The 57,671-nt window shown below is 71.5% G+C and carries 47 protein-coding genes and 3 pseudogenes (1 of these 50 running past the window's edge); 18 read left to right on the forward strand and 32 right to left on the reverse strand.

The features are described 5' to 3' along the window. The first annotated feature begins 321 nt into the window (after positions 1–321). From acs to ACFOW4_RS24035, 6 genes are all read left to right on the forward strand, one after another. Entirely contained in the window at positions 322–2,286 is a 1,965-nt protein-coding gene (acs, locus tag ACFOW4_RS24010) for an acetate--CoA ligase (protein WP_377531444.1), read from the forward strand. 266 nt (positions 2,287–2,552) lie between these two features. Continuing rightward, complete coding sequence (locus tag ACFOW4_RS24015) at positions 2,553–5,366, forward strand: immune inhibitor A domain-containing protein (protein WP_377531446.1); 2,814 nt, start codon at positions 2,553–2,555, stop codon at positions 5,364–5,366. Positions 5,367–5,742: 376 nt separating this feature from the next. Further along, a complete protein-coding gene (locus tag ACFOW4_RS24020; protein ID WP_377531448.1) occupies positions 5,743–8,049 on the forward strand; it encodes an immune inhibitor A domain-containing protein in 2,307 nt (768 codons plus the stop codon). A 321-nt stretch (positions 8,050–8,370) separates the two neighbouring features. After that, positions 8,371–10,815 carry an immune inhibitor A domain-containing protein gene (locus ACFOW4_RS24025; RefSeq protein ID WP_377531737.1) on the forward strand — a complete coding sequence of 815 codons (2,445 nt, stop codon included), beginning with the start codon at positions 8,371–8,373 and terminating at the stop codon, positions 10,813–10,815. A 106-nt stretch (positions 10,816–10,921) separates the two neighbouring features. Beyond that, the gene (locus ACFOW4_RS24030; protein ID WP_377531450.1) at positions 10,922–11,419 is read left to right on the forward strand and encodes a hypothetical protein; all 498 of its coding nucleotides are present in this window, start codon (positions 10,922–10,924) and stop codon (positions 11,417–11,419) included. Between the two features lie 168 nt (positions 11,420–11,587). Then, the gene (locus ACFOW4_RS24035) at positions 11,588–12,520 is read left to right on the forward strand and encodes an alpha/beta fold hydrolase (RefSeq protein WP_377531453.1); all 933 of its coding nucleotides are present in this window, start codon (positions 11,588–11,590) and stop codon (positions 12,518–12,520) included. Between the two features lie 15 nt (positions 12,521–12,535). Here the strand turns inward: ACFOW4_RS24035 and ACFOW4_RS24040 are convergent, their stop codons facing one another. Together ACFOW4_RS24040 and ACFOW4_RS24045 are read right to left on the reverse strand one after the other, a co-directional pair. Further along, positions 12,536–12,901 carry a hypothetical protein gene (locus ACFOW4_RS24040; protein ID WP_377531455.1) on the reverse strand — a complete coding sequence of 122 codons (366 nt, stop codon included), beginning with the start codon at positions 12,899–12,901 and terminating at the stop codon, positions 12,536–12,538. Continuing rightward, entirely contained in the window at positions 12,898–15,663 is a 2,766-nt protein-coding gene (locus tag ACFOW4_RS24045; protein WP_377531457.1) for an SseB family protein, read from the reverse strand. Before ACFOW4_RS24045 ends, ACFOW4_RS24040 begins: the two co-directional genes overlap by 4 nt. A gap of 152 nt (positions 15,664–15,815) precedes the next feature. On the opposite strand from ACFOW4_RS24045, the gene mycP reads away from it, so the two are divergent. After that, complete coding sequence (mycP, locus tag ACFOW4_RS24050) at positions 15,816–17,039, forward strand: type VII secretion-associated serine protease mycosin (protein ID WP_377531460.1); 1,224 nt, start codon at positions 15,816–15,818, stop codon at positions 17,037–17,039. A 115-nt stretch (positions 17,040–17,154) separates the two neighbouring features. Here mycP and ACFOW4_RS24055 read toward each other — a convergent pair. Next, a pseudogene (locus ACFOW4_RS24055) lies at positions 17,155–17,253 on the reverse strand (WXG100 family type VII secretion target); the annotation flags it as partial. Between ACFOW4_RS24055 and ACFOW4_RS24060 the strand changes: the two are divergent. The 4 genes and pseudogenes from ACFOW4_RS24060 to rarD form a co-directional block, all read left to right on the forward strand. Further along, positions 17,250–17,519: pseudogene (locus tag ACFOW4_RS24060) on the forward strand (type VII secretion protein EccE); the annotation flags it as partial. The pseudogenes ACFOW4_RS24055 and ACFOW4_RS24060 sit on opposite strands and share 4 nt — an antisense overlap. Before the next feature lie 64 nt (positions 17,520–17,583). Continuing rightward, positions 17,584–17,970: a phage holin family protein gene (locus ACFOW4_RS24065; protein WP_377531462.1), complete on the forward strand. Its 387-nt coding sequence runs from the start codon at positions 17,584–17,586 to the stop codon at positions 17,968–17,970. Between the two features lie 88 nt (positions 17,971–18,058). Next, positions 18,059–18,556 carry a GNAT family N-acetyltransferase gene (locus ACFOW4_RS24070; protein ID WP_377531464.1) on the forward strand — a complete coding sequence of 166 codons (498 nt, stop codon included), beginning with the start codon at positions 18,059–18,061 and terminating at the stop codon, positions 18,554–18,556. Next, a complete protein-coding gene (rarD, locus tag ACFOW4_RS24075) occupies positions 18,553–19,479 on the forward strand; it encodes an EamA family transporter RarD (protein WP_377531466.1) in 927 nt (308 codons plus the stop codon). Before ACFOW4_RS24070 ends, rarD begins: the two co-directional genes overlap by 4 nt. A gap of 22 nt (positions 19,480–19,501) precedes the next feature. On the opposite strand, the gene ACFOW4_RS24080 is transcribed toward rarD, so the two are convergent. The 3 genes from ACFOW4_RS24080 to ACFOW4_RS24090 all read right to left on the reverse strand — a co-directional run bounded on the left by ACFOW4_RS24080 (position 19,502) and on the right by ACFOW4_RS24090 (position 21,735). Then, positions 19,502–20,221, reverse strand: a complete 720-nt coding sequence (locus ACFOW4_RS24080; RefSeq protein WP_377531468.1) for an anti-sigma factor family protein — start codon at positions 20,219–20,221, stop codon at positions 19,502–19,504. Then, positions 20,218–20,733, reverse strand: a complete 516-nt coding sequence (locus ACFOW4_RS24085; protein ID WP_377531738.1) for a sigma-70 family RNA polymerase sigma factor — start codon at positions 20,731–20,733, stop codon at positions 20,218–20,220. Before ACFOW4_RS24085 ends, ACFOW4_RS24080 begins: the two co-directional genes overlap by 4 nt. A gap of 219 nt (positions 20,734–20,952) precedes the next feature. Continuing rightward, a complete protein-coding gene (locus ACFOW4_RS24090; RefSeq protein WP_377531471.1) occupies positions 20,953–21,735 on the reverse strand; it encodes an IclR family transcriptional regulator in 783 nt (260 codons plus the stop codon). 152 nt (positions 21,736–21,887) lie between these two features. Between ACFOW4_RS24090 and ACFOW4_RS24095 the strand changes: the two genes are divergently transcribed. Then, positions 21,888–23,087, forward strand: a complete 1,200-nt coding sequence (locus tag ACFOW4_RS24095; protein WP_377531473.1) for an MFS transporter — start codon at positions 21,888–21,890, stop codon at positions 23,085–23,087. Between the two features lie 129 nt (positions 23,088–23,216). Here ACFOW4_RS24095 and ACFOW4_RS24100 read toward each other — a convergent pair whose 3' ends face one another. The 25 genes and pseudogenes from ACFOW4_RS24100 to paaA all read right to left on the reverse strand — a co-directional run bounded on the left by ACFOW4_RS24100 (position 23,217) and on the right by paaA (position 50,076). After that, positions 23,217–24,302 (reverse strand): polyprenyl synthetase family protein, encoded by a 1,086-nt coding sequence (locus ACFOW4_RS24100; RefSeq protein WP_377531475.1) that lies wholly within the window; start codon positions 24,300–24,302, stop codon positions 23,217–23,219. Positions 24,303–24,392: 90 nt separating this feature from the next. Beyond that, entirely contained in the window at positions 24,393–25,946 is a 1,554-nt protein-coding gene (gene nuoN / locus ACFOW4_RS24105; protein ID WP_377531478.1) for an NADH-quinone oxidoreductase subunit NuoN, read from the reverse strand. After that, positions 25,943–27,475, reverse strand: a complete 1,533-nt coding sequence (locus tag ACFOW4_RS24110; RefSeq protein ID WP_377531480.1) for an NADH-quinone oxidoreductase subunit M — start codon at positions 27,473–27,475, stop codon at positions 25,943–25,945. The genes nuoN and ACFOW4_RS24110 overlap by 4 nt, the downstream gene beginning before the upstream one ends. A 64-nt stretch (positions 27,476–27,539) precedes the next feature. Next, positions 27,540–29,465: an NADH-quinone oxidoreductase subunit L gene (nuoL, locus tag ACFOW4_RS24115; protein ID WP_377531483.1), complete on the reverse strand. Its 1,926-nt coding sequence runs from the start codon at positions 29,463–29,465 to the stop codon at positions 27,540–27,542. 11 nt (positions 29,466–29,476) lie between these two features. Then, the gene (nuoK, locus tag ACFOW4_RS24120; protein ID WP_030486270.1) at positions 29,477–29,776 is read right to left on the reverse strand and encodes an NADH-quinone oxidoreductase subunit NuoK; all 300 of its coding nucleotides are present in this window, start codon (positions 29,774–29,776) and stop codon (positions 29,477–29,479) included. Beyond that, positions 29,773–30,543, reverse strand: a complete 771-nt coding sequence (locus ACFOW4_RS24125) for an NADH-quinone oxidoreductase subunit J (protein WP_377531485.1) — start codon at positions 30,541–30,543, stop codon at positions 29,773–29,775. The genes nuoK and ACFOW4_RS24125 overlap by 4 nt, the downstream gene beginning before the upstream one ends. After that, positions 30,540–31,181: an NADH-quinone oxidoreductase subunit NuoI gene (gene nuoI / locus ACFOW4_RS24130; RefSeq protein ID WP_377531487.1), complete on the reverse strand. Its 642-nt coding sequence runs from the start codon at positions 31,179–31,181 to the stop codon at positions 30,540–30,542. The genes ACFOW4_RS24125 and nuoI overlap by 4 nt, the downstream gene beginning before the upstream one ends. 1 nt (position 31,182) lies before the next feature. Beyond that, a complete protein-coding gene (gene nuoH / locus ACFOW4_RS24135; protein WP_377531490.1) occupies positions 31,183–32,529 on the reverse strand; it encodes an NADH-quinone oxidoreductase subunit NuoH in 1,347 nt (448 codons plus the stop codon). Further along, on the reverse strand, positions 32,526–35,030 hold the full coding sequence (locus tag ACFOW4_RS24140) for an NADH-quinone oxidoreductase subunit G (RefSeq protein WP_377531492.1): 2,505 nt from the start codon (positions 35,028–35,030) through the stop codon (positions 32,526–32,528). The genes nuoH and ACFOW4_RS24140 overlap by 4 nt, the downstream gene beginning before the upstream one ends. After that, complete coding sequence (gene nuoF / locus ACFOW4_RS24145; protein ID WP_377531494.1) at positions 35,030–36,346, reverse strand: NADH-quinone oxidoreductase subunit NuoF; 1,317 nt, start codon at positions 36,344–36,346, stop codon at positions 35,030–35,032. The genes ACFOW4_RS24140 and nuoF overlap by 1 nt, the downstream gene beginning before the upstream one ends. 332 nt (positions 36,347–36,678) lie before the next feature. Beyond that, positions 36,679–37,548: pseudogene (gene nuoE / locus ACFOW4_RS24150) on the reverse strand (NADH-quinone oxidoreductase subunit NuoE); the annotation flags it as partial. Next, positions 37,545–38,870 carry an NADH-quinone oxidoreductase subunit D gene (locus tag ACFOW4_RS24155; protein ID WP_377531497.1) on the reverse strand — a complete coding sequence of 442 codons (1,326 nt, stop codon included), beginning with the start codon at positions 38,868–38,870 and terminating at the stop codon, positions 37,545–37,547. The gene ACFOW4_RS24155 and the pseudogene nuoE, both read right to left, overlap by 4 nt. 52 nt (positions 38,871–38,922) lie before the next feature. After that, on the reverse strand, positions 38,923–39,660 hold the full coding sequence (locus ACFOW4_RS24160; RefSeq protein ID WP_377531500.1) for an NADH-quinone oxidoreductase subunit C: 738 nt from the start codon (positions 39,658–39,660) through the stop codon (positions 38,923–38,925). Continuing rightward, a complete protein-coding gene (locus ACFOW4_RS24165; protein ID WP_377531501.1) occupies positions 39,657–40,334 on the reverse strand; it encodes a NuoB/complex I 20 kDa subunit family protein in 678 nt (225 codons plus the stop codon). The genes ACFOW4_RS24160 and ACFOW4_RS24165 overlap by 4 nt, the downstream gene beginning before the upstream one ends. A 14-nt stretch (positions 40,335–40,348) precedes the next feature. Next, positions 40,349–40,714, reverse strand: coding sequence for an NADH-quinone oxidoreductase subunit A (locus ACFOW4_RS24170; RefSeq protein ID WP_007454588.1), 366 nt, complete (start codon positions 40,712–40,714; stop codon positions 40,349–40,351). Positions 40,715–40,848: 134 nt separating this feature from the next. Next, positions 40,849–42,126 carry a geranylgeranyl reductase family protein gene (locus ACFOW4_RS24175; RefSeq protein WP_377531503.1) on the reverse strand — a complete coding sequence of 426 codons (1,278 nt, stop codon included), beginning with the start codon at positions 42,124–42,126 and terminating at the stop codon, positions 40,849–40,851. A 141-nt stretch (positions 42,127–42,267) separates the two neighbouring features. Continuing rightward, a complete protein-coding gene (locus ACFOW4_RS24180; protein WP_377531505.1) occupies positions 42,268–42,492 on the reverse strand; it encodes a hypothetical protein in 225 nt (74 codons plus the stop codon). A 105-nt stretch (positions 42,493–42,597) separates the two neighbouring features. Further along, positions 42,598–43,308, reverse strand: coding sequence for a demethylmenaquinone methyltransferase (locus ACFOW4_RS24185; protein WP_377531508.1), 711 nt, complete (start codon positions 43,306–43,308; stop codon positions 42,598–42,600). A 151-nt stretch (positions 43,309–43,459) separates the two neighbouring features. Beyond that, positions 43,460–44,716 (reverse strand): LPXTG cell wall anchor domain-containing protein, encoded by a 1,257-nt coding sequence (locus ACFOW4_RS24190; protein ID WP_377531510.1) that lies wholly within the window; start codon positions 44,714–44,716, stop codon positions 43,460–43,462. Between the two features lie 385 nt (positions 44,717–45,101). Continuing rightward, a complete protein-coding gene (gene mqnC / locus ACFOW4_RS24195; RefSeq protein WP_377531512.1) occupies positions 45,102–46,292 on the reverse strand; it encodes a cyclic dehypoxanthinyl futalosine synthase in 1,191 nt (396 codons plus the stop codon). A gap of 71 nt (positions 46,293–46,363) precedes the next feature. Beyond that, a complete protein-coding gene (gene paaE, locus ACFOW4_RS24200; protein ID WP_377531514.1) occupies positions 46,364–47,482 on the reverse strand; it encodes a 1,2-phenylacetyl-CoA epoxidase subunit PaaE in 1,119 nt (372 codons plus the stop codon). Beyond that, positions 47,479–48,006, reverse strand: coding sequence for a 1,2-phenylacetyl-CoA epoxidase subunit PaaD (paaD, locus tag ACFOW4_RS24205; protein WP_377531516.1), 528 nt, complete (start codon positions 48,004–48,006; stop codon positions 47,479–47,481). Before paaD ends, paaE begins: the two co-directional genes overlap by 4 nt. After that, on the reverse strand, positions 48,003–48,728 hold the full coding sequence (gene paaC / locus ACFOW4_RS24210) for a 1,2-phenylacetyl-CoA epoxidase subunit PaaC (RefSeq protein ID WP_377531519.1): 726 nt from the start codon (positions 48,726–48,728) through the stop codon (positions 48,003–48,005). The genes paaD and paaC overlap by 4 nt, the downstream gene beginning before the upstream one ends. Further along, a complete protein-coding gene (gene paaB, locus ACFOW4_RS24215) occupies positions 48,725–49,012 on the reverse strand; it encodes a 1,2-phenylacetyl-CoA epoxidase subunit PaaB (RefSeq protein WP_377531521.1) in 288 nt (95 codons plus the stop codon). Before paaB ends, paaC begins: the two co-directional genes overlap by 4 nt. Then, positions 49,009–50,076 (reverse strand): 1,2-phenylacetyl-CoA epoxidase subunit PaaA, encoded by a 1,068-nt coding sequence (gene paaA, locus ACFOW4_RS24220; protein WP_377531523.1) that lies wholly within the window; start codon positions 50,074–50,076, stop codon positions 49,009–49,011. The genes paaB and paaA overlap by 4 nt, the downstream gene beginning before the upstream one ends. 370 nt (positions 50,077–50,446) lie before the next feature. Here paaA and ACFOW4_RS24225 point away from each other — a divergent pair, with 370 nt between their 5' ends. Together ACFOW4_RS24225 and ACFOW4_RS24230 are read left to right on the forward strand one after the other, a co-directional pair. Next, a complete protein-coding gene (locus ACFOW4_RS24225) occupies positions 50,447–51,406 on the forward strand; it encodes a hypothetical protein (protein ID WP_377531525.1) in 960 nt (319 codons plus the stop codon). Next, the gene (locus tag ACFOW4_RS24230) at positions 51,406–52,362 is read left to right on the forward strand and encodes a hypothetical protein (protein WP_377531526.1); all 957 of its coding nucleotides are present in this window, start codon (positions 51,406–51,408) and stop codon (positions 52,360–52,362) included. Before ACFOW4_RS24225 ends, ACFOW4_RS24230 begins: the two co-directional genes overlap by 1 nt. A gap of 90 nt (positions 52,363–52,452) precedes the next feature. Here the strand turns inward: ACFOW4_RS24230 and ACFOW4_RS24235 are convergent, their stop codons facing one another. Beyond that, positions 52,453–53,304, reverse strand: coding sequence for a menaquinone biosynthetic enzyme MqnA/MqnD family protein (locus ACFOW4_RS24235; protein ID WP_377531529.1), 852 nt, complete (start codon positions 53,302–53,304; stop codon positions 52,453–52,455). 914 nt (positions 53,305–54,218) lie between these two features. Between ACFOW4_RS24235 and ACFOW4_RS24240 the strand changes: the two genes are divergently transcribed. The 4 genes from ACFOW4_RS24240 to ACFOW4_RS24255 all read left to right on the forward strand — a co-directional run. Next, positions 54,219–56,363: a HelD family protein gene (locus ACFOW4_RS24240; RefSeq protein WP_377531530.1), complete on the forward strand. Its 2,145-nt coding sequence runs from the start codon at positions 54,219–54,221 to the stop codon at positions 56,361–56,363. A 159-nt stretch (positions 56,364–56,522) separates the two neighbouring features. Further along, entirely contained in the window at positions 56,523–57,161 is a 639-nt protein-coding gene (locus ACFOW4_RS24245; protein WP_377531532.1) for a transporter, read from the forward strand. Further along, on the forward strand, positions 57,158–57,469 hold the full coding sequence (locus ACFOW4_RS24250) for a transcriptional regulator (RefSeq protein ID WP_377531533.1): 312 nt from the start codon (positions 57,158–57,160) through the stop codon (positions 57,467–57,469). The genes ACFOW4_RS24245 and ACFOW4_RS24250 overlap by 4 nt, the downstream gene beginning before the upstream one ends. Beyond that, positions 57,466–57,671, forward strand: partial view of an ABC transporter ATP-binding protein gene (locus tag ACFOW4_RS24255; RefSeq protein WP_377531535.1) — the start only. It continues 721 nt past the right edge of the window; the window shows 206 of its 927 coding nt (coding positions 1–206); its start codon is at positions 57,466–57,468; the stop codon falls past the right edge of the window. The genes ACFOW4_RS24250 and ACFOW4_RS24255 overlap by 4 nt, the downstream gene beginning before the upstream one ends.

A 57,671-nucleotide genomic window follows, 5' to 3' on the forward strand; every position in this document is an offset into this window, starting at 1 on the left:
GGACCTACCGGGCCGCACCCGCCCGCAAGGCGACCGGGGCCACCCGGCCCCGAGCGCGCCCGGGCCGATCAGAGCAACGTCGACACGAGATCGCCGATGTTGCGGTGTCCCACCGGCCCGGATACCCCGATGTCCCCGACCTCGTATCGATCACGGGCGTTGAGCGACAGCGGGACGGCGTGGGCCGCGACAGGGGGCCGTCGGGCGCGCGGCGGGCGCCGCTCGGCGCGACGGGCCGGGCAGCGGTCGCCGTGCGGGAAGGCCCCGACTACCCTCGTGCGCAGCGAGACCCAGGTCACCCGAGCGACGAGGAGTTGCGGCATGAGCGAGGCATTGGCCAATCTGCTGAACGAGACGCGCCAGTTCCCTCCGCCGGCCGAACTCGCCGCGCACGCCAACGTGACCGTCGACGCGTACGCGGAGGCCGAGGCCGACCGGCTGGCCTTCTGGGCCAGGCAGGCCGGGCGGCTGGCCTGGTCGAAGCAGTGGGACCAGGTGTTGGACTGGTCGAACCCGCCGTTCGCGAAGTGGTTCGTGGGCGGGCAGCTCAACGTGGCGTACAACTGTCTGGACCGGCACGTCGAGGCCGGCCGTGGTGACAAGGTGGCCATCCACTGGGAGGGCGAGCCGGGTGACACCCGCACGCTGACCTACGCGGACCTGCACGAGCTGACCTGCCGGGCGGCGAACGCGCTGACCGACCTCGGGGTGACCGCCGGTGACCGGGTGGCGATCTACCTGCCGATGATCCCGGAGGCGGCGGTCGCGATGCTGGCCTGCGCCCGCATCGGCGCGACGCACAGCGTGGTCTTCGGTGGTTTCTCCGCCGACGCGTTGACGAACCGGATCCAGGACGCTAGCGCCAAGGTGGTGATCACCGCGGACGGTGGCTACCGGCGGGGCAAGCCGTCGGCGTTGAAGCCGACCGTGGACGAGGCGGTGGCGAACTGCCCGTCGATCGAGCACGTGCTGGTGGTCCGCCGCACCGGCGAGGAGGTCGCCTGGTCGGAGAAGGACCACTGGTGGCACGAGATGGTGGAGACGGCGTCGGCGGAGCACGCCGCGCAGCCGTTCGACGCCGAGCACCCGCTGTTCATCCTCTACACCAGCGGCACCACGGCCCGGCCGAAGGGCATCCTGCACACCACCGGCGGGTACCTGACCCAGACGGCCTACACGACGCACGCGGTCTTCGACCTCAAGCCGGAGACCGACGTCTACTGGTGCACCGCCGACATCGGCTGGGTGACCGGCCACTCGTACATCGTCTACGGGCCGCTGGCCAACGGCGCGACCCAGGTGATGTACGAGGGCACCCCGGACACCCCGCACCGGGGCCGGTTCTGGGACATCGTCGAGAAGTACAAGGTCACCATCCTCTACACCGCGCCGACGCTGATCCGCACCATGATGAAGTGGGGCGAGGACATCCCGGCCGGCCACGACCTGTCGTCGCTGCGGCTGCTGGGCAGCGTGGGCGAGCCGATCAACCCCGAGGCGTGGATGTGGTACCGGCAGCACGTCGGTGGCGGTGAGCTGCCCATCGTGGACACCTGGTGGCAGACCGAGACCGGCGCGATGATGATCTCTCCACTGCCGGGGGTGACGGCGGCCAAGCCGGGCAGCGCGATGACCCCGCTGCCGGGCATCGTCGCCGACGTGGTCGACGACCAGGGTCAGTCGGTGCCCAACGGCGGCGGTGGTTACCTGGTGCTGCGCGAGCCGTGGCCGTCGATGCTGCGCACCATCTGGGGCGACGACAACCGGTTCATCGAGACCTACTGGTCGCGGTTCGAGGGGATGTACTTCGCCGGGGACGGAGCGAAGAAGGACGACGACGGGCACATCTGGCTGCTCGGCCGGGTCGACGACGTGATGCTGGTGTCCGGGCACAACATCTCCACCACCGAGGTGGAGTCGGCGCTGGTCTCCCACCCGTCGGTCGCCGAGGCAGCGGTGGTCGGCGCCACCGACCCGACCACCGGGCAGGCCATCGTCGCGTTCGCCATTCCGCGCGGCACGACGGACACGGCGGGCGAGGCCGGCGAGAAGCTGATCACCGAGTTGCGCAACCACGTGGCGAAGACGCTCGGCCCGATCGCCAAGCCCCGACAGATCATGCTGGTGCCGGAGCTCCCGAAGACCCGCTCCGGCAAGATCATGCGGCGGTTGCTGCGCGACGTCGCCGAGCACCGGTCGCTGGGCGACGTGACCACGTTGCAGGACTCGTCGGTGATGGAGCTGATCTCCTCGGGGATGGGCGGCGGAAAGTCGGACGAGGACTGACGGCAGGCGTACAACCGGAGGGTGGCGGTCCGCGCGGACCGCCACCCTCCGTCGTTTCTTACGGGCAGGCAGCGAGTCGGGGGCCCGGTGTCACATCGGTCGGTCGGGGGAGCCGAGAGAAGCTGAACGGTCACAGGCGGGCATCACCACTGTCGTTCATCACCTTTCTCATTTAGGTTCACGCTGGTCGGGACGGTTCGATGGACATCACATCGATGATGGGCCCGGCGATTCCCTCCTCCCCCATGCCCGAGAAATGGAGCGGCATGAACAGAAATCCGCAACCAGGGTCGCGCCGACGCCTACTCGTCGCGCTGCCCGCCCTCGCCCTCGCTGCCGCGTCACTGACCGTGACGAGCAGCGCGGCGGCGGAAGAGTCCGGCCCCGCCCGAGCAACGGTCGGTGCCGACGACTTCTACATCAACTATGCCGAGCCCGAAGTGCAGCCGGACACCGCCGGCAAGGAGGTCAAGGGCAAGGACGGGGTCTACACCAGCCCGGTCGACGCGGCGCGGGCCTACGACCGCAAGTTCGCCGGCGGCAACCCGAAGGCGGCGCGCGAACTGGCCAAGCTGGAGGCCACGGCGATCAAGACGGGGAAGAGCCCGCGCGAGATCAAGCAGGCCAAGGGCACCCAGACCGCCAAGCTGCTCACCCTGCTGGTGGAGTTCAACGACAAGGCGAACGACGACTTCAGCAACGTGTACGTGCCGAAGACGGTCTTCGAGGACCGGAGCTGTGTCCTCGGCACCGTGCAGAACGGCCCGAAGCACAACACGATCGCCAACCCCGCCACCCTGCCGCACGAGGACAACAACTCGATGTGGGTGCCGGACTTCTCGCCCGAGCACTACGACAAGATGCTCTACACCAAGGAGGGCATCACCGAGCGGGTCCGCAAGGACCTGACCGGGCCGGACGGCAAGCCGGGGATCGACATCGCCGGGCGCACGATGCACAACATGTACCTGGAGATGTCCAAGGGCGCGTACACGGTCGACGGGCAGGCCAGCCCGTGGATCACCGTGCCGCACTCGGAGGGCTGGTACGCGGCCTCCCGCTGCTTCAAGGACGAGAACAACAACTGGGTCGCCGGCCGCGAGCAGTCGATGAACGGCCACCCGGACAACCCGCAGGGCGCTGGCCGGCTCGCCACCGACGCCATCGACGCGCTGGCCAAGATGGACCCGAACTTCCCGTGGGCCGACTACGACATCGAGGACCAGAACGACGCCGACGGCGACGGCAACGTCAACGAGCCGGACGGCGTGATCGACCACCTGGTGCTGGTGCACGCCAACCAGGGCAAGTCCCGGGGCGGCGGCGACGTGGGCGTCTACTCGGTCTGGGCGCACTCCTCGACGGTCACCAACGACGACTACCGGATCCCCGGCACGAACCTCAAGGTGGCGAACTACATCGTCCAGCCGGAGGACGCCGGCGTCGGTGTCTTCGCCCACGAGTTCGGCCACGACCTCGGCCTGCCGGACCTCTACGACACCTCCGGCAACGCCGACTCGGACGTGGACTTCTGGGACCTCATGGCCTCCGGCTCGCACTCCGGCGAGATCTTCCAGGCGCTCCCCACCCACATGGGCATCTGGGACAAGTGGGTACTCGGCTGGGCTGACCCGCTGCAGGTCAACCCGGGTGAGGACCCGCGGTCGGTGCAGCTGGGCCAGACCTCCAACACCCCGGTCGGCACCAAGGACGGCATCAAGATCAACCTTCCGAACAAGGTGATCACCCTGGCGGAGCCGCACAGCGGCGCCAACATGTGGTACTCCGGCGCCGACCAGGACTGGGCGGACGCCAAGCTGAGCCGCACGGTGACTGTCCCGAACGCCGCGGACGCGAAGTTCTGGATGTGGAACAACTACGTCATCGAGGCGGACTGGGACTACGGCTTCCTCGAGGTCTCCACCAACGGCGGCACCACCTGGTCGGAGCAGAAGGTCTACGACGCCACCGGCAAGCTCGTCACCACCAATGACGGGTACGCCGACCCGAACGGCCGGATGGTCGACTTCGGCGAACTGAGCGGCACCGCCACCAAGAAGTACGGCCTGACCGGCAGCACCAACGGCTGGCGGCACGACTACGTCGACCTGTCGGCGTACGCCGGGCAGACCGTCCAGGTCCGGCTGCGGTACGCCACGGACGAGGCGTTCGTGGAGCGCGGTTGGTTCGCCGACGACTTCTCGGTCACCGGCGGTGGGGCCACCACCTGGAGCGACGACGTCGAGGGCGACGCGAACGGCTGGACGCAGGCCCCGGGCACCTTCACCGACACCACCGGCGCGGGCTGGCACGTCGACTCGGGCACCCAGGTCAAGGCGCACTACTACCTGGCCGAGTGGCGCAACTTCGACGGCTTCGACAAGGGCCTGAAGTACGCGTACGACACGGTCTACTCGCACGAGGCGTGGAAGGTCGACAAGCTCTCCTACAACGCCCCGGGCATGCTGGTCTGGTACCGGGACACCGAGCTCGGCGACGTCAACCACGTCACCGCGCAGATGACCGCGCTGCCCAGCTACGGGGCCAAGGGCGGGCTGCTGATCGTCGACTCGCACAACGATCCGCTGCGCCGCCAGGGCGAGGCGGCCGCCAAGGACCCGTCGGTGCTGGACAACCTGCCCAGCCGCCCGCAGTCGTCCAACGCGGCCTTCTCGCTGAACTCCACGTTCCCGTTCAGGGAGTGCCTGGAGGCGGCCAACGAGCCGTACAGCGAGTACTGCACCAACTTCGCGGCCCAGGCTCCGGTGCCGGCGTTCACGGACGCCAAGGGCTGGTACCCGGGCATCGAGATCCGCAACGGCTCGGCGTTCACCCGGGACAACGACGCCTCCGTCGTCATCCCGTCGCGGGGCAACGCGAAATACACCACCCGCGTGACCAACCCCGACGGCACGCCGGCCCCGGCGTTCTACGGGGCCACCCTGGGCGGCGGGGCGATCGTGCTGGGCACCGGCAACCCCGGTGACCAGGGCGTCGCCTACGGCGTCTCCGTCACGATCAAGAAGACCGCGAAGGACAACTCGTACGCCACGGTCTACGTGACCCCGGCGACGAACTGACCCGAGCGGGTTTCGCCCGTACACGGTTCGACCGGCGGCCCGTCCGGAGCTTCCCGCTCCGGGCGGGCCGTTCCGCGTCCGGGGCAAACCGGCTCGCCGCGTGACACTTCCGCCGGCCCGGACGCTCACGTTTCGGGGACCTCATAATCCCGGTTCCAGCAGATGATCGTGGCTGAAACGTGATGTAAATAGTAGCCTGAGGCTACGAATACTTAGTCCCGATTTGCCGGGGCAAAAACGCTCGAATCCCCCCTGCCCCCGGCCTGATTGCCCCGTGACAACCGGCCCGACCCCTGTCAGGGTGAGTGACGCATCTCATGACAGTCACGGCTTCGATGCCGCCTGTCATGTAACAGGTCCACAAAGGAGGAGACCTTTGAGGAGACGAGTCACAGCCGGTCTGGCCACCGCCACGGCCGCGCTGCTGGCGGCGGGAGTCGTGGCGACGCCGGCCTCCGGCGCCCCAGCGGCAGGCCCGACCCCCGGTTCCGACAAGGCGAAGCAGGGCAGGGACAACCTCCCCGATCCGAAGGCGGATCAGCAGCGGGAGGTCCGGAAGCAGGCCATCGCCGACCTGCTCGCCGGCAAGGCCAAGCTCCAGACGCGCAACGGCTCGAAGGTCATCCAGGTCAAGGACGACCTGTTCGTCGAGTACCAGCAGCCGGCGAAGACCGACCCCATCTTCACGATGCTGGTCAACTTCGGCACGCAGACCGACCCCCGCACCGGCGGCGCGGCCGGCCCGGTGGTCAACCAGATCGCGCAGCCGGACCGCAACTGGGACGGCAGCGCCGGCGACGACAACAGCACCCTGTGGCGCCCCGACTTCCACCGGGAGCACTACCAGGAGATGTTCTACGGCGCCGGCGAGTCGATGCGGGACTTCTACCTGAAGCAGTCCGGCGGCCGCTACACCGTCGGCGGCGACGTCACCGACTGGGTGACCGTGCCGTTCAACGAGGCCCGGTACGGCAGCAACGAGATCCCGGAGAGCGACGGCTCCTGGAACTTCGTCAAGGACAGCGCCAAGTCCTGGTACGACTCCCAGATCGCCGCGGGCAAGACCCCGGAGCAGATCAAGCAGTACCTGAGCCAGTTCGACGTCTGGGACCGTTACGACTTCGACGGCGACGGCGACTTCAACGAGCCCGACGGGTACATCGACCACTTCCAGGCGGTGCACGCGGGCGAGGGCGAGGAGGCCGGCGGCGGCGCCGAGGGCGCGGACGCCATCTGGTCGCACCGCTGGGCGGCGTTCCCCAACCTGGCCGGCAGCGCCGGCCCGGCGGCGAACAAGGCCGGTGGCGTGCAGATCGGTGACACCGGCATGTGGATCCGCGACTACACCACGGAGCCGGAGAACGGTGGTCTGGGCGTGTTCGCCCACGAGTACGGCCACGACCTCGGCCTGCCGGACCTGTACGACACGGTCGGCGGCGACAACGGCGTGGGCTTCTGGAGCCTGATGTCCTCCGGATCGTGGCTGAGCCACGGCACCGACGACATCGGCTCGGCCCCGGGCTACATGGACCCGTGGTCGAAGCTGTTCCTCGGCTGGCTGAACCACTCGACCGTCGAGTACGGCAAGGGCACCACCGACGTGCACCTCGGCCCGGCGGGCGACAGCGACGGGCCCAAGGCCCAGGCGGTGGTCGTCAACCTGCCGTCGCAGAACCAGACCACCAGCTACAACACGCCGTACGGCGGCTCCAACGAGTGGTGGGGCGGCAGCGCCGACGACCTGAACACCACGCTGACGCGTCAGCTGGACCTCACCGGGACGACGTCCGCGTCGATCACCGCAAAGGCCTGGTACGACATCGAAGAGGACTACGACTACCTCTACGCCGAGGTGTCCACCAACGGCGGTGCCAGCTGGGCCCCGCTGACCAACTCGCTGGTCGACGCCGGTGAGACCGGGGTGGACGGCTCCAGCAGCGGCACCTGGGTGGACCTGACCTACGACCTGTCCGCGTACGCCGGGCAGACCGTGCAGTTCCGGTACCGCTACCAGAGCGACGGCGGCGTACACCTCGCCGGCGCGTTCCTGGACAACGTCTCGCTGGTCAAGGGCGGCACCACCGCCTGGACCGACGACGCGGAGACCCTCGCCGCGGAGTGGACCGCCAAGGGCTTCACCCGGATGGGCGGCTCGGTGACCGACTCGTACCCCCGCTTCTACATCGCGGAGAACCGCAGCTACGTCGGCTACGACGACACCCTGCGGACCGGCGGGTACAACTACGGCTTCACCAACATCCGGCCGAACTGGGTGGAGCGGTACTCGAACCAGCCCGGCATGCTGGTCTGGTACGTGAACTACGCCTACGGCGACAACAACACCTCGGAGCACCCGGGGTACGGTCTGAACCTGCCGGTCGACGTCCGGCCGGGTCAGATCAAGGTCGACGGCCAGGGCACCCTCACCAACCGGCGTAACGGCTACGACGCCACGTTCAGCCGGTACGCGAAGCCGGCCCAGACCTTCCACCTGAATGGTGTGCCGGTCACGGTCCCGTCGCTCGCTCCGAACCCGCTCTTCACCGACAGCGGGACCAACAAGTACTGGAACAACAGCAACCCGTGGAACTCGGTGAAGGTGGCCGGTACCGGCACCAAGATTGAGATCCTCAAGCAGGGCACCGCTCCGACCGACGAGATGGTCGTGCGGATCAGCAACTGACAACAGAGTTATCGGTGGGGCCGGAGGCGGTAAAGCCTCCGGCCCCATCGTCGTATGCTGATCAAACTGATCGAGAACCGTCACTGGCAAAGCTCGCCATACGGTCCATCGTGGTCAGGATCGCTGCTGAAGCGGCGGTATGTGACGGTGAAAAGCATCCCCAACAAAATCTTGCAACAAATCGACGCGCGCGTCTTCCCACCCGTCCCGCCAGTGTCTATGTTCACCATTGGTCCCACTAGTGGGATCGATGTATCACCGGCCCGTACCCCCGTTGGGCCGGTTCCCTCACACCGGAGGTACCACGTGCGCAAAGTCGCAGTGGGTCTGCTCGGGCTTTCGCTGACGGCGACGGGGCTGGCGTTCGGACCGTCCGCCAGCGCCGCGCCGCAGCCGAAGTTGCCGACGGCCGCCCCGTCGGTCGCCGAGCCCGCCCAAGCCGACCACGACCTGCCGAACCCGCTCGAGGACAAGCGGCGCGCTCTGCGCCAGGAGGGCCTCAGCGAGGTCCTCTCCGGCAAGTCCAAGGCACAGAAGATCAACGGCAGCACGGTCGTCAAGGTGGGCAAGACCCAGGCCGACGGGGCCACCGCCCGCACCACCGGGGTGGGCGCGGCCCAGACGGAGGACCAGTACGTCGAGCTCTCCCGCGAGCGGACCGACAAGATCTTCGTGATTCTCGCCGAGTTCGGTAACGAGCGGCACCCGGATTTCCCGGACAAGGACACCGACCCCAACACCGCGGGGCCGACCCGGTTCGACGGGCCGCTGCACAACGAGATCCCGGCCCCCAACCGGGCGGTGGACAACTCCACCGTCTGGCAGCCGGACTTCAACGCCGACCACTACCGGCAGCTCTACTTCGGCACCAACCCCGGTGACGAGTCGCTGAAGCAGTACTACGAGGCCCAGTCCTCGGGTCGCTACAGCGTCGAGGGTGAGGTCACCGACTGGGTCAAGGTCAAGTACAACGAGGCCCGCTACGGCCGGTCGGACGACCCGGTGCCGGACCCGAACCCGAACGACCCGCCGAACCCGAATGACGACCCGGCGGTCTGCGACAGCAACGTCTGCAGCAACACCTGGGATCTGGTCCGCGACGCCGCCAACCAGTGGGTCGAGGACCAGAAGGCCGCCGGCCGCACCGAGGCGCAGATCGCCGCCGACGTCAAGTCGATGGACGAGTACGACCGGTACGACTTCGACGGCGACGGCGACTTCAACGAGTCGGACGGCTACATCGACCACTTCCAGATCGTCCACTCCGGCGGTGACCAGGCCGACGGTGACCCGTACCAGGGTGAGGACGCCATCTGGAGCCACCGCTGGTACGCCTACGCGTCCGACCAGGGCAACACCGGCCCGGCGAACTTCCCGGCCGGCGGCACCCAGATCGGCACCACCGGCGTGTGGATCGGTGACTACACCATCCAGCCGGAGAACGGCGGCCGCAGCGTCTTCTACCACGAGTACGGCCACGACCTCGGTCTGCCGGACGACTACAACGTCATCAGTGGTGGCGACAACAACAACGAGCACTGGACCCTGATGGCCCAGAGCCGGCTCGGTGCCAAGAACGACGGTGGCATCGGTGAGCGCGGTGGCGACCTCGGCGCGTGGAACAAGCTCCAGCTCGGCTGGCTCGACTACGAGGTGGTCGCTGCGGGGCAGCAGCGCACGCTGAAGCTCGGCCCGCAGGAGTACAACTCGCCGGAGGCCCAGGGCGCGGTCGTCGTGCTCCCCGAACGTGAGTACTCCTTCTCCAACGGCGCGCCGTTCGAGGGCACCAAGCAGTTCTTCTCCGGCAACCAGGACGACCTGAACAGCACGATGACCCGGACGCTGGACCTGACCGGGAAGTCGTCGGCCGCCCTGACCATGAAGGGCCGCTACAACATCGAGACCGGGTTCGACTACCTGTTCTTCGAGGCGTCGCTGGACGGCGGCAAGACCTGGGTGACCCTGCCCGGTACCGTCAACGGCCAGCCGCTGAAGGAGATCTCCCCCGGGCGCTTCGCCCTGGACGGCTCCAGCAACAACAAGTGGGTCGACATCAACATCCCGATGAACGTGGCGGCGGGCAAGGTCGTGCAGTTCCGGCTGCGCTACCAGACCGACGGCGGCCTGTCCCGGGGCGGCTTCTACGGTGACGCGCTCACCGTGACCGCCGACGGTCAGGTCGTGTTCTCCGACGGTGCCGAGGCCGGCGCCAACGGCTGGACCCTCGCGGGTGGCTTCGAGATCGCCGCGGAGACCTACAAGCGCAAGTTCCGCAACTACTACATCGCCGGCACCCGGCAGTACATCTCGTACGACAAGTATCTGAAGACCGGCCCGTACTTCTTCGGCTACGCGAACACCCGCCCGGACTACGTGGACCACTACGCGTACCAGGAGGGTCTGCTGATCTCCTACTGGAACCTGCGGTGGACGGACAACGACACGTTCGCGCACCCGGGTGAGGGTCGGAACATGATCATCGATGCGCACCCGCGGCCGATCTACAACCTGACCGGTGCCCCCTGGCGGGCCCGCGTCCAGGTCTACGACGCGCCGTTCAGCCTCAAGAAGGCCGACTCGTTCACGCTGCACCTCAACAGCGAGCCGCAGTACATCCGCGGCCAGGCTGCGCAGCCGCTGTTCGACGATACCCAGCAGTACTGGTTCCCGGAGCTGCCGAACCACGGCGTCAAGCTCCCCGCCACCGGCACCAAGATCCGGGTCGTGAAGAAGGACGGCATCTTCACCACCGTCCGCTTCAACTGATCCTCGGATCGCGCCACACCGCACCACGGCGATGCCCGGGCAGGTCACCTGCCCGGGCATCGCCCGTTGTGGGAACTCGGACGCCGCCGCGCGCGTCCGATCACCCGTGCACCCGCGAACCCGCACCACCCTGACCGGCGCCGGCCTGGCCGCCCTGCTGGCGCTCGCCGGCTGCGCCGGAGCCCGCGACGGAGGAGACGCCGTGTCCGCCGAGCCCACCCCGTCCGGTACCCCGTCCGACCCGGCACCCTCTGCCGCGGTCGCACCGACCGGGCCGACCGACCCGACGCCGTCGTCCCCCGCCGGCCGTCCGGCGCGCTCCCGGACTCCGCTGCCCACGCTGGGCCCGCCGACCGGACCGCCCCGCAACCCGACCGACGCGCGCAAGGCCAACGTGCTGGCCGGCCGGATCACCCGGGGCGGAGACGGCCCCTGCTACGGCCTGGTCACCGACGACGGCCGCCAGTACGCGCTGCACGGGCCCGGCAAGGGCGCCTTCGCCGACGGCACGACCGTCCGGGTGACCATCGGGCCGGCGGACCCGAAGGTCGACTGCGGCGCGGGCACCCCGGCCACCATCGTCACCATCGACGCCGTCCGCTGACCCGCCACCCCGCGCTCCCGGCCCAGTCGTCGCCCGCTGTGCGGCCGACACCGTCGGGCCCTGGCCGGACCGGTCGTCGGCCGCCGTCCGGCCCGGTCGTCGGCCCGCGCGGGCACCCACCGGGTCGGCGATACGGCCGGTTCCAGACGGGGTCCTAGGCTGTCAGCCATGACCGACCAGCGCGGCGGGGCCGTCGACGAGTCCTGCGTCCTCACCGAGGGGCCGTGGACGCACCGCTTCGTCGGCGCCAACGGCAGCCGGTTCCACGTGGTCGAGGCCGGCACCGGCCCGATGGTGCTCTTCCTGCACGGCTTCCCCGAGCACTGGTGGGCGTGGCACGAGATGCTGCCGGCCGTGGCCGACGCCGGGTTCCGGGCGGTCGCGGTCGACCTGCGCGGCTACGGCGCGAGCGACAAACCACCCCGGGGGTACGACGGCTACACCCTCGCCGCCGACATGGCCGGCCTGATCCGCGCGCTCGGGGAACGGTCGGCGACGATTGTCGGGGCCGGAGCAGGTGGCCTGATCGGCTGGACGGTGGCGTCCTTCCACCCGTCCCTGGTGCGCCGGCTGGTGGTGCTCGGGGCGCCGCACCCGCTGCGGTTGCGCGCCGCGCTCTTCGCCGACCCACGCGGGCAGTTCGCCGCCTCCACGCCCGCGCTGAAGTTCCAGCTCCCCCGGTACGAGCACGTGCTGACCCGGGACGGTGCCGCCGCGGTGGAGCAGATGCTGCGCCGCTGGGGCGGGCCACGCTGGGTGAACGGGCCGACCTTCGCGGCGTACGCCGAGCGGTGCCGGGAGGCGATGCGCATCCCGCAGGCCGCCTTCTGTGCGCTGGAGGGCTACCGGTGGGCGTTCCGCTCGGTGCTGCGGCTGCACGGCTACCGGTTCGTCCGGCTGATGCAGAAGCCGCTGGTCACCCCGACCCTGCAGTTGCACGGCGCGCTGGACGTCGCCTCCCTGCCGCGTACCGCCCAGGGCTCGGGCCGGTACGTCGTGGCCCCGTACGAGTGGCGGCTGCTCGACGAGGTGGGGCACTTCCCGCACGTGGAGGCACCGGAGCTGGTGCTCGGAGAGATCCTGCGCTGGGCGAAGTCCTGATCTCGCCCGCCCCGGTCAGACGCGCTGCTCGCGCAGGTCGCTGACCTCGGCGGCGGGCGCCCAGCCCTGGTAGACGCCGAATTCGAAGACCTCCAGCCGCATCGCCTGGGCGACGGGCCACCGCCCCCCGGTGTACTCCACCCGCAGCCAGCCGTCGTGCTCGCCGAGCACGATGAACGGCTGCCCCTTCCAGGTGCAGGTGGTCCGCACGTACGCCAGGTCCTCCACCTCGCTGGCCGGCACCACCCGCACGTACCGGCCGGTGCGCACCTCCTCGAAGCCCTCGCCGGGCTCCGGCTGGTAGAGCCGCACGTCGTCGCCGTCGGGGCTGGCCTGGTACTCCCGGCCCCGCCAGCGGGCCACGTAGCCGTCGCGCATCACGCCTCACCCGTCCGTCGCCAGACCAGCGCGTCCGTGTCGAGCACGGCGACCACCCGCTCGGAGCCGTCCCCACCGATCCGCCAGAGCTGCGCGCCGTGCGGCAGCCGGGCGCTGTCCACCTTGAACTCGGCCACCACGTCGCTGCTCTCCCCCGGGGCGAACCCGTTGCCCCGGAACGGTGGACGCTCGATCACCCAGCCCTCCATGGCCCGCATCGCGGCCTCGTTCTGACCGCCGTAGGGGATGCGGTAGAGGCTCGGCCGGTGCGCGGGCCAGCGCAGCACGTAGATCTCCTCGGCGTCACGGGAGAACGGCGAGTCCGGGTAGCTGAGGCCCAGCGCCTCGTGCAGTTGGGCCGGGGTGGTCAGGTGGGCCAACTCGCCGGCCCGGTGCACGAAGCCGGAGACCCGGTCGTAACCCCGGTCCAGGTAGTAGGCGAGCTGGCTGGGCGCGACGGCCTTCTGCATCACGGTCGGGCGGGCCGGATCGACCGCCGCCGGAGCGTACCGGGGGCGGGCGGTCGGCTCCGCCGCGGCCGGCGGCTCCTCCGGCTCGGTCTCCAGGTCGTCGCCGAGCCCCACCTCGGCCGCCCAGTTGGCGAGCGCGACGATCTGCTCACCGGGCAGCTTGGCGCCCACCGGAGTGCCCGGATTGACGGCGAACGACCAGTCCTCGTCCGGCCAGCGCCGGATCAGCTGGGCGAACTTCACCCGGACCGTGTCCACCTCGGAGTCGACGTGGTCGGCCAGGCGTTCCGGCGAGGTGTAGACCACCACGTACGTCTCGCCGTCCAACTGCGCGGTACGCCAGACGAAGCCCGGCTCACCGGGTCGGCTGCCGCGTACGGACTCCGGCGCGGCCGGCAGCAGCACCCGGGCCAGCAGCAGGGTGGACAGGAAGGTATCGGTGCTGCCGCTGCCGGCCGCGCCGAGCAGGTCCTCCTCGACGGTGTTGGCCGGCTGGAAGTCCGTCGGCGCCGGCCCGGCGGCGGGCACGTCGGCCTCGGCCGGTCGCCCGCCCTCGTCGGTCCCGTTGCGGCCCGCCTCGCCGGTACCGGCCCCGCTCGGCCCGGCCTCCCGCTGGCCGGCCCCGCTCGGGCCCGCATCGGTCGGAATGGCATCGTTGGCGTCGATGTCGTCCCCGGCGGGCACCCTCGGTCCGGGGCCGCCGGGCGGCACACCGTTCGTGGGCGACGACGCCGGACGGTCCCGGTCGGCCGGACCGGCCGAGCGGCGGCCCGGGTCCTCTCCGAAGCCCGAGCCGGACGGCGCCGGACCGCTCGGACGGTCGGTGTCGACGGTCGGGCTGGAGGCGGCGGTCGCCGCGGTCGACCAGGGAGCCGGGCCGGGGCTGGGGTGCGGGTCGACGAGGTCACGTGACTCGACGATCGTGCCCTCGATGACGATGGGGGTGAAACCGCGCCGCGGTGCCGGCGGCCCGGAGACCGGCTCCGCGATGGAGGCCGGCAGGTCATCGACGGGTTCCGGCTCGTACCGACCGCTCGTGGCCGGACGATCGCGGAGGATCGGCTGCGTCCGCTCCTCGTCCGCGTCGGACCGGCCGGCCCGGGCCGGCCCGGCGGCAGCGGGACCGGGCACCCGGAAGGCCCGGGTGGGCTCCTCGGCCAGCGGATCTGGTCGGCGGGGCGGAAGGGGTTGGGTGGTCTCGGTGCCCGGCGCCGGCGCCCGTACCGCGCCGGACGGACTTGGCGGGACGGTCGACGGCCGCAGCGGACGGGTGGCGTCCGGGTCACCGGTCTGCGTCGGAAAGGGTCGGGGCGGTGTCCCACCGGCCGGCGCGTCGGCCGGACGGCGGCGGGGGAAGGGCTGACTGCCCAGGCCGAACCGGGACGGCGGAGCCGCCCGCTCGCCGAACCGGGACGGGCTGGGACCGGACGCCGGCTCGAAGAAGGACCGCCGGCCGCCCACGTCGCCGCCGTTGCCGGCGGACGGGTTCGCGGAACCGTCCGCGGGCCGGTTCCCGCTCGCGGGGGCGAAGCCGGCGCCGGAGCGGTCGACCGGGGTGGCGGCACCGAAGCGGGACGGTGCGACGGGTGCCGTGTTCTGGACCGATGGGGCCGCTTCGGTCGACTGCCGCCGGCCCGCCGCGGGCATGTCGTCTCCGCCGGGCCGGCGGGGTGGCTCACTGCGGGCGCTCGTGGAAGGCGACGTGGCCTCGGGCCCCGGCACGGTGCCACCGTCCAGGGCGCTGGGCACCGCACCGCGCAGCGACCGTCGCCCGGGCAGGGTCGCCGCCGGATCGGACGGCACCGGCGTCGACGGGGTGCCGGAGTCGCGACCGGTCCCGCCGGCGCGCGACCGGGCCAGGGTCTCCGCCCGCTCCAGCCGGGCGCGGGCGCCCATGGTGCGACCGGGCAACCGGACATCGCCCCGGGACAGCTGGGAGACGAACCAGGCCGGCAGGTATCCCTCGACGGACAGCCCGGGGTTCACCGCGAGCCACCACTCGTGGTTGGGCCAACCGGCAGCGAGGTCGGTGAACGGGACGCGCCGGTTGGTCCCGGCGTGGTCGCCGAGGCAGGCCCGCAGCGCGGCGGCGGAGGTGAACGCCAGCACATGGGTACGGCCGCCGGTGGTCCAGGTGCCCCAGCCCGGTGCGGGCTGGCCGGCCACCGCCGGCGTGGACACCGGCAGCAGCAGGTCGGTGCGGGCCAGGACGCGGAAGTACAGCTCCTGGTCGTTGGCGTGCAGGGCGTCCCGCATCGCCACCTCGGCCTCCGTGGCCGGCTCCCATTCGGTCACGGCCACCTCTCCTCCCGAGAACAGGCCACAGGTATCGCGTACAACCTACAAGGTGGTAACAAGATCACAATGGCTGGCCGGCGGCGGTGCGCCGGATCGTCGCCCAGGCGATAACATCCCGTTCCGGAGTCGACACGATACGGAGGCGGTCGATGTCTCGGTCGGTGACGGGCCCGGTCGTCGCAGGTCTGGCGGCCACCCTGTTGACAACCGCTCCGACACCGGCCGTCGCCGCCGCCGGCGGGCTGCGGGCGGCACCGGCCTGTGCCACGCCGCTCGCCCCGGCCCGGCCCGTGGCGGCCGTCCCGTGGCCGCAGCAGCGGTACGACCCCGCCCGGTTGGCCCCACTGGCCACCGGCAGCGGCGTGACGGTGGCCGTGGTCGACTCCGGGGTGGACCGGACGCACCCGCAACTGGCCGGTCGGGTGCTGGCCGGCACCGACCTGCTCGACCCGGGCGGAGACGGTAGCCGGGACTGCGCCGGGCATGGCACCGGCGTGGCGAGCATCATCGCGGCGGCGCCCCGACCCGGCATCGCCTTCGCCGGGATCGCCCCGGGAGCCCGGATCCTGCCGGTACGGGTGAGCGAGCAGCAGGTGGTGCAGGGGCGGGAGTCGGGGCGTACGGTCAGCGCCGGCGAGTTCGCCCGGGCCATCCGCTGGGCCGTGGACCACGACTCCGACGTGCTCAATCTCTCCGTCGTGCTGTACGCCGACGCCCCGGCTGTCCGCTCTGCCGTGCGGTACGCCGTCGACCGGGACGTGGTGCTGGTGGCCGCCGCCGGCAACCTGCACGAGAGCGGCGACCCGCGACCGTTCCCCGCCGCCTACGACGGGGTGCTCGGGGTGGGGGCGATCGGGGCGGACGGCACCCGCGCGGCCTTCTCGCAGACCGGCCCGTACGTCGACCTGGTCGCCCCGGGCAGCGAGGTGCTGACCGCCGCGCCCGGTCAGGGCCACCACCGGGTCGAGGGGACCAGTTACGCCGCGCCGTTCGTGGCGGCCACCGCGGCGCTGCTGCGGCAGTACCGCCCCGATCTGAGCGCCGCTCAGGTGGCGGAGCGGATCATCGCGACCGCCGACCCGGCGCCGGGCGCGGGCCGTGGCGGCGGGTGCGGCGCCGGAGTGCTGAACCCGTATCGGGCGGTCACCGAGACCGGCGGCGGCCGGCCGGCCGGAACACGAACGGCCGCCGCGCTCGCCGACGAGGGTGTCGACCCGGCGACGGTCGCCCGGCAGGCCCGCCGGGTGGTGGCCCGGGACCGGGCCCTGCTGGTCACCGCCGTAGCGGGTGGGGCGACGGGTGTCGTGGCGCTGCTCGCCGTGGTGCTGCCCCGGGGCGCCCGCCGGCGCTGGCGCCCGGCCGATCCGGTCTGATCCGACGGGCGGAGGACCTGCCCGACCGCGGCACGGTCCGCGCTGCCCCGACGCGCGGAAACGGCGCGGCCGGGGCGCCGACCCGCACATGGTCAGCGCTCCCGGCCGGCCCGGATCACTGAAACAGCCCGGCGTTCTTCTTCTCGGTGTCGAGATAGTCGGCGGCCGAGTCGTCGACCGCCAACCTGATGTCGCGCAGCATCGCCTGCACCGTGGCGGGCCACCCTGGTGGTCCGTGACGAGCTGACCCCGGCGGACGTGGACGCGCTGAGCAGGGCCGACCTGGCGGTGCTGCAGCCGTTGGACACCACCGAGGCCGCGCTGGCGGGTACCGCCCTGGGGTTGGGCGGCTCGGCCGAGTGGCTGACCCGGATCCGGGACGACATGGTCGCGGTGGTCAACCGGCGGGCGCTGCGCTGGGCGCTGCTCTCCCCCACCCCGATCGAGTCGCAGTTGATCGGCCGGCCGGCGCGCGGCTGACCCGGGCGCATCCGGGGATCTTGGCGGGTTCCGCCGGCGGTCCGTCCGTGGCACGATCCCCGCCATGGGTTTTCTGAAGGGGCTGCTGATCCGGCTGGCCACCACCGCGCTGGCCTTCTGGTTGGCCACACTGCTCATTCCGGGTATCACTCTGGACTCGGACTCCGCCACCGAGACGGTCACCACGCTGATCCTGGTGGCGGTCATCTTCGGCGTGGTCAACGCGGTCCTCCAGCCGATCATCAAGACCGTCGGCTGCGGCTTCTACCTGCTGACCCTCGGTCTCATCGCGCTGGTGGTGAACGGGCTGCTCTTCCTGCTCACCAGCTGGATCGCCGACCAGGCCGGGTTGCCGTTCCACGTGGACGGCTTCTGGCCGGCCGCCGTGCTGGGCGCTCTCTTCGTCGGCATCGTGACCTGGATCCTCGGCGCCGTCCTCGACCGGGACTGACCAGCGGCCGGGGGCCCGGGTCGCCGGGTAACCAGAGTCCGGGAATTGGCCGGGGCGGGGTGCGGTGACGGCGGCTAGCGTCGCGGGGGTGTTCTCGTTCACCCGCCCCGACGGCTACCTGCTCAGCACCGATCCCGCCCGGCTGGACCTGGCCCGGGTGCACCACTGGCTCAGCACCGACGCCTACTGGGCGCTCGGCCGGGACCGGGAAACGGTGGTCCGGGCGTTCGCCGGTTCGCTCCCGTTCGGGGTCTACCGGCCCGGCGACGGCCGGCAGGTCGCGGTGGCCCGGGTGGTCACCGACCGCGCCACCTTCGCCTGGCTCTGCGACGTGTACGTGGACCGCGCCGAACGGGGTCGCGGACTCGGCACCTGGCTGGCCGGCGCGGTCCGTGACCACCTGGCCGAGCTCGGCGTACGCCGGATCCTGCTGGCCACCCTCGACGCGCACGGGCTGTACGCGACGGTGGGCTTCACTCCGCTCGACGATCCGTCGCGGTGGATGCAGCTCGACCGGCGGATGCCGGTGACCCCGGTCACCGGAAAGGAATCGACCGGCGTTCCACCCCTTACGGTGGAGGCGTGACGCCACTCCGCCTGGGATACCTCTACGGCTTCGGCGCGTACCTGCTCTGGGGGTTCTTCCCGCTCTACCTCAAGCTGCTGCGGCCCGCCGGCCCGCTGGAGATCCTGTCCCACCGGATCGTCTGGTCGGTGGTGTTCGTCGCGCTGCTGCTGGCCGCGCTGCGCAACGTCGGCTTCCTGCGGGCGCTGCTGCGCCGGCCCCGCGCGCTGGCCGGCATCGGCGTAGCCGCCGCGCTGATCGCGGTCAACTGGGGCACCTACATCTACGGCGTGAACTCCGACCGGGTGGTGGAGACCGCGCTCGGCTACTTCATCAACCCGCTGGTGGTGGTGCTGCTCGGCGTGACGGTGCTGCGCGAGCGGCTGCGCCCGGCGCAGTGGGCGGCGCTGGGCGTCGGCGCCTCGGCGGTCGCCGTGCTGGCCGTGGACTACGGCCGGCTGCCCTGGCTGGCGCTGACCCTGGCCTTCAGCTTCGGCGGGTACGGCCTGGTGAAGAAGCGGCTCGGGCTGCCTCCCGCCGAGGGGCTCTTCGTCGAGTCGGCGGTGCTGGCGCTGCCCGCGCTGGGCTACCTGCTCTGGCTGACCCGGCGTGCCGAGTCGACCTTCGGGCACGTCTCGGCCGGGCACACCGCGCTGCTGGTGCTGGCCGGCGCGGCCACCGCCATCCCGCTGCTGCTCTTCGCCGGCGCGGCCAACCGGCTGCCGCTGAGCAGCCTCGGCATGATCCAGTACCTGGCGCCGATCCTCCAGTTCGGCTGCGGCGTGCTGGTCTTCCACGAGCCGATGCCGCCGGCCCGGCTGGCCGGCTTCGCCCTGGTCTGGCTGGCGCTGATCGTCTTCACCGCCGACGCCGTCCGCCAGTCCCACCGCACCCGCACCGCCGCGACCGCACCTCGCACCGCCACGCCCGCGCCCACTCGCTGAACCGGGATCCCGGCGGTACGGGTCAGGGGACGTCGTAGGTGAGGATGGGCGTGCCGTCGGCGCGTTGCAGCTCCACACTGACCAGTTCCGCGTCGGTGAACCGGGTCGCCCCGGTGAACCGGAGGTCGTCCCCGGGCGCGGCGAGCCAGGAGCCGATCTGTTCGGTGGCGCCGTTCGGGCCGTGCGCCACCAGTCGGAACGGGTACGCCTTGCCATAGCTGGTCCGCGGGTCGTACCCGCAGTGCATGGTCACCTCGGTGCCCCAGTCGGTGCCCCGCAGCCCGAGTTCGGCGTGCACCGGCCCGGTGGCGGCGACCGGCCGCATGGCGACCATCGACACCTGCGGCCCGGGCGTGCCCCGGGTGCCGGGGGCGCCCGGGGTGCCGCCTGGGCGGCCGGGCAGCACGGCCGCCGTACCCACGCCGACCACCAGGGCCAGCGCGGCGGCCGCGAGGGTGGTCAGCGCGTACCGCCGGCGGGTGGCGGATCGTTCGCGGCGCCGACGGCCCCGGGCCTCCTCGATCAGCGCGGGCACCCGGGGCGCCGCCGGCGGCGGCAGGAACTGCTCCAACCCGGCCGGGTCGAGGCGACCGAGCAGTCCGGGCAGCACGGCGATCTCGGCGACCGCCTCGCGGCAGGCGGCGCAGCCGCCCAGGTGCCGCTCGTAGGCCGCCCGCTCGGCGGGGGCCAGGGCACCCAGCACGTACGCGCCGTCGTCGTGCGCGAACTCGCACCGGGTCATCCCGTCACCCCCATTTCCGCCAGGACCAACCGTAGAGAGCGCAGGGCGTAGTGGGTGCGGGACTTCACCGTGCCCGGGGGCACGCCCAGCCGGGACGCCGCCTCCGCCACCGACCGCCCCTGGTAGAAGCACTCGACCAGCACCTCCCGGTGGGTCGGGCTGAGCCGGTTCAGCGCCTCGGCGACGGTCCACGCCTCGACCGCGCGTTCGGCCTCGTCGACCACCTCCGGCGGTTCGGGCATCTCGTCGGTGAAGACCTCGCCGACGCGGGTGGAACGCCGCCGCCAGGCGTCGATGGCCAGGTTACGGGCGGTGGTGAAGAGCCAGGCGCGCACCGAGCCGCGCCGGGGGTCGAGCGACTCCGGGTGCCGCCAGGCCCGCAGCAGCGTCTCCTGCACCAGGTCCTCCGCCCGCTGCCGGTCCCCGTTGACAAGCCGCAGGGCGTGCGCGTACAGCGCGTCCGCGTGCTCGTCGTGCAGCGCGCGCAGCAGTTGGGCGTCGTGGTCGCTGATGGCGGTCTCCTCGCTTCCGGCGCGCGTCCGGCGGTGCGTTCGACCGGGAATACGTGCGGTCACCCCGATCGGTTCAGCCCGAGGTCAGACCGGGTCCGCGCCGGCGGTGCACGGGTGAGGCATGGGCGACGCTGACGTCACCCCCGGACGGTCCGGCGCTGGACCGCCCGTCAGAGGCCCTCTCCCAGCCCGGGAGGGGGCCTCTCGGTGCCGCCGGGGTCAGTGGTCGGCGGCGATGCCGTCGGCGACGCTGCGGGCCACCGTCAGCAGCTTGGCCCGGACCACGCGCGCGGAGGTCATCATCTCGCCCGCCGGCAGCGCGCAGGCCAGCACGAGCCGGCGCTCCATGTCCTTGTCCGGCGCGACCAGCACCGCCGCGCACGCCACCCCCTGGCGGAACTGGCCCAGCTCCAGCTGCATCCCGCGCCGGTCACCCGCGGCCAGGTCGGCTTCGAACGCCTCGCTGGTGGTCAGCGTGGCGGTGGTGAACGGACGCATGCCGTACTCGCGCAGATAGCGGAAGCGCTGCTCGGCGGTGAGCGTGGCGAGCAGCGCCTTGCCCAGCGCGGTGGCGTGCGCTCCCTCGTCGAAGCCGGGGACCAGGTCCTCCAGATAGGGCGAGCGGTGCCCCTCGGCGATCGCCGTGATCGCCACCTGGCCGCCCACGAAGCGGCCCAGATAGTGGCTGTAGCCGGTGTCCGCCGCCGCCCGGCGCAGGGTCTCGCCGACCGCCGGTGGCCCCCGGAACGCGGTGACCAGCTCGCGGTACCGGTCGGCGACCTCCAGCCCCACGATGTACGTGCCGTCCTCCCGACGGATCACGTAGCCCTCGTAGGCCAGGGTGCGGACCAGGTGGTACGTGGTGGCCACGGTCAGCTCGCACCGTCTGGCGATCTGCTTGACGGTCAGGCCCTTCGGGGCGCGACCGACCGACTCGAGCACCCGCAGCGCGCGGGACACGCTGCGGATCAGGTCCGAAGGTTCTGCCAAGGGGTCGCGCACAACCACCTCCGCCGCCGGGGACTTACACCATATGAAAAACAGGCCCGGTGCGAAATGCCTGTTCGGGTCGAGGATGCCAGATCATCATCCACGCCTCGTACGACGGCGGACACGAAGCGTGGCCCGGCGCGGCTCGCGTAGGTTTGCCGGCGATGAGCGACACCACCCTCACCCCCGACCCGGACACCACCGCGACCCGGCCGGTCCGGGCCAGCGCCGGCGCCATCGCCGTCACGATCGCCTGCGTGCTGCCGGTGTTCCTGGTCGGCGGGCTCGCCGTCCAACTCGGCGACGAACTCGGGTTCTCCCCCGCCGGCCTCGGCCTCGCCGTGTCGCTCTACTTCGGGGTGGGCGCGTTGGCCTCGGTGCCCTCTGGCGCCCTCGCCGAGCGGTACGGGCCGGCCGTGGTGGCCCGCGCCGGGATCCTCCTCTCCGCCGGCTGCCTGTTGGCCGTGGCGGCGCTGGCCCGCTCCTACCCGGTGCTGCTCGCGCTCCTGGCGCTCAGCGGCACCGCGAACGCCCTGGGCCAACTCGCCAGCAACGCCGCGTTGGCCCGCCACGTGCCGGCTCACCGCCAGGGGCTGTCGTTCGGCGTCAAGCAGGCCGCCATCCCCGTCTCCACCCTGCTGGCCGGGGCGGCGGTACCGACCATCGCTCTCACCGCCGGTTGGCGCTGGGCGTTCGTGGCCGCCGCCGGCGCCGCGTTGGCCGCGCTGCCCGTCGTGCCGGGCGGTGCGGCCGTACCGGGTCGGCGGGCCGCCGTGCGGGCCGCAGTCGGCACCAACGGCCTCGTGGTGGTCGGGCTGGCCGCGATGCTGGCCAGCGCCGCGGCGAACGCGCTGGGCACCTTCCTGGTCGACTCGGCGGCAGCCCGGGGTCTGTCCCCGGGCCTGGCCGGGCTGACGCTGACCCTGGGCAGCGCGGTCTGCGTCGCCGCCCGGGTCGGGGCCGGCTGGTTGGCGGACCGCCGGGCCACCGGCCACGTCGCGCTGATCGCCGGCATGCTGGTGGTCGGCGCCGCCGGGCTGGGGCTGCTCGCGGTGGCCGGCCCGGTGCCGCTGGTGACCGGCGTGCTGCTCGGTTTCGGCCTCGGCTGGGCCTGGCCGGGGCTCATGAACTTCGCCGTGGTCCGGCTGCACCCGCAGGCCCCGGCCGCCGCCACCTCGATCACCCAGACCGGGGTGTACGCGGGCGGCTGCCTCGGCCCGCTGGGCCTCGGCGCGATCGCCGCACACGCCGACTATCCGACGATGTGGACGGTGGCGGCGGTGGCCATGCTCCTGGCCGCCGCCCTCATGCTGGCCGGCAGCCGCCTCCTGGCCCACCGCGGCACCCCGACCCACCAACCCTGACCCGCCTCACGCCAGGCCCCGCTGATCCTCGGCGATCATGAAGTCGTTGTCCGGCTACTCGGCGTACCGGAGGGATGACTTCATGATCAACGGGCCGAGCCGGGGCGTGGCGCGGTGGGGCCGGTGGGGTCAGCTGGTGCGGTCGGCGATGTAGTCGCAGAGGGATTCGAGGGCGCGCCGGGACGGGCCGGCCGGCAGCGGAGCGAGCCGGGCGCGGGCCTCCTCGGCGTAGCTGCGCACGGTCTCCCGGGCCCGCTTGAGCGCCGGGCTCTCCCGGAGCAGGCCCAGCGCCTCGGCGTGCAGCGCGTCGTCGGTGAGCGGGCCGGTCGCCAGGATCTCCCGCAGCCGCACCGAGGCCGCGTCGGAGTCGTCCGCCGCGCGGGCGTAGAGCACCGGCAGCGTCGGAACGCCCTCGCGCAGGTCAGTGCCGGGGGTCTTGCCCGACTGCACCGACTCGGAGGCGATGTCCAGCAGGTCGTCGGTGAGCTGGAAGGCGACGCCGATGGTCTCGCCGTAACCGGCCAGCGCCTCGGTGTGCTCGGCGGACGCGCCACCGAACATGCCGCCGAACCGGACCGAGGTGGCGATCAGCGAGCCGGTCTTCTCGGAGATCACGTGCAGGTAGTGCGCGACCGGGTCGTCGCCGGCGCGGGGGCCGACGGTCTCCGCGATCTGACCGTGCACCAGCCGCGCGAAGGTGCGCGCCTGCAGGCTGACGGCCTCGGTGCCCAGGCCGGCGGCGATGTCCGCGGCCCGGGCGAAGAGGTAGTCGCCGACCAGGATGGCGACCGAGTTGGTCCAGCGCGAGTTGGCGCTCGGGGCACCCCGGCGCACGGCGGCCTCGTCCATCACGTCGTCGTGGTAGAGGGTGGCCAGGTGGGTGAGCTCCATCACCACGGCCGCCGGTACGACCTGGGCACGGGTCGGATCGCCGAACTGGGCGCCCAGCGCCACCAGCAGCGGCCGGAACCGCTTGCCGCCGGCCTCGACCAGATGGCGGGCCGCCTCGGTGACGAACGGGTCGGCGCTGGCCACGCTGGCCCGCAGCTCGACCTCGACCGCCTCGAGCAGGCCGAGCACGGACGCCTCGACGCGGGGATCGGCGAGATGGAGGCCGAGCGCGCCGAACTGACTCGTGCTCGCCCGACCCCGGCGACCGCCGGAGCCGGTGGCACCTGAACGCTCGCCAGCCGGAATCACCACGCTATCCACCATGCCACACCCGTACGACCTGCTCCGGGCCGGGGATACGCACCGGGGGCCGGCACGCGTGCGCGTGCCGGCCCCCGGTGGCGAGGCTGTCGGTCATCGGACAAATTCGGCGGCTCCGGCGGCCAGGTCCAGCAGGGGCGCCGGGGCGACACCCAGCACCAGCGTGGCCAGCACGCCGATCATCAGCGCCGCCGAGGTGAGCCCGCCGGGCACGGTGACCGTCGGGGTGGACTCGCCGGGCTCGGAGAGCCACATCATCACCACGACCCGCAGGTACGGGAAGGCCAGCACCATGCTGGTCAGCACGCCGGCGATCACCAGCCACGCCTGTCCGCCGTCCAGCGCCGGCCCGAAGACCGCGAACTTGCTGGTGAAGCCGCTGGTCAGCGGGATACCGGCGAAGGCCAGCAGGATGAACGTGAACAGGCCGGCGTAGAACGGCGAGCGCAGGCCCAGCCCGGCCCAGCGGGACAGGTGGGTGGCCTCCCCGTCGGCGTCGCGCACCAGGGTCACCACGGCGAACGCGGCGAGCACCGAGAAGCCGTACGCGACCAGGTAGAACATCGTGCCGGAGAGACCCTCCTTGCTCGGCGCGAGCACGCCGACCAGCAGGTACCCGGCGTTGGCGATCGACGAGTAGGCGAGCAGCCGCTTGATGTCGGTCTGGGTGACCGCGAGCACCGCGCCGACCAGCATGGTCAGCACCGCCACCGCGCCGAGCACGGGGGTGAAGTCCCAGGCTGCCCCGGCGAACGCGACGTGGAAGACCCGCAGCAGCGCGCCGAAGGCGGCCACCTTCGTGCAGGCGGCCATGAAACCGGTGACCGGAGTCGGCGCGCCCTGGTAGACGTCCGGGGTCCAGACGTGGAACGGGGCGGCCGCGGCCTTGAAGAGCAGGCCGATGGCGAGCAGCGCCATACCGGCGAAGAGCAGCACCGGGCTGGCCGGCGACTCGGTCACCGCGGCGTTGATGGTGGCGAAGTCCACCCCGGCCGAGCGGCCCGGGATGCCGGCGGTGAAGCCGTAGACCAGGGCCACGCCGAACAGGAAGAACGCCGACGAGTACGCGCCGAGCAGGAAGTACTTCATCGCCGCCTCCTGGCTCAGCAGCCGCCGACGACGGGCCAGCGCGCAGAGCAGGTAGAGCGGGAGCGAGAAGACCTCCAGCGCGATGAACATGGTCAGCAGGTCGTTCGCCGCCACGAAGATCAGCATGCCGCCGATCGCGAACGTGGTGAGCGGGTAGACCTCGGTGGCGCCGTTGCTGCCCTCGGCCTGCCGCCGGTCGTCGGCCGACTCGGCGGTCACCGCGGCCTGGGCGACGAACGCCCCGCCGCGCTCCACCGTGCGCTCGCCGATCAGCAGCAGCGCCATCGCGGCCAGCACCAGGATCGCGCCCTGGAGGAAGAGGGTCGGCCCGTCCACCGCGATGGCCTGGCCGGCGGTGATGAGCCGGTCGTCGGCGCTGCGCACCACCATCGTCAGGGCGGCGAGCACGGCCAGCAGCGCCAGCGTGAGCTGCACCAGGTGCCGTCGGCGCCGGGGCACGAACGCCTCGACGAGCACGCCGAGCAACGCGACACCCAGCATGATCAGGATCGGGGCGAGCGCCGCGTAGTTGAGCGACGGCAGTTTCAGATCAGTCACTTTGCCGCCTCCTGGACGGTGCCCACCGACGGGGCGGGGTCGGTCCTGCCGATGTCGTCCATGGTCGCCTGGACGGCGGGGTTGATCACGTCGGTGACCGGCTTGGGGTAGAAGCCGAGCAGCACGATCAGCGCGATCAGCGGGGCCACCACGACCTTCTCGCGCAGGTTGAGGTCCCGGCGCATCCCGTCCACCTCGGTCAGTGCCGGGTTGAGCGTGCCCTGGGTGGTGCGCTGCACCATCCACAGCACGTACGCGGCGGCCAGGATGATGCCGAGCGTGGCGATGACCGCGACCGGCTTGTTCACCGTGAAGGTGCCGATCAGCACCAGGAACTCGGAGATGAACGGCGCGGTGCCGGGCAGCGCCAGCGACGCGAGACCGGCGAAGAAGAGCACCCCGGCGAGCAGCGGGACCAGCTTGCCGGCGCCACCGAAGTCGGTGATCAGCGCCGAACCTCGGCGGCTGATCAGCATGCCCACCACCAGGAAGAGCAGGCCGGTGGCCAGCCCGTGGTTGAGCATGTAGAGCACCGCACCGGTGCCGGCCTGGGTGGTGAAGGCGAAGATGCCCACCCCGATGAAGCCGAAGTGCGCGATCGAGGTGTACGACACCAGCCGCTTGAGGTCGTTCTGCCCGACCGCCAGCAGCGCGGCGTAGATGATGCCGATGACACCCAGCGCCAGCGCCCACGGGGCGAACCACTTCGACGCCTCGGGGAACAGCGGCAGGCAGTAGCGCAGGATGCCGAAGGTGCCGACCTTGTCCAGCACGCCGACCAGCAGCGCGGCGGCGCCCGCCGGGGCGGCGCCACCGGCGTCCGGCAGCCAGGTGTGGAACGGGAAGAACGGGGCCTTGATGGCGAAGGCGAGGAAGAAGCCGAGGAACAGCCAACGCTCGGTGCCGGTGGTGATGTCCACCTGCGCCAGCGCCTGCCAGTCGAAGGTCTTGCCGCCGACCACCCACAGCCCGATCACCGCGGCCAGCATGAACAGGCCGCCGACGAGCGAGTAGAGGAAGAACTTCACCGCCGCGTACTGCCGCTGGTGGCCGCCGTAGCTGCCGATCAGGAAGTACATCGGCACGAGCATGACCTCGAAGAACACGTAGAACAGGAAGACGTCGGCGGCGGCGAAGACGCCGATCATCGTGCACTCGAGGACCAGCAGCAGCGCGAAGTAGACCGGCACCGAGCGCTTCGACGAATCCGCGTCGTGCCAGGACGCCAGGATCACCAGCGGCACCAGCACCGCGATCAGCATCAGCATGACCAACGCGATGCCGTCGGCGGCGAAGGTGAAGTTGACGCCCCAGTCCGGGATCCACGGGTACGACTCGCGGAACTGGAACCGGTCACCGCCGACCTTGAAGGTGATCCACATGGCCACCGAGAGCACCAGCACCAGCAGCGACCAGACGAAGGCCACCTGCTTGGCCAGCTCCGGCCGGCTGCGCGGCAGGAAGGCCACCACCAGGGCACCGACCAGCGGCGCCACGGTCAGCACCGAGAGGAACGGGAAGTTGGACATTATTCGGCCTTACCTCCGTCGTGACTGCGTGGCCCGCCGGCGGGGGCGGCCGGAAAGAGGTCGATCACGCCAGCCACCCCGCCTGCACCGCCAGGAACGCCGCCACCACGAGCAGCGCGCCGGTCAGGATCGAGGTCGCGTACGACCGCACGAAGCCGGTCTGCAGCCGCCGGAGCCGGCCCGAGCCCCCGCCCACCGCGGCGGCGAGGCCGTTGACCAGCCCGTCGACGCCCCGGTTGTCGAGGAAGACCAGCGCCCGGGTGAGGAAGATGCCCGGCTTCTCGAAGATCGCCTCGTTGACCGTGTCGGTGTACAGGTTGCGGCGGGCGGCGGTGACCAGCACGCCGGCCGGCTGCGGCGCGGTGGCCGTACCGGTCCGGAACAGGAACCAGGCGAGCCCGGCGCCGAGCACGGTCACCAGCAGCGAGAGCGTGGTGATCACGCCGTGCGCGAGGACCGCCTCGTGCCCCTTCTCCTGGCCGCCGAGCCCGGCGGTCGCCTCCAGCCAGTCCGGAACCGAGGTGGAGAGCAGAAAACCGGCGCCGACCGAGCCGGCCGCCAGCAGGATCAGGGGGATGGTCATCAGCTTCGGCGACTCGTGCGGGTGCTCGATCTCCTCGGTCCACCGCTTCGGCCCGTGGAAGGTGAGCACGAAGAGCCGGGTCATGTAGAACGCGGTCAGCCCGGCGCCGAGCAGCGCCGCGCCGCCGAAGAGCCAGGCGGTCCAGTCCTCCCGCTCGAAGGCGGCCACGATGATCGGCTCCTTGGAGAAGAAGCCGGAGAACGGGAACATGCCGATGATGGCGAGCCAGCCCATCATGAAGGTCAGCCAGGTGATCTTCATGTGCTTCGACAGCCCGCCGAAGCGACGGATGTCGACCTGGTCCTTCATGCCGTGCATGACCGAGCCGGCGCCGAGGAACATGTTGGCCTTGAAGAAGCCGTGCGCCAGCAGGTGCACGATGGCCAGCGCGTACGCGCCGCCGCCCAGGCCGACGCCGAGGAACATGTAGCCGATCTGGCTCACCGTCGACCAGGCCAGCACCCGCTTGATGTCGTCCTTGGCGGCGCCGATGATGCAGCCGAGCAGCAGGGTGAGCGCGCCGACGCTGACCACCACGAGCTGGAGCGTCGAGTTGGCCGAGAAGATGGGGTTGGACCGGGCGATCAGGTAGACGCCCGCGGTGACCATGGTGGCGGCGTGGATCAGGGCCGACACCGGGGTCGGGCCCTCCATCGCGTCCGGCAGCCACGCCTGCAGCGGGAACTGGCCGGACTTGCCGGCCGCGCCGAGCAGCAGCAGCAGACCGAGCACCAGCACCGTCGGGCCGGCCACCGCGCCGATGCCGTTGAACACCTCGTCGTACTGGGTGGTGCCCAGGGTGGCGAACATGATGAAGATGCCGATGGCCAGGCCGGCGTCGCCGACCCGGTTCATCAGGAACGCCTTCTTGCCGGCGGTGGCGGCGCTGGGCCGGCCGTACCAGAAGGAGATCAGCAGGTACGACGCCAGACCGACGCCCTCCCAGCCGAAGTAGAGCATCACGTAGTTGTTGCCGAGCACCAGCAGCAGCATGGCGGCGACGAACAGGTTGAAGTACGCGAAGAACCGGCGCCGGCCCTCGTCGTGCGCCATGTACTCCACCGCGTACAGGTGGATCAGGAAACCCACCCCGGTGATCAGCAGCACGAAGACCGCGGCCAGCGGGTCGAAGAGCAGGCCGAAGTCCACCCGCAGGTCGCCGACCGCGATGAAGTCCCAGAGGCTCAGCTCGACCGACTTGTTCTCCAGGCCCCGCAGCTGGAAGAAGGAGGCCAGGCCGAGCACGAACGCGGCACCGATGGCGGCCACTCCCAACCAGTGCCCCCAGCGGTCGGCCCGCCGGCCGAGCAGCAGCAGGATCGCCGCGCTGACCAGCGGGATCGCCACCAGCAGCCAGACGCTGCTCAGCAAGCCCGTGGCCTCTGCGTACTGCACAGTCTCTTCCACTTGCTTGCCCCTTAGTACTTGAGCAGGTTGGCGTCGTCGACGCTCGCCGAGCGTCGGGTCCGGAAGATCGACATGATGATGGCGAGCCCGACCACGACCTCGGCCGCCGCCACCACCATCACGAAGAACGCCATGATCTGACCGTTGAGGTCGCCGTTGATCCGGCTGAAGGTGACCAGGGTCAGGTTGGCCGCGTTGAGCATCAGCTCCACGCACATGAACAGCACGATCGCGTTGCGCCGGACGAGCACCCCGGCCGCGCCGATGGTGAACAGCACCGCCGCCAGCACGAGGTAGTAGTCGGGGGTCATTGGTCCGTCCCCTTCAGCGAGGTTTCCTTCGCGGTCAGTTCCCGGACCGGCAGGATGTCCGGCGTGCTCCGGTCGGTGAGCCGGCCGTCCGGCAGTCGCGCCGGGGTGGCCACCGAGGAGGATGTGGCGAAGACGCCGGGGCCCGGCTTGGGACCCGGGTAGTTGCCCGGGGCGAAGCGCGCGCGCATGGTCGACGGCTGGTCCATCTTGTCCTGCTTGCGCCGTTCGACATGGGCGAGCACCATCGCGCCGACCGCCGCGGTGATCAGCAGCGCCGAGGTCAGCTCGAACGCGAAGACGTACTTGGTGAACAGCAGTCGGGCGATGCCCTGCACGTTCCCCTCCGCGTTGGCCTGCTCCAGGCCCACCGCGGTCGTCCCCTCCAGCGCCCGGTAGAGCGCACCGCCGACCAGGCCGGCGAAGCCCAGGCCGAGCACGATCGCGGCGACCCGCTGTCCGCGCAGCGTCTCGATCAGCGAGTCCGAGGCGTCCCGGCCGACCAGCATCAGCACGAACAGGAAGAGCATCATGATCGCGCCGGTGTAGACGATGATCTGCACCATGCCGATGAACGGCCCGGCCTGGAGTACGTAGAACACGCCCAGGCAGAGCATGGTGAGCACCAGCCAGAGCGCCGAGTGCACCGCGTTGCGCGCGGCCACCATGCCGATCGCGCCAATCAGTGCCAGCGGCGCGAGGATCCAGAAGGTGACCTCCTCGCCGCCGGAGACCTGGCCCGCCGCGGCGAGCACCGTGGACGCGGTCATGCTTCCTCTCCCTTACCGGCCGCCGCCCGCTGGGCGTGGTGCTCGGCGCCCGGGAACGTCACGCCGGGGTGCTGCTCCACCTGGTAGCGCCCCGGGTTGTTGGCCGAGTGCTCCGCGCCGGCCGACGTTCCGGGGTTGGTCAGCGCCCCGACGTAGTAGTCCTTCTCGCTGTCACCCAGCCGCATCGGGTGCGGCGGCTGCTCCATGCCCTCGAGCAGCGGCGCCAGCAGCTGCTCCTTGGTGAAGATCAGATCCTGCCGGTTGTCCCGGGCCAGCTCGTACTCGTTGCTCATGGTGAGCGATCGGGTCGGGCAGGCCTCGATGCAGAGCCCGCAGAAGATGCACCGGGCGTAGTTGATCTGGTAGGTGCTGGCGTACCGCTCACCGGGCGAGAAGCGCTGCTCGTCGGTGTTGTCGCCGCCCTCGACGTAGATCGCGTCCGCCGGGCAGGCCCAGGCGCACAGCTCGCAGCCGATGCACTTCTCCAGCCCGTCCGGGTGCCGGTTGAGGATGTGCCGCCCGTGATAGCGCGGCGCCGACACCGGCGGCTTGAACGGGTAGTCGGTGGTGACGACCTTCCTGAACATGTGCGAGAAGGTGACACCGAAGCCCTTGAACGTTCCGGTGATCGCGCCCACGTCACACCTCCCTGGAGTCCGAGCCGGCGGCGATGTTGGCCGGCTCCCGCTCGGCGACCACACGCGTGATGCGCGGGCTCGGTGGTACCTGTAGATCCATCGGCGGCACCGGGAAGCTCCCGTGCGGTCGACTGTTGACCTGTTCCTGCAGGGTCGGCTTCGGCTGCGGCTTGCGGCTCGGCCAGAGCAGCGTGGCTAGCAGCAGGACGCCGGCCGGGACGCCGACGGCGATCAGCTTGCCGCGCGAGTCCCAGTCCTCGATGGAGCGCAGGCCCGACAGGACCAGGATCCAGACCAGGTTGATCGGGAGCAGCACCTTCCAGCCGAAGCGCATGAACTGGTCGTAGCGCAGCCGGGGCAGCGTGCCGCGCAGCCACACGAAGACGAAGACCAGCGCGATCACCTTGCCGAAGAACCAGAGCATCGGCCACCAACCGGAGTTGGCGCCCTCCCACAGCGTGATCGGCCACGGCGCCCGCCAACCGCCGAGGAACAGCGTGGTGGTGACCGCGGACATGGTCACCATCGAGACGTACTCGCTGAGCATGAAGAGCGCGAACTTCAGCGAGCTGTACTCGGTCATGAAGCCGGCGACCAGCTCGGACTCCGCCTCGGGCAGGTCGAACGGCGCCCGGTTGGTCTCGCCCACGGTGGAGATGAAGAAGATGATGAAGCTGGGCAGCAGCAGGATCGCGTACCAGCCCGGCGCCGGGATCTCGGTGCCGAAGATGGTCAGCCGGGTGGCGTCCCCCTGGGCGGCGACGATCCCGCTGGTGCTCATCGTGCCGGCGGTCATGAACACCGCCACGATGCTCAGGCCCATCGCGACCTCGTACGAGATCATCTGGGCGCTGGAGCGCAGGCCGCCGAGCAGCGGGTACGTCGAGCCGGAGGCCCACCCGCCGAGCACGATGCCGTAGATGCCCATCGAGGAGCAGGCCAGCAGCACCAGCACCGCCACTGGCACGTCGGTGACCTGCAACGGCGTGTGGTGGCCGAAGATGCTCACCATCGGGCCGAACGGCACCACCGACAGCGCGGTGACCGCGCAGATCACCGAGATGGTCGGGGCGAAGAAGTAGACGACCTTGTCGGCCGCCTTCGGCAGGATGTCCTCCTTGAAGGCCATCTTCAGGCCGTCGGCCAGGGTCTGCAGCAGGCCGAACGGGCCGACCTGGTTGGGGCCGGGCCGCACCTGCATGTAGCCCACCACGCGCCGCTCGAACCAGACGCCGAGCAGGGTGGCCAGCAGACCGAAGGCGAACGCGAAGACGATCTTGCCGAGAACCAGCCACCACGGGTCCCGGCCGAAGTCAGCCAGCGTCGGGTCCTGGGCCAGGTAGATCATTCAACACCTCCGGCGTTGAGCAGCGGCCCCGGCCGCCCGGTGACGGTGTCGGCCCGAGCGGCCGGCACGGTCGCGGTGAGCGGCGCGGCGGAGATCCGGACCACCGCGCCCGACGTCGCCCCGAGGCTGCGTCGCACGGTCGACCCGGGTGAGTTGGTGGGCAGCCAGACCACGCCGTCCGGCATCTCGGTGAGCTCCGCCGGCAGGGTCAGCGCCCCCCGGTCGGTGCCCACCGTGACGGCGTCACCGTCGGCGACGCCGAGCGCCTCGGCGGTGCCCTTGCCCAGCCGGACCACCGGCGGGCGGGCCGTACCGGCGAGGTGTTCGTCGCCCTCGGTGAGGGTGCCCAGGTCGATCAGCTGGTGCCAGGTGGCCAACACGGCCTCCCCGGCGCCCGGGTGCGGCACCGCCGCCGGCGCCACCGAAGGCGCCGCCGGCCGCTGGAGGCGGGTCGGCGGCAGGGCTCCCAGCTCGCGGCGGACGCTCAGCACGTCCGGAGTGCCGAGCCGCACGTCGAGCAGTGCGGCCAGCGCGTCGAGCACCCGGCCGTCGGTCATCGCCGCGGTGTTCAGCACCGCGTCGAAGGGACGCAGCCGGCCCTCCCAGTCCAGGAAGCTGCCGGCCTTCTCGACCACCGGGGCGACCGGGAGGACCACGTCCGCCCGCCGGGTCACCGCGCTGCCGCGCAGCTCCAGGCTGACCAGGAACGGCACCGCGTCCAGGGCCGTCTCGGCCAGCCGCGGGTCGGCCAGGTCGGCCGGGTCGACGCCGGCGACCACCAGCGCGCCAAGCTGACCGCCGGCGGCGGCCGCCAGGATGCCGTCGGTGTCCCGCCCGGCCTGGCTCGGGATCACCCCGGCCGGGATGTCCCACGCCTCACCCAGCTCGGCCCGGGCGGCCGGCTCGGTGACCAGCCGGCCACCGGGGAGCAGGTTGGGCAGGCAGCCGGTGTCGACCGCACCGCGGTCACCCGCGCGCCGCGGCACCCAGGCCAGCTTCGCGCCGGTACGACGGGCCACATCCGCCGCCGCGGAGAGCCCGCCCGGCACGCCGGCCAGCCGCTCCCCGACGATCAGGATCGCGCCCGGCGTGCTCAACGCCTCGGTGACCGTGGCGTGCTCGGCGAGCACGGTGGCCTCCTCGCCCGGGACGACCCGGGCCAGCTTGGCGCCGAGCTTCTCCAGACCACGGGTGGCGAACGGCGCCAGCGCGTACACCGTGAGCTTCTTCTTCAGGTACGCCTTGCGCAGCCGCAGGAAGAGGATCGGGCACTCCTCCTCCGGCTCCAGACCGACCAGCACCACCGCCGGCGCGTTCTCCACGTCGGTGTAGGTGACGTCGGTGACCCCGGCGACCGAGCTGGCCAGGAAGTCGGCCTCCTCGCGGGAGACCGGCCGGGCCCGGAAGTCGATGTCGTTGGTGTTCAGGGCGACCCGGGCGAACTTCGAGTACGCGTACGAGTCCTCGACGGTCAGCCGGCCGCCGGTGAGCACCGCCGTGCCCTGCCCGCCGTCACGGGCGGCGCGCAGCCCCTCGGCGGCCACGGTGAGCGCCTCGCTCCAGGACGCCTCGCGCAGCTCACCGGTGCGCTCGTCGCGGACCAGCGGGGTGGTCAGCCGGTCGGTGGCCCGGGTGTACTGGAAGCCCCACCGGCCCTTGTCGCAGTTCCACTCCTCGTTCACCGCCGGCTCGTCGCCGGCCAGCCGGCGCAGCACCTTGCCGCGCCGCCAGTCGGTGCGCTGCCCGCAGCCGGCCGAGCAGTGCTCGCACACACTCGGGCTGGAGACCAGGTCGAACGGGCGGGCCCGGAACCGGTACTGGGCACCGGTCAGCGCGCCCACCGGGCAGATCTGCACCGTGTTGCCGGAGAAGTAGGAGTTGAACGGGACGTCCCCGTCGTCGCCCTCCTCGCCGTACGCCTCGTCGCGGTAGATGTTGATCTCCTCGGCGGACGACCGGCCCATCAGGTCGATGAACTTGTCGCCGGCGATCTCCTCGGAGAACCGGGTGCACCGCTGGCAGAGCACGCACCGCTCGCGGTCCAGCAGCACCTGGCTGCTGATCGCCATCGGCTTCTCGTACTCGCGCTTGTGCTCGTGGAAGCGGGAGTCGGTGCGGCCGGTGGACATCGCCTGGTTCTGCAGCGGGCACTCGCCGCCCTTGTCACACATCGGGCAGTCCAGGGGGTGGTTGAGGAGCAGCAGCTCCATCACCCCCTCCTGGGCCTTCTTGGCGACCGGGGAGGTGAGCTGGGTCCGCACCACCATGCCGTCGGCGACGGTCTGGGTGCAGGAGGCGACCGGCTTGCGCTGCCCCTCCACCTCGACCAGGCACTGCCGGCAGGCGCCGGCCGGGGCCAGCAGCGGGTGGTCGCAGAACCGCGGGATCTCGGTGCCCATCTGCTCGGCGACCCGGATCAGCAGCGTCCCCTTGGGGGCGGTGACCTCGACGCCGTCGATGGTGAGCGTGACGGTGTCGGTCTGCTTGGCTACGTCGGTCATTAGTGGGCTCCCACCAGCTGCTTGTCCGACAGCTTCGGCGCGGTACGTCCCTCGATGTAGTCGAGGTAGTCCTGCTTGAAGTACTTCAGCGACGAGGTCACCGAGCTGGTCGCACCGTCACCGAGGCCGCAGAACGAGCGGCCGAGGATGTTGTCGCAGGTGTCCAGCAGGGTGTCCAGGTCCTCGTGGGTGCCCTGGCCGGCGAGGATCCGCCGGTAGACCCGGACCATCCAGTAGTTGCCCTCGCGGCACGGCGTGCACTTGCCGCACGACTCGTGGTGGTAGAACTCCAGCCACCGGTAGGTCGCGTAGACCGGGCAGTCCTGGTCCGAGAAGATCTGGGTGGCCGTGGTGCCGAGGATCGAGCCGGCGGCCGCCACCCCCTCGAAGTCCAGCGGCACGTCCAGGTGCTCGGCGGCGAGCAGCGGGGTGGACGAGCCGCCCGGGGTCCAGAACTTCAGGTTGTGCCCGGGCTGCATCCCGCCGGCCAGCTCCAGCAGCTCGCGCAGCGTGACGCCCATCGAGCACTCGTACTGGCCCGGGTTGGCGACCCGACCGGAGAGCGAGTAGATCATCGGCCCGGAGGACTTCTCGGTGCCCATGGTCTTCCACCAGGCGGCCCCGCCGAGCACGATCGGCGGCACGCTGGCGATGGTGCCGACGTTGTTGACCACGGTCGGGCTCGCGTACAGGCCGTGGGTGGCCGGGAACGGCGGGCGCAACCGCGGCTGGCCCCGGAAGCCCTCCAGCGAGTCCAGCAGCGCGGTCTCCTCGCCGCAGATGTACGCCCCGGCGCCGGAGTGCACCACCAGCTCCAGGTCGAAGCCGCTGCGCAGGATGTTGGTGCCGAGGTAGCCCTTGGCGTACGCCTCCTGCACCGCGTTGCGCAGCCGGCGCGCGGCGTGCACCGCCTCGCCCCGGATGTAGATGTAGGCGCGGTTGGCCCGGATCGCGTACGACGCGATGATGACGCCCTCGACCAGCGCGTGCGGGTCGTGGGTCATCAGCGGCAGGTCCTTGCAGGTGCCCGGCTCGCCCTCGTCGGCGTTGACCACCAGGTAGTGCGGCTTCCCGTCGCCCTGTGGGATGAAGCCCCACTTGAGACCGGTGGGGAAGCCGGCGCCACCCCGGCCGCGCAGCCCGGAGTCCTTGATCAGCTGGATCAGGTCGTCCGGGTGGGCGTTGAGCGCCTTGCGCAGCGCCGCGTAACCGTCGAGCTTCTCGTAGGTGTCGATCCGCCAGGCGTCCGGCGACAGCCAGCGCTTGGTCAGCACCGGCGTGAGCTTGGCCAGCGTCTCCGGCCGAGGAGTGGTCACTTCCGGACCCCCGTTCCGCTCGCGTCGTCCGGGTCGGGGTCCGACCCGGCCGCCGCCTCCTTGAGGTTGCGCTCCTGCGCTCCGGCCGCGTCGCCGGCGGGCTTGCCGTCACCGGCCGGCGCGTTGGCCGCCGCGCCGGCGGCCTCCGCCGCCCGCGCGTCACCCGACGCCGGCGGCGCACCGGCCGCCGGGACCTTGGTGCCCGGTGCGTCCGGCACGGCGGTGGTCGCGTCGGGCTGCCGCGTCTCGGCGGTACGCACCTGCGGCGACTTGTCGTCCGGCGCCTTGACGTCCGGCGCGGTGCTGCCCGTGGCCGCCTCCGGTCGCGCCGGCTCGGCGCCCACCGGCGTACCCGTCGGGGCGGCCGCGCCATCGCCGGCGGTGACCGGTGCGGCGGGCGTCGCGGCCGGGGTGGCCGCGCCGTCGCCGCCCTTGACCGGCGCGGTGCTGGCCTCGGTCGGGGCCGGCTTGGCGGCCTCGGCCTTCGCCTTCGCCTCGGCGGCCTCCCGGTCGGCCTCGGCCTTGCTGCGGATCGGGGTGTTCGGGTCGAAGCCCGCCACGGCGACGCCGTGCTCCTGGGCCAGCCGCAGCCCCCGCAGGGTGGGCTCGCCCGGCCCGCCGTCGGCCACCGCGCCGTCCCGCTCGTCGGCGAAGCCGGCGAGCTGTACCGCCATCTCCTTGAGCGTGCAGAGCCGCGCGCCCCGGGTCGGCATCGGCCGCCCGCCGGCGCGCAACTCGTCGACCACGCCGAGCGCGGTCGACGGGTCCACGCCGTCGAAGAAGTCGTAGTTGACGGTCATCACCGGGCCGTAGTCGCAGGCCGCCAGGCACTCGGCGTGCTCCAGGGTGATCTTCCCGTCGGCGGTGGTCTCGTCGTGCCCGACGCCCAGGTGCTCGACGAGGGTGTCGTAGACCTCCTGGCCGCCGAGCACGTTGCACATGGTGTTGGTGCAGACGCTGACCAGGAAGTCGCCGGTCGGCTTGCGCTTGTACATGGTGTAGAAGGTCGCCACCGCGCCCACCTGGGCCTTGTTCAGCCCGAGCACCTCGGCGCAGAACGCGACCCCGGCCGGGGAGACGTACCCCTCCTCGGCCTGCACCAGGTGCAGCAGGGGCAGCAGCGCGGAGCGGGACCGGTCCGCCGGGTAGCGCGAGATGATCTCGCGGGCCCGCTCCCGGGTCTCGTCGGTGAAAGTCGTCATCGGTCACAACCACCCATCACGGGGTCCAGCGAGGCGCCACCGGCGATCACGTCGGCGATCAGGCCACCCTCGGCCATCGCCGGCAGGGCCTGGAGGTTGACGAAGCTCGGCTCCCGGTAGTGCACCCGGTACGGTCGGGTGCCTCCGTCGGAGACCGCGTGCACGCCCAGCTCGCCCCGGGGCGACTCGATGCCGACGTACACCTGGCCCGGCGGGACCCGGAAGCCCTCGGTGACCAGCTTGAAGTGGTGGATCAGCGACTCCATCGACTGACCCATGATCTTCGCGACGTGCTCCAGCGAGTTGCCCATGCCGTCCACGCCGATGGCGAGCTGCGCCGGCCAGGCGATTTTGCGGTCGGCCACCATCACCGGACCCGGCTTCAACCGGTCCAGCGCCTGCTCGACCAGCTTCAGCGACTCGCGGATCTCGGCGAGCCGGACCTGGTAGCGGCCCCACACGTCGCCGTCCGGGTGGGTCGGCACGTCGAACTCGTACGTCTCGTAGCCGCAGTACGGCATGGTCTTGCGCAGGTCCCAGGCGAGACCGGCGGAGCGCAGCACCGGGCCGGTGACGCCGAGCGCGAGGCAGCCGGTCACGTCCAGCACCGCGACGCCCTTGGTCCGCTCGGTCCAGATCGGCTGGCCCGAGAGCAGGTCCTCGTACTCCTTGAGCTTCTTCGGCATCATCTTGAGGAAGTCGCGGATCTTGCCGACGGCCTCGTCCGGCACGTCCTGCGCGACCCCGCCCGGCCGGACGTACGCGTGGTTCATCCGCAGGCCGGTGATGGTCTCGAAGATGTCGAGGATGTACTCCCGCTCGCGGAAGCCGTACAGCATGATCGAGATCGCGCCCAGCTCCATGCCGGTGGTGGCCAGCCAGACCAGGTGCGAGGAGATCCGGTTGAGCTCCATCATGAGCACCCGGATGGTGGTGGCCCGCTCGGTGATGTCGTCGGTGATGCCGAGCAGCTTCTCGACCGCGAGCGCGTAGGCCGTCTCGTTGAACAGCGGCGAGAGGTAGTCCATCCGGGTCACGAAGGTCGAGCCCTGGACCCAGTTGCGGTATTCCAGGTTCTTCTCGATGCCGGTGTGCAGGTAGCCGACGACCGAGCGGGCCTCGCGGACCGTCTCGCCCTCCAGCTCCAGGATCAGCCGCAGCACGCCGTGCGTCGACGGGTGCTGCGGACCCATGTTGACGACGATCCGCTCTTCGTTGATCGGGTCGGTGCCCGAGACGACCGTGTCCCAGTCCCCGCCGGTGACGGTGAAGACCCGACCCTCGGTGGTCTCGCGCTCGGTGGCGTAGTTCGACGTGGTCACTGTGCTGGCCCTCCGTTCACGACTGCGGGGCTCGCAAGCTCACTCCTCGCGCTCACTGGTAGGACCTCCTACGGTCCGGCGGAGGAATTTCCGCACCCTTGTACTCGACGGGGACGCCGCCGAGCGGGTAGTCCTTGCGCTGCGGGTGCCCCTCCCAGTCGTCCGGCATGAGGATCCGGGTCAGATTGGGGTGGCCGTCGAAGACGATGCCGAACATGTCGTACGCCTCGCGCTCCTGCCAGTCGGCGGTCGGGTAGACCGCGGTGACGCTGGGCAGGTGCGGGTCGGCGACGGAGACCGCGGCCTCCAACCGGACGCGGCGCCGGTAGGTCATCGAGGTGAGCTGGTAGATCACGTGCAGCCGGCGCTCGTCGGCGCCCAGGTAGTCCACCCCGGACACCGAGGAGCAGAGCTCGAAGCGCAGCGCCAGGTCGTCGCGCATCACCTGGCAGACCTCGGCGATCCGCTCCGGGCGCACGTGCAGGGTCAGCTCGCCCCGGTCGACGACGACCTTCTCGATCGCGTCACCGAAGGCCGGGTACGCCTCCTCCAGCGCGTCGCGGACCTCGTCGAAGTAGCCCCCGTACGGCCGGGCGGCCTCCTCGATCGGCTGGCGCTGGCGGACCAGGCCGCCGTAGCCGGAGACGTCACCGCTGCCCTGGTTGCCGAACATCCCCCGCCCGGCCGGGCTGGCCGGCGGGTACTCCGCCGGGGCGGTGCTGCTCGCGCCGGCCGGGGTCGTCGGGACCGGTACGCCGCCGTCGTCGTTCCTGTCGTTCGGTGCCGTCATTTCGGACCCTCGTGTGCGTGGAGGTGGTTCTGCGCGTTCATCCAGTTCTCGATCCGCAACTGCTCCTCGCGCCCCTCGCGGACGGCCTTCGTCCACTCGGCACGCCGGGCCTTGTCGTTGCGGTACGAGGACGGCATCGAGCCGTACGGCACGACCGGGATGTCACCGCGCTCCTGGCGGGCCGCCAGCATCTTGCGGCCGTTCGGACCGAGCGGCTCATACATGATCTTCTCGCGGAGCTTGAGGATCGCGTCGATGAGCATCTCCGGCCGGGGCGGGCAGCCGGGCAGGTACATGTCGACCGGGACGACGTGGTCGACGCCCTGCACGATGGCGTAGTTGTTGAACATGCCGCCGCTGCTGGCGCAGACGCCCATGGAGAGCACCCAGCGGGGCTCGGCCATCTGGTCGTAGATCTGGCGCAGCACCGGGGCCATCTTCTGGCTGACCCGGCCGGCCACGATCATCAGGTCGGCCTGGCGCGGCGAGGCCCGGAAGACCTCCATGCCCCAGCGGCCCATGTCGTAGTGCGGACCACCGGCGGCCATCATCTCGATGGCGCAGCAGGCCAGGCCGAAGGTGGCGCCCCAGACGGACGACTTCCGGGACCAGTTGACCAGCTTCTCCACCGAGGTGAGCAGGACGCCGGCGGGGAGCTTCTCCTCGATGCCCATCTGACGTTCCTTCCTCAGTCCCAGTCCAGCCCGCCGCGCCGCCAGACGTAGGCGTACGCGACGAAGACCGCGACGATGAACAGGACCATCTCCACGAAGCCGAAGATCGGCAGGGCGTCGAACGAGACCGCCCAGGGGTAGAGGAAGATGATCTCGATGTCGAAGACGATGAAGAGCATCGCCGTCAGGTAGAACTTGATCGGGAACCGCCCGCCGCCGACCGGCTGGGGGCTGGGCTCGATGCCGCACTCGTACGCCTCGAGTTTGGCCTTGTTGTAGCGCCGGGGACCGGCGAAGCGGGCGGCGCCGACGGAGAACAGCGAGAACGCCGCGGCGAGGGCGAACAGCCCGATGATCGGTGCGTAAGGCGAGAGCGACATCGTATTCTCCTGCTCGTCCTTCCCTGCCCTCGGTGCTTGACGAAAATCACACTATTCACGTCCCTCGCGGTGGCTGCCGGCGGGGGTCGATCTCTGTCCACCCCGGGGCTGTGACCAGCCCCGATGTGGTAGTCCTAGACGGCTGGCGCGGCCTTCGTCATCGCGTTGATGACCCGGTCCATCGCGTCCCCGCCACGCGGGTCGGTCAGGTTGGCCAGCAGCTTGAGCACGAAGCGCATCAGCGTCGGGTGCGGCATGCCGTGCCTGGTGGCGATCCGCATGATCTCGGGGCGGCCGATCAGCTTCACGAAGATGCCGCCGAGGCGGTAGTAGCCGCCGAGGCGTGCCTTCAGCTCGGTCGGGTACGCCATCAGCGCCCGCTCACGCTCGGGGCCGGCCGGCCGGGCGAGCGCCTGCACCGCGACCTCCGCGGCCAGCTCGCCGGACTCCATCGCGTACGCGATGCCCTCGCCGTTGAACGGGTTGACCATGCCGCCGGAGTCGCCGACGAGCATGACGCCGCGGGTGTAGTGCGGCACCCGGTTGAAGCCCATCGGCAGCGCGGCGCCGAGGATCGGGCCCTCGGCGTTGGCCTCGTCGGTCATCCCCCAGTCTTCGGGGGTGTTGGCCAGCCAGTCGGTGAGCAGTCGGCGGTAGTTGGTCTTGCCGAACGCGGACGAGGAGTTGAGCACACCGAGGCCGACGTTGACCCGACCGTCGCCGAGCCCGAAGATCCAGCCGTACCCGGGGAGCAGGTTGTCGCCGCTGTCCTTGCTGCGGAGCTCCAACCAGGACTCCAGGTAGTTGTCGTCGTGCTTGGCCGGCGAGCGGTAGTAGCGCCGGACGGCCACGCCGATCGGCCGGTCCTCCCGCTTGGCCAGCCCGAGGGCGAGCGGGAACCGACCGGAGACCCCGTCGGCCGCGACCACCAGCGGGGCGGAGAACGTGACGGGCTCCTTGTCCGGCCCGACCTCCGCCTCGACGCCGGTCACCCGGCCGTCGCCGTCGAGCACCGGGCCCATGACGTTGACGCTGGTCCGCAGCTTGGCGCCAGCGGCCACCGCCCGCTGGGCGAGCAGGTCGTCAAAGTCGAGGCGGGTGCGGACCAGGCCGTAGTTGGGGAAGCTGGCCAGCTCGGGCCAGTCCAGTTCGAGGCGTACGCCGCCGCCGATCACCCGCAGGCCCTTGTTGTGCAGCCAGCCGGCCTCGGGCGAGGTGTCCACGCCCATCCGGATCAGCTGGCGCACCGCGCGCGGGGTCAGCCCGTCGCCGCAGACCTTCTCCCGGGGGAACTCGGTCTTCTCCAGCAGCAGTACCCGTACGCCGTGCCGAGCCAGGTGGTACGCGGTCGCCGATCCACCGGGACCGGCGCCCACGACGATGACGTCGGCGTCGTGCTCGACCGCGGTCATCTCGCGCCTCCTCCCGCATGCTCGTGAAATGCTTCACAAGCCCAGACGGGAGCAGTCTATGACCGGCGTCATACCTGCACCGGATGAGGGGTACCTAACTCGGTGATGTGACACTCAGCGAGTGTCCACAGCGGCCGGGTGTCAGGCCGGACTGGACGCATCCAGGCCGGCATCGACCCGGATCGTCTCCGGCAGATGCTCGCGCAACGCACCTCCGGCCGCGCGGTCCAGCGCCGCCAACACCTCGGCGACCACCTGACGGACGTCCGCCGGATCGGCGCCGGCGAGTTCCCGCAACTGCGCGATGAGTTCGGCCGCGTCGTCGTCGGTGGCGGCCACCGGGCCCGCCGGGTCTCGTCCCGTCATGCGACGAGCGTAAAGGGCAAAGTGGACCGAAGTCGGACTTTCCCGAAACGAGAGGGATGGTGTCATCCAGTCGGGGCCGCCGGTCGACCGGCGGCCGACCGCCGCCTAGTCGCGGACCGCCCGGTGCAGGGCGACGACGCCGCCGGTCAGGTTCCGCCACGCCACCCGACCCCAGCCGGTCGCGCCGATCCGACCCGCCAACGCGGACTGGTCCGGCCAGGCCCGGATCGACTCGGCGAGGTAGACGTACGCCTCGGGGTTGCTGGACACCGCCCGGGCCACCGCCGGCAGCGAGCGCATCAGATACGACAGGTAGACCGTGCGGAAGGCCGGGTTGACCGGCGTGCTGAACTCGCAGACCACCAGCCGCCCGCCGGGACGGGTCACCCGGGCCAGCTCGCGCAGTGCGGCGTCGGTGTCGTTGACGTTGCGCAACGCGAAGGAGATGGTCACCGCGTCGAAGCTGCCGTCGGCGAAGGGCAGTCGCAACGCGTCCCCGGCCAGCAGCGGCACCGCTGGGCGGCTCCGCTTGCCCGCGTACAGCATTCCCAGCGACAGGTCGGCGCCGACCGCGTACGCCCCGGACTGGGCGAGCTCCTGGGTCGACACGCCGGTCCCCGCACCCACGTCCAGCACGCGCTCGCCCGGCCGCAGGCCGAGCGCCGCCCGGGTCGCCCGACGCCAGGACCGGTCCTGCCCGAAGGACAGCACCGTGTTCGTCAGGTCGTAACGCTCCGCCACGCCGTCGAACATCGCGGCGACCTCGTGCGGCTGCTTGTCCAGGCTGGCGCGCTGGCCCTGCGGGGTACGGCTCACCCCTCCACTCTGCCAGCCGCGGCGAGAACTGCGACCGCTGGGTGGTGCGCGCAGACCTCCGGCACGCGAAAGGGCGGGATGGTCGCCCACCCCGCCCTCGCGTCACGGTTGCGTCAGCCGCCGATCCCCGCGTCGGCCGCCGACGACCTCGTCAGTCGGTCGACGTCTCGTCGCCGGGAGCGACCAGGACGACCTTGCGCCGCCGGGAGAGCACCAGGAGCGCCCCACCCACCAGCAGGATCGCGCCGCCGATACCGCCGATCAGGCCGACCTGCACACCGGTCACCGGCAGCCCGCCACCGGCGGAGCCGCCACCGCCGGCACCCGGCGACGTGGTCGCGCCGGGTGTGGGCGTGCCACCGGAGGTCGGGGTCACCGTCGGGGTCGGGGTCACGGTCGGAGTCGGCGTGGGGGTCGGCTGCGTGGCCAGGTCGACGAAGACGTCGAACTGCGCGGTGTTGTCCCCGTCGTCGGTCTCGGTGAACGCCCGACGCTGGGCGTCGCTGGCCACCTTCGGCTGCTCCTCGGGGCTGCCCTCGGCGACGTCCAGACCCTTGGCCCACACGAAACCGGGCCGGAGCACCGGCTGAGTCACGTCCGCGGCGACCTTCACCCGCACGTCGGCCGTGTAGAACTGACCCGGCCGCAGCACCACACCGGAGTCCTCGCAGTACGCGTTGGCGAGGCCGTTCAGCGGCTGCTCGGCGCAGCCCTCCGGCAGCTCGGCGAAGGCGACGCCGGCCGGCAGTGTGATCCCGTACGCCACTCCGGTGGCCTTGCGGCTGCCGTCGTTGTAGACCGCCCAGTCCAGCGGCGCGGTCTCGCCGGGACGCACCGGCGTGAGCTGGGACTCGCCCGCCTCGTCGCCGTCCACTGCCACGTCTGCGTAGACGTCCTGCACCCAGGTCGTCAGGTCGTAGCCGCGCTTGGTCACGGTGATCTTCTGCTCGACCGTGTTGTCGTCCGGGTTGGGGTCGGCGGTGGCCGAGCTGATGGTGACCACCAGCGTGCCGGCCTCGCCGCGCCCGCCGGTGGAGAAGAGCGGGATGCCGAAGTCCTCGGTGGTGCCGGCGGCCAGGTCGCCGAGCAGGCAGGTGAAGGCCGTGCCGGCGATGTCGCAGCCGTCCGGCACGAGTACGCCGACCTTGCGGTCCTCGAGGCCGTTGGTCTCCACGGTGACCCGGACGTCCTTGGCGTCGACCGTGCCGCGCGTGTTGTCGACCTGGAACTTGAACGGCTTGGCCTTGGCCTCCTTGACGCCCTTGGCCAGGTTGTAGCTGAGCGGCGTGAGCGCCAGATCGGCCTGGTCGGCGGCGTGCGCCGGTGCCGCGACGGTGGCGAGGCCACCGGCCGCGAGCAGGGCCACGGTGCCCACGCGGGTCAGGGTCGAGCGGTAAAACGGTGTCATCGATCCCCCGGGGTTAGGGAAGAAAGAATGGTTGCGGAAACGAGCGGACATTATCGGACGTCGATCCCCGGCGCCAGCATCGACGGCGGCTTTCCGCCCGTCCGGGCCAGACCGGTGAGACGGTACGGGCGGGATGGTCACCCATCCCGCCCGTACCGCCGTGCGTTATGTGAACGGCCCTCATGGGCCGATGGAGGACATGGCGTCCACCGCCAGGAAGGCAGGGACGCTCAACGATTCGTCGGCCGCACGTTAGCGATCGCGGATCGCCCCCCGCCATCCCTGCGCCTGGATCGTTTCCGAGCTGTGCCCATCGCCCCACCAGGGATTGTGCAGGGTGACGGGCCAGCGGCCAGGTGCAGCGGTCGGCCGTCCTCCGAACGGGTCAGTTGGCGTCGACCAGCGGCAGCGATTTCCCAGCCCCGCCGCCGGGCATCGCGATCGAGGAGAAGTGCGAGACCACCCGCTCGTCGGTCGGGTCGTCGGCGGGCGTGTGGTGCACGGCCAGCCGGTTGTAGAGGGTGTCCCGCTGGGCCGGGATCCGGTCCGCCGAACGGATCATGCCGATCAGCTCGTGCAGGTTGGAGCGGTGCCGGGCGCCGGCCGAGGAGATGACGTTCTCCTCCAGCATGATCGAGCCGAGATCGTCCACGCCCATGTGCAACGACAGCTGCCCGACGTCCTTGCCAGTGGTCAGCCAGGACGCCTGCAGGTGCGGCACGGTCTCGAAGAAGAGCCGGGCCACGGCGACGAGCCGCAGGTACTCCAGTGTGGTGGCCTGGGTGCGGCCCTTGAGGTGGTTGTTCTCCGGCTGGTACGTCCACGGGATGAACGCCCGGAAGCCGCGGGTGCGGTCCTGCACGTCGCGGATCATCCGCAGGTGCTCGATCCGCTCGGCGTGCGTCTCGCCGGTGCCCATCATCATGGTGGCGGTCGACTCGATGCCCTGCCGGTGGGCCAGCTCCATGACCTCCAGCCAGCGCTCGCCCGACTCCTTCAGCGGCGCGATGGCCCTGCGCGGTCGCTCGGGCAGCATCTCCGCGCCGGCGCCGGCGATCGAGTCCAGGCCGGCGGTCTTGATCCGGGCGATGGCCTCGTCCAGGCTGACCCCGGAGACCTTGGCCATGTGCAGGATCTCGCTCGGCCCGATCGAGTGGATGACCAGCTGCGGGTACGCCTGCTTGACCGAGGAGAAGAGCTGCTCGTAGTACTCCACGCCGTAGTCGGGGTGGTGCCCGCCCTGGAGCATCACCTGGGTCGCGCCCAACTCGACCGCCTCGCCGCAGCGGCGCAGGATCTCCTCGGTCGGGTGGGTCCAGCCCTCGGCGTGCTTCGGCGCCCGGTAGAAGGCGCAGAACTTGCAGGCCGTCACGCAGACGTTGGTGTAGTTGATGTTGCGGTCGATCAGGTACGTGACGATGTTGTCCGGGTAGCGCCGCCGGCGCACCGCGTCGGCGGCCTCGCCCAGCGCGTGGAAGGGCGCCTCGGTGTAGAGCAGCAGGGCCTCCTCGGGCGTGATCCGCCCGCCGTCCGCGCCACGCTGCAGGATGTCGTCGATCTCCCGGCTCACCGTCACGCCTCCGAGCCTACGTCGCCGCCTCCGGTCCACCGACGAGCGCCCACCCCGGTGTGACGTCTCCGGCCTAGTCACGCGTCGTAGTCGACCGTGAGCTTGTCGGTGGTCGGGCTGGACTGGCAGGTGAGCACGTAGCCGGCGGCCACCTCGTCGGGCTCCAGGGCGTAGTTGCGGGCCATCGACACCGCGCCGTCGACGACCTTCGCCTTGCAGGTCGAACAGACCCCGCCCTTGCAGGCGTACGGCAGCTCGCCGCGCACCTTCAGCGCGGCGTCCAGCACCCGCTCCTCGCGGCCCATTGTGAAGCTCGACGACCGGCCGTCCAGCACGATGGTGACCTCCGCTCCGGCGCCCGGTTCGTCGCTGGGGCGGCGCACCGGCTCCGGCGGCGCGTCGACGTGGAACAGCTCGGTGTGCACCGCGGACTCGGGGAGCCCGCGCGCGGTCAGCACGTCGCGGACGTCGATCACCATGCCGTACGGGCCGCAGAGGAACCACTCCTCGATGACGTCCCCCGGCACGATGGTGTCCAGCAGCCGGCCCAGCCGATCGGCGTCGATCCGCCCGGACAGCAGCGGCGACTCGCCCTGCTCGCGGGAGAGCACGTGCACCAGGTGCAGCCGGGTGGGGTACCGGTCCTTCAGATCGGCCAGTTCCTCGGCGAACATGACCGTGTTCGCGGTGCGGTTGCCGTACACCAGGGTGAAAGTGCTGGCCGGCTCGACGGCCAGGGCCGCGGCGACCAGGCCGAGCACCGGGGTGATGCCGGAGCCGGCGACGACCGCGCCGTAGTGGCGGACCCGCTCGGGCGTGAAGGCCGTGGTGAAGTGGCCCAACGGCGGCAGCACCTCCACGGTGTCGCCGCCGCGCAGCGCACCGCAGGCGTACCCGGAGAAGGCGCCGCCCGGGATCTCCCGCACCCCGATCCGCAACCGGCCGTGCCGGGCCAGGTCGTCCGGAGTGGAGCAGATGGAGTACGACCGGCGCACGTCGGCGCCGTCCGCGCCGACGGCACCGGGCAGCCGGAGCGTGAGGTGCTGACCGGCGCGGAACGCGAAGGTCTCCCGCAGTTCCTCGGGTACGGCGAAGGTGACCGCCACGGCGTCGTCGGTGAGCCGGTCGACGGCGGCGACCGACAGTGGGTGGAAGACCGGCCGGCGACGGACCGGTCGGGTGATGGTGACTGTCACAGCGCCTTCACGTGGTCGAAGGGTTCGGAGCAGGACCGGCAGCGCCAGAGCGCCTTGCACGCGGTGGAGCCGAACCGGCTGACCTGCTCGGTCTCCGGCGACCCGCAGAGCGGGCAGCGGACCGCGAGGGTCAGCGGCACCGCCGTGCCGGTGCGTACCGGAGCCGGCGGGGCGATCCCGGCGGCGGCGAGTTTCGCCCGCCCGTCGTCGGAGATCCAGTCGGTGCTCCACGGCGGGCTGTAGACCGTGCGGACCTCGGAGTCCGGGTGGCCGGCGGCGGCCAGCGCCCGGCGGATGTCGGCCCGGATCACGTCCATCGCGGGGCAGCCGGTGTAGGTCGGTGTGATGGTGACGGTGACCCGGCCGCTGGCGGGATCCTCGTCGACCGCCCGCAGGATGCCCAGCTCCTCGATGGTGACCACCCGGATCTCCGGGTCGACCACGCTCGCCACGGCCGCCCTCGCGTCGGTCGACGCGCGCTCGTCGACCGCGAGGCTCCGCTGGGCCGCTCCGGGCGCGCTCACCAGCGTGCTCCGGGATGGGCGCGGTGCAGCACCTGCATCTCGGCGAGCAGGTAGCCCAGGTGCTCGGTGTGCACGCCGTCCCGGCCGCCGGCCGGCGCCCAACCGCCGTCCGGACGGGTCACCGTGGCCTCGTCGAGCACCGCGGCGACCGTGTCGTCGAACGCCGGCCGCAGGGTGGCCGGGTCGACCGGCGCCTCGGGTTCGGCGGCGAAAAGTTCGTGGACGTACGGCCAGACCTGCTCGACCGCGGCCTGCATCCGGCGGTGCGACTCCTCGGTGCCGTCGCCGAGCCGCTTCACCCACAGCGCGCTGTGGTCGAGGTGGTACGCCGACTCCTTGCGGGCCTTGGCGCCGATCGCGGCGAGCCGCTCGTCGGCACAGCCGGCCAGCGCGGTGTAGAGCGGCAGTTGGTACGCCGACAGGAAGAGCAGCTTCGCCATGGTCACCGCGAAGTCGCCGTTGGGCAGCTCGACCAGCAGCGCGTTGCGGAACTCCCGGTCGTCGCGCAGGTAGGCCAGCGCGTCCTCGTCGCGGCCGGCGCCCTCCAGCTCACCCGCGTACGACAGCAGCAGGCGGGCCGCGCCGAGCTGGTCGAGGGCGATGTTGGCCAGCGCGATGTCCTCCTCCATCTCCGGCGCGCGGGTGGTCCACTCGGCCAGCCGCTGCGCGGCGATGAGCGCGTCGTCACCGAGCCGGAGGGTGAAGTCGAAGGGGCCGTTCACAGGTGGGCCACCCCGTCCGGCACGTCGTAGAAGGTGGGGTGGCGGTAGACCTTGTCGGCGGCCGGGTCGAAGAAGGCGTCCTTCTCGTCCGGGCTGGACGCGGTGATCGCGGCGGCCGGTACGACCCAGATCGACACGCCCTCCTGCCGCCGGGTGTAGAGATCCCGGGCGTTGCGCAGGGCCAGTTCGGCGTCGGGCGCGTGCAGGCTGCCGACGTGGGTGTGCGACAACCCGCGCCGGGCCCGCACGAAGACCTCCCAGAGAGGCGAGTGTTCGGTACTCACGCGGCAACCTTCTCCTTCGTTCCGGCTCGCTTGGCGGCGTACGCCGCGGCGGCCTCGCGGACCCACGCGCCCTCGGTGTGCGCGGCCCGGCGGCGTGCCATCCGCTCCCGGTTGCACGGCCCGTCGCCCTTGATCACCCGCATCAGCTCGTCGTAGTCGGGCTGGGTGTAGTCGTACGCCTGCCGCTCCTCGTTCCAGCGCAGGTCCTCATCGGGAAGGCGCAGCCCGAGGATCTCGGCCTGCTGGACGCACATGTCCACGAAGCGCTGGCGCAGCTCGTCGTTCGAGAAGCGCTTGATCTTCCACGCCATCGACTGGCCGGAGTGGGTGGAGTCGCCGTCCGGCGGGCCGAACATGGCCAGCGACGGGTACCACCAGCGGTCCACCGCGTCCTGGGCCATCGCCTTCTGCGCGTCGGTGCCGTGCGACAGAGTGTGCAGGATCTCGTAGCCCTGCCGCTGGTGGAACGACTCCTCCTTGCAGACCCGGATCATCGCCCGGGCGTACGGGCCGTACGAGCAGCGGCAGAGCGGCACCTGGTTGACGATCGCGGCGCCGTCCACCAGCCAGCCGATCGCACCCATGTCGGCCCAGGTGAGGGTCGGGTAGTTGAAGATCGAGCTGTACTTCTGCCGCCCGTCGAGCAGCAGCCGGACCAGCTCGTCGCGGCTGATGCCGAGGGTTTCGGCGGCGGCGTACAGGTAGAGCCCGTGGCCCGCCTCGTCCTGCACCTTGGCCAGCAGGATCGCCTTGCGCTTGAGCGACGGGGCCCGGCTGATCCAGTTCCCCTCCGGCTGCATCCCGATGATCTCGGAGTGGGCGTGCTGAGCGATCTGCCGGATCAGCGTCCGGCGGTACGCCTCCGGCATCCAGTCGCGCGGCTCGATCTTCTGGTCGGCGTCGATGACCTCGGCGAAGTACGCCGCGAGGTCCTCGTCGGGCGCGGGCCCGCCGCGCCGCTGCCGCGCCGCGGCCGCGCGCAGGTCGGCCTCCGCCGCCTCGACCTCGCCGAGCAGGCCGCCGCCGGGTGCGTCCTCCGGCGCGGAGAAGTCGTTGCCATACATGAGGACAAGTGTTACAGCTTGCGCCCCGTTGCGCCAGGGGGTGTAACAGGAAACCCGAGTCACCTTCCGTCACGAATGGGCGCCTCGCAGCTACCCACCGCTACGACGGCGGCTATGACTTGGCTCACGCAGGGAACATGAATGCCCCCACAAGCGGCATACCGGTTCGATATCCCGCCTTCACAGCAACGTGGCAGGTGTCGGGTTCTAGCGGTCGGCCGGTTCGGACGTAGACTTCTGCCGGTCACCCGATCGGCTGCCGACGATCGCCGGCTCCACAGAGGCCCTCCCCCGGCCTCGGCGATCGCACCGATCCGCCCGGACAACAAGCCGGTCCCCCCGGCCCTGACATCTGGAGCTCACCCAACTCATGCGATCCCGCGTGACCATGGTGCTCGCCGTCGTGGCGGTCCTGCTCGGTGGCGTCCTGATCGTCCCCGCCGCGTACGCCCGGCTCGCCGGTGACGACGCCAGCGGAGGCGGCGGAGGCGGCGCCGGGAGCGTCGCCGCGCCCGCGCCCACTCCACCGCCACCTCCCACGCTGGCCCCCGGCCCGGTGTCGGTGACCTTCAAGGGCGAGTACTTCTCCTGGGCGCTCATGGACCGGCAGACCGGCAAGATCTCCGGCTCGTCGAACATGGCCGCGCCCAACTCGACCGAGTCCATGATCAAGTCCTGGTTCGCCGCCGACTACCTGCGGCAACTCGGCGAAAAGCCGCTCTCGGTGGCCATGAAGAAGAACATCACCACCGCCATCCGGGACAGCAACGACGACGCGGCGAACGCCCTCTACGCGGCGGTCGGCAGGTCCGGCACGATCAAGCGGATGATCAGCACGTGCGGGCTGACCGACACGAAGCCCGGCAATGTGCCCGGCTACGTCGGCTGGTGGAGCTTCACCCGCATGTCCCCCCGGGACGCCGTCCGGCTCGGCGACTGCATCGGCGACGGCAAGGCCGCTGGCTCGAAGTGGACCCCCTACCTGCTGGACGAGATGAGCAAGGTGCGCGGCACCGCCGCCGCCAAGGACCAGAAGGCCAGGCAGGGCGGTGGCCGCTGGGGGATCATCGATGGCCTGCCCAAGTCGATCACCGCCCAGGGCCCGGTCAGCATCAAGAACGGCTGGACCCAACTGGGCTACGACGGCAACTGGCATGTCAACTGCCTCGCGATCACGAGCAAGTGGAGCCTCGCGGTGATGCTGCGCTACCCAGCCAAGAGCCCGCTGAGCTACGGCGCGCAGGTGTGCGCCAGCGTGGCCACCCAGTTGGTCACCCCGCAGCCGGGCGCCGCGCTCAAGGTGCCGCAGCAGCCGGTCGGCAAGCTCTGATGGCGGGCAATCGCCGGGCTGCCCGGCGCGGCGGCAACGAGGCGTCCCCGCTGCGGCTGATCGCCATCGCGGTCATCCTGATCGGGCTGGTGCTGGTCTCGCTGCGACTGCTGCCCGGCTCGCCGTTCGAGTCGTCCGTCGCCGCCAGATGGGGCGACTCCGGGACCAGCAGCGACCGGTCCACCGGTACGCCCACCGACCGCAGAGCCCGGCAGCCGGCACCGCAGCCGAGCCCCAGCCCCTCGCTGGAGCCGCTGCCGTTCCAGGCCAAGGACCTCAAGCTGGACATCGAGGGCTGGTACTCCTGGAGCGTGCTGGACCGCCGCACCGGGAAGATCATCGGCTCGAAGAACATGGCCGAGACCAACACCACCGCGTCGATGATCAAGTCGTGGATCGTCGCCGACTACCTGCGCCGCGCGGCCGACGACGGCCAGACCCCGAGCGACGCCAAGCTCTCCGACGCGACGAAGATCATTCGGGACAGCGACAACACCCGGGCCGAGCAGTTCTACAACTCGGTCGGCCGGTCCGCCTCGATCAAGCGGCTGATCTCCATGTGCGAGCTGACCGACAGCAGCGTCGCCGCCGACGGAGGCTGGAGCCGGACGGCCCTCTCCCCCCGGGACACCGCACGGCTGGGCAACTGCATCGCCACCGGCACCGCCGCCGGGCCGAAGTGGACCAAGTGGCTGCTCAACGAGATGCGGCTGGTCCGCGGAGCCGGTGACTTCGGCATCCGCAAGGCGTTCCCGGCCGCCGAGCAGAAGCAGATCGCCATCAAGAATGGGTGGATCGACCGGACCAAGGAGCAGGAGATGCACATCAACTGCCTGGCCGTCGGCGACACCTGGACGATGGGCGTGATGGTCCGCTACCCGATCGGCATGGGCTACGAGTACGGCATGGACAACTGCGAGAAGATCACCAAGGCGCTGCTCCGCCCCGGTGTCTGATCCACGATCTCGTCCAGCGCCGGCGTCTCCCGATGGGGAACGCCGGCGCTTACCACGTCCGGCTGCCGGTGCCCGGCAGCGACCGGGTACTCAGCCGGCGAAGAACTCCGGGCCGCCCTCGGGCAGAGCCGGGGCCTCACCCAGCGCCGCGGCCCGTCGGCCGAACTCGCGCAGACCGGCGACCTGCCGGTCACCCAGGGAGAAGTCGAGGGTCCGGAAGTACGTCGCCAGCGTCTCGGCGTCGAACGGCTCCCACCGGGCCGCCGCCTCGGCGACCTGGTCCAGCTCGGCCAGGCAGAGGTCGCGCGAGCGCAGGAACGCCTCGTGCACCTCCTTGACCAGGCCCGGGTGGGCGGCGGCGAAGTCGCGCCGGACCGCCCAGACCGCGAAGACCATCGGCAAACCGGTCCACTCCCGCCACGCCTGCCCGAGGTCGGTGACCGCCAGGCCCCGGCGCGGCGCCTCGTAGAGGGCGCGCAGCGCCACGTCCCCGATCACCACCCCGGCGTCGGCCTCCAGCAGCATCTGCGTCAGGTCGGGCGGGCAGCGGAAGTAGTCGGGCCTGACCCCGTACCGCTCGCCGAGCAGCAGCTGGGCCAGCAGCACCCCCGTCCGCGAGGTCGAACCGAGCGCCACCCGGGCGCCGTCCAGCTCGGTGAGCGGCTTGGTGGAGACGACGTTGACCGAGAGCACCGGACCGTCGCTGCCCACCGCCAGGTCCGGCAGCAGAAGGAGTTCGTCGGCGTGCCGCAGGTACTCCACCAGCGAGATCGGGCCGATGTCCAGGTCACCGGCGACCAGCGCGGTGTTCAACCGGTCCGGCGTGTCCTTGTGCAGGTCAACGTCGAGCAGGGCACCGGACCGCATCAGACCCCAGTAGATCGGCAGGCAGTTGAGGAACTGGATGTGCCCGACCCGGGGACGTGCGATGCGCTCAGCCATGACCCGACCGTATCTCCGGCCTCCGGCGCCGGCTCGGCGGGCCGTCCGGGAGTGGCCAACCCCGCATCCACACCACTCGACCGGTGCTGTCGCGGGCCACGCGCGCAGGGCCGAAAATTGTCGTACATCTGTTCTATCGCAGCTTCATGTTGGGGGCGTTGGCGCGGGCGGGCGGGGCAGTCGACGACTGCGCCGAGGCCGCCCCGTGGGCGCTCTCCGACGAGGAACTGCTCGCGTCGCTCGGCACGGCGCACGCGGTGGCACAGCGGCTGGCCACCGTGCAGCTCGGCCTGGTTCGCGAGGTGGATGCCCGCGGCCTGGCCGTTGCCCGCGGCGCGTCGTCCACCGCCGTGTGGCTGCAGGAGCGGCTCCGGGTCTCCGGTCGATCCGCTCGCCAGCTGGTCGAGCTCGCGGCCACCGTCGATGCCGCGCCAGCGGCGGTGGGGACGCCATGCGCACCGGCGCCATCACCGTCGAGCAGGGCCGGGTGGTGGCCGAGACGATCGCGGCCCTCCCGATCGAGGCAGGACCGGAGGTGGCGGACAAGGCCGCCTAGCTGCTGATCACCTGGGCCGACCGGTTCGACCCGGGCATCCTGCGTCGCCTCGGGGAGCGCATCCTCACCCACGTCGCGCCCGACCTGGCCGACCAGGCTGAACTGGCGCTGCCGGCTCCGCCTGCAACGCGTGCGCTGCGCTGGGGCCGGAGCAAGCTCGTCGGCTCAACGACACGCCGCATCGAACGGGTGGCGGCATGGGTAATTCGCTGGAAGGTGGTCGAGTGGGAGCGTAAGGTTGCAGGCCGCTTGACGGCCGAGGTGAGCTGCACCGTAACGGACGTCCCCGCGCCGGGCGGGCGGCCATCCGCCCCCGGACACGCGAGCGAGCAGCAGATGTGAACGATTGGACGTCAGCGTGCCCGCAGTTGACCTTGACACCGAACTCGACACGGATCTCACGGCCGAACGCCAGCATCTGGCCACTTCCCGGGCGGCGCTGGGGCGGATGCGGGAGCGCGCCGAGGCGCTCTTCGCCACCGGCGACCAGGTGGCCGGCGACGCCTACGCCGCCGAGACGCTCGGGCGCACGCTGGCCCGCCGGGTCGCCGAACTGGCCGATGATCCGACCACCCCGCTCTTCTTCGGCCGCCTCGACTTCGGCGGAACCGCCGACGACACCACCGACACCGACGACGCCTCCACCGACCGCAGCAGCAGCAGCAGCGCCCAGTCGAGCACGCCCGGCGACACGGGCAGCAGCCGCGCGAGCGGCGGCGGCGGTGACCATGCCGGGCGGCGGTACCACGTCGGGCGGCGGCATGTCTCGGACGAGCGGGGTGAGCCGTTGGTGCTGGACTGGCGGGCGCCGGTCTCGCGGTCGTTCTACCGGGCCAGCGCGCGGGATCCGCAGGGGGTGGCGGTCCGACGCCGGTTCGGCTTCAGCAGCGGGGTGCTGACCAGCTTCGAGGACGAGCGGCTGGACCGGGGTGAGGAACTGGGCACCACTAGCCGGATCCTCACCGCCGAGATCGAGCGCCCGCGTGTCGGGCCGATGCGGGACATCGTCGCCACCATCCAGCCCGAGCAGGACGAACTGGTGCGGGCCGACCTGGCCGACTCGATCTGCGTGCAGGGCGCGCCGGGCACCGGCAAGACCGCGGTCGGCCTGCACCGGGCGGCGTACCTGTTGTACCTGCACCGCGAGCGGCTGCGCCGCGCGGGCGTGCTGATCGTGGGGCCGAACCGGGCGTTCCTGTCGTACATCGCGGCGGTGCTGCCGGCGCTGGGCGAGGTCGAGGTCGAGCAGGCGACGGTGGAGGATCTGCTCTCCCGGGTACCGGTGCGGGCGGTCGAGCCATCGGCCGTCGCCGCCCTGAAGCACGACGCGCGGATGGCCGCCGTGCTGCACCGTGCCGTGCAGGCGCACATCGGTACGCCCACCGAGCCGATCACCGTCTCGGACGGCTCGTTTCGGTGGCGGATCGGGTTGGAGCCGCTGCACCGGATCGTCGAGGAGACCCGCCGGGAGGGGTTGGCGTACGGCACCGGCCGGGAACGGGTGCGCGCCCGGGTGGTGGGCCTGCTGCAGCGGCAGGCCGAGGCGCGCCGGGCGGAGTCCCCGAGCGACGCCTGGCTGCGCCGGATGGGTAAGTCCCGGCCGGTGACCGACCTGCTGGACGCGGTCTGGCCGGCGCTCAGCCCGGAGGGGTTGGTGCACGGGCTGCTGGCCGACCCGGTCCGCCTGGCCGCCGCGGCCGACGGGCTGCTCACCGACGCCGAGCAGGCGCAGCTCCGCTGGCCGAAGCCGGCCCGTACCGCGAAGGCGACCCGCTGGACCGCCGCGGACGCGGTGCTGATCGACGAGGCCGCCGGGCTGCTGGAGCGGACCTCCGGGTTCGGGCACGTGGTGGTGGACGAGGCTCAGGACCTCTCCCCCATGCAGTGCCGGGCCATCGCCCGGCGCAGCGAGCACGGCTCGATCACCCTCCTCGGCGACCTGGCGCAGGGCACCGCGCCCTGGGCGGCCACCGACTGGCGGGAGTCCCTGGCCCACCTGGGCAAACCGGACGCGGTGGTGGTGCCACTGACCATCGGCTTCCGGGTCCCGGCGGCGGTGGTCGCGTTCGCCAACCGGCTGCTGCCGGAGCTCGCCGTGAACGTGCCGCCGGCCGAGTCGCTGCGGCGCGACGGTGGACTGGACGTGCGTACCGTGACCGACCTGACCGCCGCGACGGTGGCCGAGGTGCACGCGGCGCTCGCCCACGACGGCTCGGTCGGCGTGATCGCCGCCGACGACGCGGTGGACGGGCTGCGCGCGGCGCTGGGCGCCGCGGGCGTCGCGACCGCGACCGCCGACGACGTGGCCGCCGCGGCGCGCGTCACCGTGGTGCCCGCGACGCTGGTCAAGGGCCTGGAGTACGACCACGTGGTGGTGGTCGAGCCGGCCGCGATCGTGGCGGCCGAGCCGCGCGGGCTGCACCGGCTGTACGTGGTGCTCACCCGCGCGGTGTCTCGGCTCTCCGTGCTGCACGCCGAGCCGCTGCCCGTCCCGCTCCGCTGACCGTCAGCCGGCAGAGCCACCGGCCCCGCAGAGGGCACCCGAGCCGACAGCGCCGATCGAGCCTGTTCGCGTCCGGCCCAGCGAAGGCGAGCAGGACGTCGACCGGAACAGACACATAGGGGACAGCGGCTTTCGACTTTGCATCTTAAAGTGCTTTGTATGAACGACAACGACGATCTCCCCCCGGCTGATGCCGCGGCCGCGCTCCGCCTGATCGAGGACCAGCGGGCCGCCACGGTACGTCGGATCGCACCGGACCCCCGACTGGCCTACTGGCCATGGGGTGTCGCCTGGCTTGTCGGCTTCGGGCTGATCTTCCTGCGCTACTCCCCCGACGGCCGGGTGCTGGTCCGGCTGCCCGACTGGCTACCGCTGACCGTCCTCCTCGTTCTGCTCGGGGCCGCCGCGGCCGTCGAGGTGGTGGCCGGCGCGCGGGCACACGGCCGGGTGACCGGGGATTCGGCCCGGCGCGGCGCCTGGTACGGCTGGTCCTGGTTTCTGGGCTTCCTGACCCTGTTCGTGGCGCTGGCCCGGGTTTCCGGCCACCTGCCGCACGACCAGGCCCAGCTGCTGTGGTCGGCCAGCGCGGTCGGGCTGACCGGCGTCCTGTACATGGCCGGCGGGGCGGTCTGGCTGGACCGGGACCTGTTCCTCCTGGGCGCCTGGATCACCCTGACCAGCCTGGCCAGCACGCTCGCTGGTCCGGGCTGGCACGCGCTGTTGGTCGCGGTGGCCGGCGGCGGCGGGATGCTGGTCGCCGGCCTGCTCGCTCACCTGCGCTGGAGGCGGCGGCGGTGACCGACCTGGACCCGGTGATCCACGCGCAGGCCCGGCTACGGGTCGTGGCCAGCCTCTCCGCGCTCGCCGAAGGGGATCAGATGACGTTCCCCCGGTTGCAGGAACTGCTCGCGATGACCCCCGGCAACCTCTCCGTGCATCTGCGCAAGCTCGAGGATGCCGGCTACGTCGAGGTCACCAAGACCCACCGTGGACGGACACCGGCCACCCTGATCCGGCTGAGCCGGCGGGGCCGGCTGGCGTTCGAGGAGTACACCGAAGCCATCCGCGCCCTGCTCGATCCCACCCAGTCCAAGGAGTCGTCATGATCCTCGCCCGCGCCGACCAGGCCAGCCGCCGGTACGGTGACGTCCTCGCCCTCGATCGCGTCGATCTCGACGTCCGGGACGGTGAGCTGGTCGGCCTGCTCGGACCCAACGGCGCCGGCAAGAGCACTCTGCTGAACCTGCTGGTCGGCCTGCGCCGGCCCAGCTCGGGGCGGGTCGAGCTGTTCGGCGGCGACCCCCGCGA

The sequence above is a fragment of the Micromonospora sp. GCM10011542 genome, assembly GCF_042650685.1.
Classification (GTDB): Bacteria; Actinomycetota; Actinomycetes; order Mycobacteriales; family Micromonosporaceae; genus Micromonospora.

Coding starts and splice junctions, on each gene's coding strand:
- acs (WP_377531444.1), top strand. CDS start 322: ATGAGCGAGGCATTGGCCAATCTGCTGAACGAGACGCGCCAGTTCCCT.
- ACFOW4_RS24015 (WP_377531446.1), top strand. CDS start 2,553: ATGAACAGAAATCCGCAACCAGGGTCGCGCCGACGCCTACTCGTCGCG.
- ACFOW4_RS24175 (WP_377531503.1), bottom strand. CDS start 42,126: ATGACCGCGGTCGAGCACGACGCCGACGTCATCGTCGTGGGCGCCGGT.
- ACFOW4_RS24170 (WP_007454588.1), bottom strand. CDS start 40,714: ATGTCGCTCTCGCCTTACGCACCGATCATCGGGCTGTTCGCCCTCGCC.
- ACFOW4_RS24245 (WP_377531532.1), top strand. CDS start 56,523: ATGAACGACAACGACGATCTCCCCCCGGCTGATGCCGCGGCCGCGCTC.
- ACFOW4_RS24080 (WP_377531468.1), bottom strand. CDS start 20,221: ATGACCCGGTGCGAGTTCGCGCACGACGACGGCGCGTACGTGCTGGGT.
- ACFOW4_RS24235 (WP_377531529.1), bottom strand. CDS start 53,304: ATGGCTGAGCGCATCGCACGTCCCCGGGTCGGGCACATCCAGTTCCTC.
- ACFOW4_RS24065 (WP_377531462.1), top strand. CDS start 17,584: ATGGGTTTTCTGAAGGGGCTGCTGATCCGGCTGGCCACCACCGCGCTG.
- ACFOW4_RS24160 (WP_377531500.1), bottom strand. CDS start 39,660: ATGACGGCACCGAACGACAGGAACGACGACGGCGGCGTACCGGTCCCG.
- ACFOW4_RS24165 (WP_377531501.1), bottom strand. CDS start 40,334: ATGGGCATCGAGGAGAAGCTCCCCGCCGGCGTCCTGCTCACCTCGGTG.
- ACFOW4_RS24110 (WP_377531480.1), bottom strand. CDS start 27,475: ATGTCCAACTTCCCGTTCCTCTCGGTGCTGACCGTGGCGCCGCTGGTC.
- ACFOW4_RS24100 (WP_377531475.1), bottom strand. CDS start 24,302: ATGGTGGATAGCGTGGTGATTCCGGCTGGCGAGCGTTCAGGTGCCACC.
- ACFOW4_RS24225 (WP_377531525.1), top strand. CDS start 50,447: ATGCGATCCCGCGTGACCATGGTGCTCGCCGTCGTGGCGGTCCTGCTC.
- paaA (WP_377531523.1), bottom strand. CDS start 50,076: ATGTATGGCAACGACTTCTCCGCGCCGGAGGACGCACCCGGCGGCGGC.
- ACFOW4_RS24125 (WP_377531485.1), bottom strand. CDS start 30,543: ATGACCGCGTCCACGGTGCTCGCCGCGGCGGGCCAGGTCTCCGGCGGC.
- ACFOW4_RS24180 (WP_377531505.1), bottom strand. CDS start 42,492: ATGACGGGACGAGACCCGGCGGGCCCGGTGGCCGCCACCGACGACGAC.
- ACFOW4_RS24190 (WP_377531510.1), bottom strand. CDS start 44,716: ATGACACCGTTTTACCGCTCGACCCTGACCCGCGTGGGCACCGTGGCC.
- ACFOW4_RS24035 (WP_377531453.1), top strand. CDS start 11,588: ATGACCGACCAGCGCGGCGGGGCCGTCGACGAGTCCTGCGTCCTCACC.
- mycP (WP_377531460.1), top strand. CDS start 15,816: ATGTCTCGGTCGGTGACGGGCCCGGTCGTCGCAGGTCTGGCGGCCACC.
- nuoK (WP_030486270.1), bottom strand. CDS start 29,776: ATGACCCCCGACTACTACCTCGTGCTGGCGGCGGTGCTGTTCACCATC.
- ACFOW4_RS24095 (WP_377531473.1), top strand. CDS start 21,888: ATGAGCGACACCACCCTCACCCCCGACCCGGACACCACCGCGACCCGG.
- ACFOW4_RS24140 (WP_377531492.1), bottom strand. CDS start 35,030: ATGACCGACGTAGCCAAGCAGACCGACACCGTCACGCTCACCATCGAC.
- ACFOW4_RS24230 (WP_377531526.1), top strand. CDS start 51,406: ATGGCGGGCAATCGCCGGGCTGCCCGGCGCGGCGGCAACGAGGCGTCC.
- nuoH (WP_377531490.1), bottom strand. CDS start 32,529: ATGATCTACCTGGCCCAGGACCCGACGCTGGCTGACTTCGGCCGGGAC.